Below are 46,128 nucleotides of genomic sequence, written 5' to 3' on the forward strand. Positions count from 1 at the left end.
GCGGTTGGTTACCGCGGGTGTTGTGTGGCTATTGGGTTTAGACCCCGAATCGCCACTCACGACCAACCCGGCCCACCCGCTCCGGAGGTCTCAGAGGCTCCCGAGGATCTCCTTCGTCGAGGTGACCGTGGCGAACCCGCCGCCGTGCAGGTTCGTCGCGGTCGCCTTCGACAGCTCGGCGGCGGTCAGGACGCTGCCGTCCGGCCCGGCGAGGTCGAAGGTGAAGGTGGCGTCGAGGGCGAAAGTGACGTCGTAGCCGAGGTTCCCGCCGACCCGCGCGGTGGTTTCGCAGCAGAAGTTCGTCTGGATGCCGGCGAGGACGAACGAGGTGATGCCGCGTGTCTTCAGCCAGCCGTCGAGGTCGATGTCGCCGTGGAAGGCCGAGTTGACCTTCTTGCCGAACACGAGATCCGCGCGGACGCCGTCGAGTTCGGGCTTGAAGTGGTTGCCCTCCTGTCCCGGCCGCAGCGGCGAGCCGGGTTTGACGGAGTCGTGGTGCACCAGCACGATCGGCAGCCCCCGTTCCTGCCAGGCGTCGACGAGCGCCTTGATGTTGGCTTCCGCGCCGGGGTTGTCGCGCGGTCCCCAGACCGGCTCGTCGAAGCCGCGCTGGACGTCGATCACGAGCAGGGCCTTGGTTTCAGTGGTCATGGCTTCGAGTTTCGTGCTTCCGTCGACCGGCGGGAAGTGGCAGAAGACGCGCGATGCGGTACTTTTCTGCCATGCGAACCGTGGGTGTGCTCCTCCTGCCGGGCAGCCGGTCCTTCGACCTCGGCGTGATCGGCGAGGTCTGGGGCGTGGACCGGACCGACAGCGGCGTCGGCCCTTTCGAGGTCCGGCTGTGTTCGCCGAGCCGTGCGACGGTCGCCACTCGCCCGTTCGGCCAGATCGAGGCGACCCATGGGCTCAGCGGGCTCGACGGCTGCGATCTCGTCCTCGTACCCGGCCGGGTCGATCCGCACGCCGAGGTGCCCGCGGCCGCCGTCGCCGCGCTGCGCAAGGCGCACCGGAACGGGATCACCGTGGCGTCGCTGTGTTCCGGCGCCTTCACCCTGGCCGCGGCCGGGCTGCTCGACGGCCGATCGGTCACCACGCACTGGCGGCTGCTGGACGACCTCGAAACCGCCGCTCACGACGCCGTCGTCCAGCGGGACGTCCTGTTCACCGACGAGGGTGACGTGCTGACGTCCGCCGGTGTCGTCGGCGGCTTGGATCTCTGCCTGCACCTGGTGCGACGCGATCACGGCGCCGAGGTCGCGTCCGCGCTCGCCCGGCGGCTGGTGATGCCGCCCGCGAGGGAAGGCGGACAGCGGCAGTATGTCGACAATCCGTTGCCGCCCAAGCCAGCACGGCCGAGTCTGTCGTCCACAATGGACTGGGCACTCGAGCGGATCGCCGACGACATCGGCGTCGACGACCTCGCGGGGCACGCCGGGTTGAGCGAGCGGACCTTCCACCGCGAGTTCGCGGCGGCCACCGGCGTCACGCCGGGGCGCTGGCTGCGTGCGCAGCGGGTCCGGCTCGCGCGGCGGTTGCTGGAGACGACCGAACTCCCGGTCGAGCGGGTCGCGCAGCGGTCCGGCCTCGGCACCGCCGCCAACCTGCGGCGACGGCTGCGGGCCGACGTCGGCGTCGCACCCGATTCGTATCGCCGGACGTTCCGGTCGGTTACCGTCGAAGCATGGCCGAGTACGAGCACATCCTCGTGAAGCGGGACGGCGACACCGTCACCATCACCATGAACCGCGCCGCGCGGCGGAACTCGCTGTCGGCGGACCATCTCGCCGAACTCCTCGCGGCGTTCCGCGAGACCGGGCGGACCGACGCCACCGGCATCGTCCTGGCGGGCGCCGGACCGGTGTTCTCGGCGGGACACGACTTCGGCGACGTCGCCGCACGCGACCTGACAGGCGTGCGCGAGCTGCTGCGGCTGTGCACGGACCTGATGCGCACGATGCAGTCGGTGCCGCAGGTCGTCGTCGCGCGGGTGCACGGCCTCGCGACCGCCGCCGGCTGCCAGCTGGTGGCCTCCTGCGACCTCGCCGTCGCCGCCGAGTCCGCCGGGTTCGCCCTGCCGGGTGGCAAGGGCGGCTGGTTCTGCCACACCCCCGCGGTACCGGTGGCCCGCTCGATCGGGCGGAAACGGCTGATGGAGCTGGCACTCACCGGCGACGTCGTCGACGCGGCGACCGCGCTGGACTGGGGCCTGGTGAACCACGTCGTCGCGGACGACTCGCTGGACGACGCCGTCGCTTCCTTGCTGAAGCGCGCTACGCGAGGTAGCAGGGCGAGCAAGGCGATCGGGAAACAGACGCTTTACGCGCAGCTGGACCGGCCCGAGGCCGACGCCTACGCGCTGGCGCTGGAAGTGATGGCTTCGGCGTCACAGCTGCCCGGGGCGCGTGAGGGGATGGCGGCCTTCCTGGAGAAGCGCTCCCCGGTCTGGCCGGACTGAACCCGCGCGCGTGAGCGGGGTCAGGAGCGTTCGCGCAGCAGCAGGAGCGTGTAAGCGGCCAGCGTCTGCGCGTCGGTGATGTCACCCGAAGCGATCATCTTCTCGAACTCGTCGCGCTCGAACCACGCCGTCCGCATGTCCTGCTCTTCGACCTCGCGCTGGGCTTCACCCTGCGTGAGATCCGTGGCGAGGAACACGCGACCGCGCTGGCTCGAAATACCGGGGGCGATGTCGGTACGGCCGAGGTCGGTCATCGACCCCGCGATCAGCCCGGTCTCCTCGCGCAGTTCGCGGGCGGCGAGTTCGAGCGGCGGGATGTCGGCGAGGTCGGGGGCGGTGCCCATGGGGAACTCCCAGCGCCGCTGGCCCAGCGGGTAGCGGAACTGCTCGACCAGGTGAAACCGGGCGCCGTCGAAGGGGATCACCACGGCACAGGTGGGTTTGTCGACGACGGCGTAGATCCCTTCGGAACCATCGAGCCGCCTGATGGCGTCTTCGCGCACGGTCATCCAGTTGTTCCGGTACACCTCACGCGAGCTGACACGCTGAACGGGGTCCATGCGACCAGTATGGCGACGCTTGTCCTACCCTCGCGGGGTGCGCCTAGTGATCGCTCGTTGCCAGGTCGACTACGCCGGCCGTCTGACCGCCCATCTGCCGATGGCCACGCGGCTGCTGCTCGTGAAGGCCGACGGTTCGGTGTCCGTGCACTCGGACGACCGTGCCTACAAGCCGCTGAACTGGATGAGCCCGCCGTGCTGGCTGATCGAGGACGGCAAGCTGTGGATCGTCGAGAACAAGCAGGGGGAGAAGCTCGTCATCACCATCGACGAGATCTTCCACGACCACGCCCAGGAACTCGGCGCGGAACCGGGCCTGCAGAAGGACGGCGTCGAGGCGCATCTGCAGGAACTGCTCGCCGAGCACATCAAGACCCTCGGCGAGGGCTACACCCTGGTCCGGCGGGAGTTCCCGACCGCGATCGGGCCGGTCGACATCATGGCGCGTGACGCCGACGGCGCCAGCGTCGCCGTGGAGATCAAGCGGCGCGGCGAGATCGACGGTGTCGAGCAGTTGACGCGGTACCTCGAACTGCTCAACCGCGACCCGCTGCTGGCACCGGTGCAGGGCGTCTTCGCGGCGCAGATCATCAAGCCGCAGGCGCGAGTGCTGGCCGAGGACCGGGGGATCCGGTGCCTCACGCTGGACTACGACGCGCTGCGCGGCATCGAGTCGGACGAGTTCCGCCTCTTCTGACGTCCCCCGCCCCCCCCGTCCAGAGGACTGAACACGCGTGCTCAAGCACGCGAGTGCGGTGTGACGTCACCCGGGCCACCATCCGTCCCGAACACGCCACCTTCGCCAGGAAGTCCGTGAAGGCCTCCTTCCCTACCTTGAGAGTAGGGAAGGAGGCCTTCACGGACACACCGGACTTGGGGGCCAGAGGGGGCTGCATGCGTGGCGGGCAGGGGCGTTGAAAGGCCGATATCGAATCGAGTCCTTGACCCTGTATCTGCATTCTTTCGGACGCCACGTAATGCCCGAAAGTGCGCTGGAAATTAACGAACTCGAATCGACCGGCAAAAGAAGCAGCTATTTCTGGGTCATTCGGGTGAATGCCGGAATCGCCGGTCATGCGCTGTGTCACACTCGATTTCCGCGAGGGGAACCGCCGAAATTCGGTGGTCGCGGGGTGCAGGGGTGATGGACATGGCTGATTCTCCGAAGCACGTCGATCTGGTGCTGGAAGGCGGCGGCGTCAAAGGTATCGGGTTGCTGGGCGCGGTGCTGGAGTTGCACGAAGCCGGTTACTCGTTCCCCCGGGTCGCCGGGACGAGCGCCGGCGCGATCGTCGCGACACTGGTCGCCGCTTATCAGAAGGCCGGGAAGGATCTCGGCGGGCTCGAAGCGGTGATGAACGACATGGACTGCCGCCGGTTCCAGGATCAGTCCCTGCTCGACAAGGTCACCGGCCCGATCGGCGACGGTGTCGATCTGCTCCTGCACGACGGGATGCACACCGGTGACTATCTCGCCGAATGGCTCACGCCGTTGCTGGACGAGGTCGGCGTGCGTACCTTCGCCGATCTCGCCATCGACGATCCCGAAGGTACTTTGCTTTCGTACCAACGGTATTCCCTGGTCGTGCACGTCAGCGACCTGACCCGCCGCGTGCTCGTCCGGTTGCCTTGGGATTATTCCCAGTACGGCCGCGATCCCGGTGCGGAAAAGATCGTCGACGCCGTCCGCGCCTCGATGTCCATTCCGTTCTACTTCCGGCCGGTGCAGTTCGACGTCCGCCCCGAGGGGTCGGTCACCTGGGTCGACGGCGGTCTGCTGTCGAACTTCCCGATCACCGTCTTCGACCGGACCGACTCGAAGCCCGCGCGCTGGCCGACCTGGGGTGTGAAGCTTTCCGGGGAACCGGTCGGCGGCCGGGACAAACCGGTGAAGAGTGCGTTGCGGATCGCCATCAGTTCGCTCGAAACCCTGATGTCGGACTGGAATCGTTACCGCTTGCACGAGGAAGGTGTGAACCGGCGGACGGTGTACGTCGATACGACCGGTGTTTCCGCCGTCGACTTCGGGCTCGGCGAAGAGGAGAAGAAGCGCCTCTTCGAAAGCGGGCGGGAGGCCGCGCGGCGGTTTCTGGAAAAGGTTGTGCCGCAGTGAACTCGCCGGCGGTATTCCGGTGGGATGAGGGATAGGAGGATCCCATGCGTTATCGCCCGATCGGCAACGAGCCGGCGGATGATCGCCTCGGCCGGTTCATCCCGGACGACTGGCGTCACGTCGAGCGCTATCCGCTGACCGCGCTGGCCACCGAGGACCGGCCCACCCGGTCACCGGTCGTCATCGGCGTCAACTGGTACAAGGAATTCGACGTGCCGGAAAAGGACGAGAAGTCCGGCGAGTTCTTCGTCGCGAAGGGCGGCGCGAAATCGCTCACCCGGATCCGCGGTGGGCACTGCGTCTGTCTCGAACCCGGCGAATCGACCGACGGCGAGACCCAGTACGCCTTCTACGACCAGGGCAGAGAGGGTGCCTGCGTCGGATTCGGCTGGTCGCGCTGCATGACGATGTTCAACAACGAGCTCTACGCCGCGCGCTGGCTGTGGGATCAGGCGAAGCTGCGCGACGAATGGGACGAGACCAACCCCGGGGACAACAACGGCACGTCCGTCCGCGCGGCGGCCGAGGTGCTGCTCGAACTCGGCCATGTCCCGTGGTCGGAGAGCTACGCCGACGACGACCACGTCAAGCGGGCCGCCTACACGCCCGACGTGAAGAACGGCATCCAGGCCTTCCGCTGGGCGAAGAGCGTCGAGGAGGTGCACGAGGTACTGGGCAACCCGCGCGCCGACGAACTCGGCGCGGTCCCGTTCCTCAACTCGTGGGGTCCGGGCTACCCGCATCGCACGTACCTGCCGGATGACGTCCTCGCCCGATTGATCAAGGAGGACGGCGAAGTCGGCCTGCCAACGGACCGGTAAACCCCCACCGGTCGCGGGGAAGGGCCGTTCCTGGCGAAAGCCGGAGCGGCCCTTTCTCGCTCCATCGGACAAGAATTGTCATGAAAACTGCCCGATCGGACACATCCGGGCAGACCTCACCCTCCCACGCTGCCGCTCCTGAATCCATGCAGTATGGTCCGCGATTGACGCGTTACCGGCGTTTCTCGTGGACATTTTCACTATGGAGGTGGGTCGGTTGCACGTGCTGGCCGATGCGAACCTGCGGCTGGACGCAAGTCCTATCGACTACGTCCTGCTCGCCTTCTATTTCGCACTGGTACTCGGCATCGGGTACATGGCGCGAAGGTCGGTCTCGAGCAGCCTGGACTTCTTCCTCTCCGGCCGCTCACTGCCCGCTTGGGTCACCGGTCTCGCCTTCATCTCGGCCAACCTCGGTGCGGTCGAGATCATGGGCATGTCGGCCAACGGCGTGCTCTACGGCCTGCCGACCGTCCATTACTTCTGGATCGGCGCGATCCCGGCGATGCTGTTCCTCGGCATCGTGATGATGCCGTTCTATTACGGCTCGAAGGTCCGCAGTGTCCCGGAGTTCATGCTCCGCCGGTTCGGCAAACCCGCGCACCTGGTCAACGGCATCAGCTTCGCGAGCGCGCAGATCCTGATCGCGGGCGCGAACCTGTTCCTGCTCGCCAGCGTGGTGAACCTCCTGCTCGGCTGGCCGCTGTGGGTGTCGATCATCGTCGCGGCCGCGGTCGTGCTCTCCTACACCGCGCTCGGCGGCCTTTCCGCCGCGATCTACAACGAGGTCCTGCAGTTCTTCGTGATCGTCGCGGCGCTGCTGCCGCTGACCATCGTCGGCCTGGTGAAGGTCGGTGGCTGGCAGGGTCTGGTCGACAAGGTCACCGCCAGCCCCGGCGGCGAGGCGCAGCTGCACTCGTGGCCGGGTGACAACCTCACCGGCTTCGGCAACAGCTTCCTGTCGGTACTCGGCCTCGTGTTCGGCCTCGGTTTCGTGCTGTCCTTCGGTTACTGGACGACGAACTTCGTCGAGGTCCAGCGGGCCATGGCGTCGAAGAGCATGTCGGCCGCGCGGCGGACGCCGATCATCGGCGCTTTCCCGAAGATGCTGGTGCCGTTCATCGTCATCATCCCCGGCATGATCGCCGCGGTCACCGTGTCCGAGTACGTCCAGGACAAGCAGGTCCTGCTCGAAGGCGGCGACGCGCCCAGCGGGGTCACCGCGAACAACGCGATCCTGCTGCTGATGCGCGACCTGCTGCCCAACGGCATGCTCGGCGTCGCGCTCGCCGGTCTGCTCGCGTCCTTCATGGCCGGTATGGCCGCGAACCTGAGTTCCTTCAACACGGTCTTCACCTACGACATCTGGCAGTCGTACGTGAAGAAGAACGAGTCGGACGGCTACTACCTCCGTCTCGGCCGCATGGTCACCGCCATCGGCACCGTGCTCGCGATCGGCACCGCGTTCATCGCGTCGAACTCCGGGAACATCCTGACCTACCTGCAGGACCTGTTCTCCTTCTTCAACGCACCGCTGTTCGCCACCTTCATCCTCGGTATGTTCTGGAAGCGGATGACGCCGACGGCGGGCTGGGTCGGCCTGGTGTCCGGTACCGCCTCCGCGATCACCGTGTGGCTGCTGTCGCAGGCCGGGGTCCTCGGGCTCACCGGGCAGGGCATCAGTTTCGTGGCCGCCGGTACGGCGTTCGTCGTCGACATCGCGGTCAGCGTCGGGGTCTCGCTCGCCACCGCGCCGAAGCCGGAGGCCCAGTTGGTCGGCCTCGTCTACTCCCTCACCCCGAAGGAGTCGCTGAAGCACGACGAAACCGGCGACGACGCGGGCTGGTACCGCAAGCCGGGCCTGCTCGCCGGCATCGTGCTGATCCTGACCATCGCGCTCAACATCATCTTCTAGGAGGCCGGAGATGGCTGCTTCCCAAGCTCCCAAGAAGGCCGGCGTCTTCGACATCCGGCTGATCATCGCCCTGCTCATCGGCGGCTACGGCCTGGTGCTCACGATCATGGGCATCTGGTTCACCACCGCCGAGGAGCGCGCCAAGGCCGCCGACGTCAACATCAACCTGTGGGCGGGCATCGGCATGCTGGTGTTCGCGGCGCTGTTCATGCTGTGGGCGAAACTGCGGCCCATCGTGGTGCCGCCCACACCGGAAACCGGCGAGGGCGGCGAATAGCCGGGTTGTCCGGACAGCGGAGAGGCGGTCCGGCTACCGTGCACGTCGTGCTGCTCAACGCTCGACGTCGCCGGATCGCGTCCGCGCTGGCCCTGGTCGCCGCGCTCGGCGCGCTGTCGGCCTGCGGACAGAACCTCGGCAAGTCCAACTTCGCCCGTACCACCGTCGCCGCCGAAGCCGGTTCCGGCGGTGAGGTGCCGAGCGGGGACATCAACGATCCGGCGGTCACCCCCGCGGTGATGCGCACGATCGACCCGTGCCCGCTGGTGGGCAAGGAGGTGCTGAGCAGCCTCGGCACCCCGGAGGACCCGCGGCCGTCGTCGACGTCGTTCGGCTCCTGCCGGGCGAAGGTGACCGACGCCGGCGGCAAGCAGCTCTCGGTCAGCGTCGATATCGGCGCGTCGGTCTACAGCTCCAGCCAAGGTGTGACCGTGACGGCGGTCGAGGGGCTGCCGCAGGTGGAGCGGAAGAGCAAGGACGGCAAGAGCTGCGACGTCGGCATCATGACGCTGCGCAAGCCGGAGCGCGGGGTCGGCTTCTCGGTCACCTACGACGGCGGTGATCCATGCGCTGCCGCTCGCGCGGTGGCCGCGAAGGCCGTGAAGAGCCTGCACTCGTCGCCCGCGAAGTACCCGTCCAGCGCGGGCACGCTGACAGCCGTCGATCCGTGCACCGCCGCCGACGCCGCCGTTCTCGGCGAAGTCGTGCCGCATGGCGCCACCACGCTGACCAGCTTCCACAGCTGCGACTGGACCCCGGGCTCCAACCCGCGGATCTCCATCGGTTTCCGCACCGGCCTGCCGCCCGAGGAACGCGACGGGACCAAGAAGATCGAGATCGACGGCGTCCCCGTGTACCAGAAGGCGGGTACCGTCAGTTCGGCCGAGTGCAAGATCGAGTGGCAGCACAAGCCGTGGGTCGACGAAGACGTCGAGATCGTCGGCGTGATCTACAAGAACTATGACGAGAAGAAGGACGAAGCGGCGTCCTGCGAGAAGGCGGCCAAGGTCGCCAAATCGGTGCTCTCCAAGCTGCCGAAGCCCTAGGTGCTGGCGGCATCCGGCCGCGGGCGGTAGGAAGGGGACACCCCACCCGCCGACGTGTCGGAGGCCACTTTGAAGAAGATCATCAACGACCCGAAGACGGTGGTCGCGGAATCCTTGCGCGGACTCGCCGCGGCGCACGCGGACGTCCTGCGGGTGGCGGACGATCCCGCGATCGTGGTGCGGGTGGACGCACCCGTGGCGAACAGGGTCGCGGTGATCTCCGGCGGCGGTTCCGGACACGAACCCCTGCACGGCGGCTTCGTCGGGCGGGGCATGTTGACCGCCGCCGTGCCCGGCGCGGTGTTCACCTCGCCGACACCGGACGCCGTCGAGGCCGCGGTCAAGGCCACCACCGGGGACGCGGGCGCCCTGCTGATCGTGAAGAACTACACCGGGGACGTGCTCAACTTCGAGACCGCCGCGGAACTCGCGGCCGCCGAGGGGCTGGACGTGCGCAGCGTGGTCATCGACGACGACGTCGCGGTCAAGGACTCGACCTACACCGCCGGTCGCCGCGGTGTCGGCGGAACGGTGCTGCTGGAGAAGATCACCGGCGCCGCCGCCGAACGCGGCGACTCGCTCGACGCGGTGGAGGCCCTGGCGCGCAAGGTGATCGGCCAGGTCCGCTCGATCGGCGTCGCGCTCACCGCGCCGACCGTGCCGCACGCGGGCGAGCCGAGTTTCGACCTCGCCGACGACGAGATCGAGTTCGGCATCGGGATCCACGGCGAACCCGGTATCGAGCGGACAGCCGTGGTGACGGCCGACGAACTCGTCGCGCGCATGGTCGAAGCGGTGGTGACGGACCTGCCGTTCACCGAGGGCGACAAGGTCCTGCTGTTCACGAACTCGATGGGCGGCACCCCGCTGGTCGAGCTGTATCTGGCGCACGGGATCGCCGAGCGGCTGCTGGCCGAGCGTGGGATCGTGGTCGAACGGCGCCTGGTGGGGCCGTACATCACCAGTCTCGAGATGCAGGGGATGAGCCTGACTTTGCTGAAACTGGACGACGAGCTGACCGAGTTGTGGGACGCGCCGGTGCACACCCCGGCACTGAGGTGGGGAGTCTGAGATGAGGGGTGCCAAAGGTGAGTCCTGCACCGCCGAGACGCTCGCCGCCGCCTTGCGGGCGGCGGCCGCGGTGATCGCCGAGCATCGGGTCGAACTGATCGACCTCGACCGTGCCATCGGCGACGCCGACCACGGTGAGAACATGGACCGGGGGTTCGCCGCGATCGTGTCCGCTTTGGACACCGCGACGCCCGAAACCCCGGCGGCGGTCGCGAAACTCGCCGCCACGACCTTGATCTCAAAGGTCGGCGGGGCGGCGGGGCCGTTGTATGGCACGGCTTTCCTGCGCGCGTCGGTCAAGCTGGGCGACGCGGCCGAAGTGGACGGCCGTCTGCTCGTCGAGGCGCTGCGCGCGGCGCTCGAAGGAGTGCAGGCGCGCGGCAAGGCCGTCGGCGGGGACGCGACCATGGTCGACGCGCTGATCCCCGCCGTGTCCGCCGCCGAGGAGGCGGCCGATTCGGATATCGCGGCGATCCTGACCGCCGCGGCCGATGCCGCCGACAAGGGCGCCGAGTCCACTGTGGACCTCGTTCCGCGCAAGGGGCGCGCGTCCTATCTCGGCGAGCGCGCGAAGGGGCATATGGATCCCGGCGCCCGTTCGACGGCGCTGCTGCTGCGAGCCTTCGCGGAGGCCGCCAAGTGAGCGTCGGAATCGTGCTGGTCTCCCACAGCGCCAAACTCGCCGAAGGGCTCGCCGAACTCGCCGCGCAGATGGCGCCGGACGTCACCATCGCGGCGGCCGGCGGGCTGTCGGAAGGCGGAATCGGCACGGATTACGACGAGGTCGTCGCGGCGACGCAGCGTGCCGATTCCGGCGCGGGCGTCGTCCTGCTGTACGACCTCGGCAGCGCGCAGATGACAGCGGACCTCGCCGTCGAGTCGCTGGCAGATCCGTCGGCGGCGGTCGTCGTGGACGCTCCGCTCGTCGAGGGCGCGATCGCCGCGGCCGTCGCGGCGCAGGGCGGCGCGGACCGCAAGGCCGTCGCCGAAGCCGCCGCTTCGGCTGGCGCGCCGCCGGATCTGACGTTCGACAGCGGCGCGCAGGACGGCGAGAGCAGCGTCGAACTCACGCTGCGGAACGACGTCGGATTGCACGCGCGGCCCGCCGCGGTACTGGTCCGGAGCATCGCGGGGCTGGACGCCGAGGTCACCGTGCGGCTCGGCGAGGAGACCGCGGACGCCAACAGCGTGCTCGCGCTGATGGCCCTCGGCGCACGTCAGGGCGACCGGATCGAGGTCCGCGCGCGGGGAGCGCAGGCCGAAGAAGCGCTCACCAAGGTCAAGGACCTCGTCGACCAGAACTTCGGCGAGTGAGCTGAGGGTCCCGTGCCGTGAAGGCCTCCGCGGCGACCCAAGTACAAGGCTCGTCTGTTCGGGTGGGGAAGATTCCGGCCGTTGGACGTCCGGAATCTTCCCCGCTCGATTGCCGGTCCGCAGGTCGTGATGGGTACGAGCTTGATCGACGGAGGATTGGGGACGTTGAGTGTCCCGGATCTTCCGTTGATCAAGCTGTGACACCGGGCAACGATGCCCGCGGAACCACCACCCTCGTGCAGGTAAGGCGTAGGGGCCTTCATGTACCCACGGGGCGGTCGTGAACGGTCCCTTCCGCGCGTCGCATGCGGGGGAAAGACCCCGGTCCGACCTCGTCCGCGAGTGACACTTACTCGATTAGGAGGGTGACAGCCGCTGCTTTCCGCGCCCCGGCATGGCACGATCGGAGAAATTACCAGCGAGTAACCTCCGGAGGCCGGTTGTGGCGCGGGAAATCTCGAGTGTGGGAGTCATCGGTCTCGGCACCATGGGTGCCGGGATCGCCGAGGTGCTCGCGCGAAGCGGTGTGTCCGTGGTCGCGGTGGAGATCGACGACGACGGGGTGAACCGGGGCCGGGGTCATCTGGAGCATTCGACCGAACGGGCGGTGTCCGGCGGCAAGCTCGACGCCGACGGCCGGAGCGCGCTGCTGGACCGGATCCGGTACACGACGTCGCTGTCAGAACTGTCCGATGTGGACTTGGTGATCGAGGCGATCCCGGAGAACCTCGAAGCCAAAACCGACGTTTTCGCGGCGCTGGACAAGATCACCGGCCCGGACACGATCTTCGTGTCCAACACCTCTTCGTTGTCGATCACCGAGATCGGCGTGCACACCGCGCGGCCGGGCAAGGTCGTCGGGATGCACTTCTTCAACCCGGCACCGATCCTCAAGCTGGTCGAGATCGTCCGGACGGTGGTCACCGAGCCCGACGTCGTCACCGACGTCGTCGCGTTCGCCGAACGGCTCGGCAAGACGCCGGTGGTGATCGGCGACCGCGCCGGGTTCATCGCGAACGCCCTCCTTTTCGGGTATCTCAACCACGCCGTGCGGATGTACGAACAGCGCTACGCCACACGTGAGGATCTCGACGCCGCGATGCGATTCGGCTGCGGATATCCCATGGGGCCCTTGGCGTTGCTCGATCTCATCGGGCTGGACACCGCGTACGAGATCCTCGACACGATGTACCACCAGTCGCGCAACCGGCTCCACGCGCCGGCGCCGCTGCTGAAGCAGATGATCACCGCGGGTCTGCTTGGCCGGAAGACGGGGCAGGGTTTCTACACCTACGACGAACCCGATTCGCCGACCGTGACCGACGCGATTACGGCGTCCACAGTGGACACAGTGGCGCCGCGAGAGGTGCGCAAGGTCGGTGTCGTCGGGACCGGGACCATGGCGACAGGCATCGTCGAGGTGTTCGCGAAACGCGGTTACGAAGTCATCCTGCGGGCGCGAAGCGCGGAGAAGGCCGCCGCGTCGGTCGCGCGGGTTAAGAAGTCTCTGGACAAGGCCGTCGTCAAGGGCAAACTGTCCGAAGCGGACGCCGCCGCCGCGCTCGGCCGGATCTCGCCCGCGGTGGACTTCGACGAATTGGCCGACGTCGACCTCGTCGTCGAGGCGGTGGCCGAGGATCTGGCCGTCAAGCAGGCCGTCTTCGCCGCGCTCGACGACGTCGTGAAGCCGGGCGCGGTTTTGGCGACGACCACGTCGTCGTTGCCCGTGATCGAATGCGCGGCCGCCACCTCGCGGCCTTCGGACGTGGTCGGCGTGCACTTCTTCAACCCGGCGCCGGTGATGAAACTCGTCGAGGTCGTCTCGACGATCGCCACCGCGCCGGACGTCGTCGCGACCGTGGACGCCGTTTGCGCGGCGGTGGGCAAGCACCCCGTGCACTGCGGCGATCGGGCCGGGTTCATCGTGAACGCGCTGCTGTTCCCGTATCTCAACGACGCGGTGAAGATGCTCGAGGCGCACTACGCCGAGGCCGACGACATCGACACCGCGATGAAGGTGGGCTGCGGACTGCCGATGGGCCCGTTCGAACTGCTCGACGTCGTCGGGCTGGACGTCTCGCTGGCGATCCAGCGGACGCTGTTCAACGAGTTCCGGGAAGAGGGCTTCGCGCCCGCGCCGCTGCTGGAGCACCTCGTGACGGCGGGGCGGCTCGGGCGGAAGACGGGGAAGGGCTTCAAGGACTACTCGGCCAGGTAGGTCCTCGTGAGTGGCCGGTAGCGGCCGGGCCGTGAAGGACTCCTTGGGGGACTCAGAGTCCCTCAAAGTTCCCCTCACCCGGAGCTGACGGAAGCCGGGCCGCGCCCCAGCGTCCACAAGGGACACTTTTCCGAAGAAGTCTGTCCGACTTGGGTGGTTTGTGCGGTTGCGGGCGGGGGTGGTGTGTGGCAATGTGGGGTGTTAACCGAATCGCCACTCACGACCCCACGCGGAACCGCACATAGGGCCATCAATCGGACAATCGAGTCCCTGGAAGGTGCCCCTTGTGGACAGTCGCGCGACGCGCCCCCGCCTCAGCGGGCAGGTCCTCGTCTGCCGCCGGGCAGCGAGCCGATCACGCCATATTTGACATACCCCTCAAATAACCCTCATTACCCCTCACGAGACATCGGTCGGGCACCTCATCGCCCGTGTACCTGCGTCGACCCGTCCATGAGCGATTATTCGGCGGGCCGCCGAGCGTGTCCATGAAGGAATCGGGACGTTGGGGGTGAGTGGCCGGTAGCTTGGACGTATGCCGGTTTCCTCGGGGGTCAGGAAGCGGATCAAGGAATTTCTCGATCCGGACGACGAGCTCCACTACGTGTTCCCAGCCGACATCTTCGGCAGTGCCAATCCCAGCGTGTTCTTCGCGGTGACCCGCAAGTCGATCACGATCATGACGACCGGATACCTGAGCCGGAACACGCCGAAAAGCGTCGTCTCGACGACGCTGCGCAACCAGCGGATCGGGCCGGTCGACACCGCCACCGTCCCGTGGTTCAAGTTCAACGGCATCGACTACGAGATCGACGACGAGTACATCCCGGTCGTGCACGCCGCCGACGCGGAGATCATGCGGGACGTGGCGAAACCTGAAGATCCGCTGCCGGACCTCTAAGCTCGCCGGGGTGCGTCAGCTGACTTACGACGGGGTACCGATCCCCGGCCTGAACGACCTGGTCCGGACCGCGATTCGCCTGCACCCCGCGCCGGGCGAACCCGGTCCGGACGAGAGCCACTTCGGCGGCCCGCTGCTCTGGCCGTCGGACGAACCGTGGCCGGAGTGCCCGGTGACCTGGCCACCCGATCCGGACGCCTCCGACGACGCCTGGAACGGCGGGCATCCGCTCGACGGCCCGGTCCCGGTGATGGTCAGCGCGGCGCAGCTCTTCCGGGACGACTTCCCGGAGCTGCAGTTCCCGGAGGGCGCCGACGTCCTGCAGATCCTGCTCTGCCCGCTGACGCACGACAGCCCGTACCACCAGGGGCCCGCGGTCCGGCTGGTGTGGCGCGACTCCGGTGAGGTGGGGGACATCGCGGATCCACCACCGGCTCCCGGTGGCGCCGAGGCCGGATACCTGCCGCGGCCCTGTGTGTTCGAGCCGTGCTCGATCGACGAGCTGCCCCGGCTCTGCGACTTCCCGGCGGAGACCCGTGCCGCGCTCGGCATCCCCGAAGGCGCGGGCGACGATCCGGAGGGCTGGCCGGAGCTGGGGCAGTACTCGAAGATCGGCGGCTGGACGGCCTGGTCCGCGACCGACCGCACCGACCTGGGCTGCCGTGAGTGCGGCGCGGAGCTGCGGCAGACGATCGCGCTGGCCACGGAGGAACACGAGGTCGGCTGCGGCTGCGAGGTCGCCGAGGACGGACCGGCGGGCTGGTCGTTCGGAGCGCGGGGCGTGCTGAACGTCTTCACCTGCCCGGCCGACGTCACGCATCCGTTCAAGGTCCGCATCGACTGACCTGCGCTTCGGACGTCCCTGGCGATCCGGCTCAGCCGGGCGGGAGCAAAGGTCCCCCGCTCCAGTGCTGGAAGACCAGGTTCGTGTGGACCCTGGCGACCTCGTCACGGGCGGTCAGCTCGTCGAGCACCAGCCGCTGCAGTTCGGTCGCGGACGCGGTGGCGACGTGCGCGAGGAAGTCGTCCGGGCCGGTCAGGTGGTAGACGGCGCGGACCTCGGGCAGGGCGAGCAGATGCTCGACGAACGAGTCCACCAGCGCCCGCCGGTGCGGGCGGACCTGGACGAACAAGAGCGCTTCGAGGGGGCGGCCGAGTTTGGCGGCGTCCACCTCCGCGCGCTGGCCGATGATCACGCCGGTCTCGCGAAGCCGGTTGACGCGGTCGAGGCAGGTCGAGGGTGCGATGCCGACCGCGGCGGCCAGATCCTTGTTCGAGATCCGGGCGTCGTTCTGCAGCAGCCGCAGAATACGAAGATCAACCGTGCTCAGTTCGACAGAATCCGACATCGGCGAATGATATCCGAGAATATTGCGGATGATCCGGAGAAAATCGCACCATCTGGAGTATGACCGCAACGCTGCGCACCCGAGCCGTCCACGCCGGCCGTGACGATCTCACGGACCTCGGCGTCCACGCCGCTCCGCTCGATCTGTCCACGACCTACCCGTCACGGGACAGCGTCGAGGAGGCCGGCCGCATCGACGAGTTCGCCGCCACAGGCGCGCTGTCGGGCCTGCCGGTCTACGGGCGGCTGAGCAACCCGACCGTCGAAAGGTTCGAGAAGGCGCTGGCCGAACTCGAAGGTTTCGACGACGCCGTCGCGTTCGCCACCGGCATGGCCGCGGTGTCGGCTTCGCTGCTCGTGGCCGTCGCGCGAGGCAAACGGCATATCGTCGCCGTCCGCCCGGTATACGGCTGCACCGATCACATGCTCACGTCCGGTCTGCTCGGCACCGAGGTGACCTGGGCCGATCCGGAAGGGGTCGCCTCGGCGCTGCGTCCCGACACCGGTCTGGTGCTGCTCGAAACACCCGCGAACCCGACCCTGCGCGAAGTCGACATCGCGGAGATCGTCCGCGCCGCGGGTGAGGTCCCGGTGCTGGTCGACAACACCTTCGCGACACCGGTCCTCCAGCGCCCGGGACGGCACGGCGCCCGGTTCGTCCTGCACAGCGCGACCAAGTTCCTCGGCGGCCATGGCGACGTCATGGGCGGCGTCATCGCCTGCGGTGCCGAGGACGCGGGGATGCTGCGGCAGATCCGCTTCGCCACCGGCGGCGTGCTGCACCCGCTGGCCGGGTACATGCTGCTTCGCGGCCTTTCGACCCTGCCGCTGCGGGTCAACGCCGCGTCCACGACAGCCGCCGAGCTCGTCGAGCGGCTGCGGGGGCACGCGAACGTCGCCGCGGTGCACTACCCGAGCCTCGGCGGTCCGCTGATCGCGTTCGAGGTCGACGGTGATCCGCACGCGCTCATCGGCGCGGTCCGGCTGATCACCCCGGCCGTCAGCCTCGGCAGTGTGGACTCGCTCATCCAGCATCCCGCGTCGATCAGCCACCGGATCGTCGCCGAGGACGACCGGCGCGGCGCGGGCGTCACCGACCGGCTCATCCGGATGTCGGTGGGATTGGAGGACGTCGAGGACCTGTGGCACGACCTCGACCAGGCGCTCAAGGCCTGCTGAGCGAGATCGTAGTCACGAGGATGTCGACAAATCGTCCCGCGTAGCTAACCTGGTCGGGTGAAAGATCTGGTTTCGTCCTGGGTGGAATCTTCGGCTCGTAGCACGCTTTCGCGGCTCCACGAGCAGATCGGCGTCGCCGGACTCGCCGCGGCGGCGGCCCTTCCCGGGCTGTCGGCTGTCTTCGATCAGCACTCCGCCGCGGTGCGGGACATCCTCGCGGCGGGGGTCGAAGGTTCGGCGGCTGTCGCCGGGGTGGTGCTTCTCGCGGGGTACACGCGAGGCCTGCTCGACGAGGCCAGGACCAAGGGCTGGACGTTTCGTGCCCCAGCCGATCTGACGGCCTGGAACACCAGCGATTGGCTGACCGCCCGTCTGGTCGGCGTGTGTTCGCTGGCCGCCACGATGGACGACAGGCGACCGCAGCCGACCGGGAACGGATAGGGCGGCCGGACACCCTACCCGTTCCCGTTCTAGGTCAGCGGTACTCCGGCGGAGGGGGCATTGACCCGCCGGGGGGCCGCTGGCCGGGATCCTGGTGCGGAGGCACCTGGCCCTGGCTCGGCGGGAACTGCTGGTGCGGGGCGGGCGTAGCGCCACCGGTCTGCATTCCGCCACCGGCCTGCTGCGTCCTCGCCGGGTCCGCGGCGTGGTGCCCGGCGGAAACCGGCTGGTGGACGGTCGTCTGCTCGGTCGGCACGTCACCCGAACGACGGGCGTCCTCCCGGCCTCGCTGATAGGCCTCGGCCTGCGCCTTCGCGGCGGGGATCTCCGCCTCGGCCCGGCCGAGCCAGGTCTCCCAGCGCTGCTGCATCGGCTTGATCAGGCCACCGCCGACACCGACGACGGCGATGCCGCCGATCGTGGCGAGCACGGTGATCAGCACCGGCAGCGTGACCGCGGTGGCCACCCCGATCTGGTTCAGCGCGGCGATCGCGCCGAGACCCCAGATGAACACCGAGGCGATGGTGGCGAGCACCTTGCCGTAGGAAACGCCGCTCAGCGCGTTGCCGACCAGGTCCTTGACCGCCTTGGCGATCGCACCGGCGATCACCACGATGACGATCGCGACGATGGCGCGCGGCAGCCAGGCGACGATCTCGTTGAGCAGCGAGCTCACCGGGTTCGGACCGAACACGCCGAACGCGAACTGCAGGGCGATCAGCAGGATCGCGTAGTAGACGATCTTGCTGATGATGTTCGACGCGTCGAACTGGCTTCGCGCCAGCATCTGTTTGAAGCCGCCTCGGTCGATGAGGCGGTTGAACCCGACCTTTTCGAGCACCATGCTCACGGCCTTGGCGAGCGCCTTGGCGATCAGCCAGCCGATGAACAGGATGACCAGGAACGCGAGCAGTTTGGGGACGAAGGTGGCGACCGAACTCCAGGCGCTGGACACGCCTTGACCGAAATCGACGGCCGCCAGTGCTGATGTGGCCACTGGACTTGCTCCCTTCCACCACTGGAGGTTCCAGACTGGTGGAAGGGGGGTACCCGATGATTAGTTCGTCACACGTACACCCACCCGATCGGGTGGTTCAGCCGCAGCAACCGCCTCCGCAGCAGCCGCCGCCCCCACCTGCGGGAACAGGGGCCGGACCGGAGGCCGATCCGGTCAGCGCGACGGTCGTCAGGAGCTTGACGGTGTCCTGGTGGCCCTCCGGGCACGGCGCGGGCGCGCCGGACTCGCTCATCGGCCGCAGCAGTTCGAAGGTCCCGGCGCACTCGCGGCAGCGGTAGGCGTAAGTCGGCATAGCCGCATTATCCCATCTTCTTTCGCGAGCCGGGATGGCAAGCTGTCCGGGTGGAACTGCCTGTCGCGGCGCAAGTGCCGCACCTCGGCCAAGTCGTCCCGTCCGTTCTCTCCGCCCTCGGTGCCGCCGAGTTCGCCAACTCGCTGAGCCTCGCCGAGGCGGACGGCGCGTGTGTCCTGCTCATCGACGGCCTCGGCTGGGAACTGCTCGCCGAACACGCCGCCGACGCGCCCGTGCTCACGCAGCTGGCGAAGTCGCCGCTGCGGGTCGGCTTCCCGTCGACGACCGCGGCCGGGCTCGGCGCGATCGGCACGGGGCTGGCCTCGGGGGAGCACGGGCTGATCGGCTACAGCTTCGAGGTCCCGGGTGCGGGCGTCCTGAACGCGTTGCGCTGGACCAGCCACGAGGACGGCGGCGACCTCCGGGGGAAGCTGCCGCCGCGCGAGGTGCAGCCCCTGCCGACGACGTTCGAGCGCGCGGCGGCCGCGGGCATCACCACCAGCGTGGTCTCGTCCGCGAAGTTCGCCGACACGGCGCTCACCCGCGCGACCCAGTCCGGCGGCCGGTACGTCGGTGTCCACGCCCTCGGCGACCTGGCGGCGTGCATCCTGCAGTGCCTCCAGACGCGGCCCGCGTTCTGCTGGGGCTATCACAGCGAACTCGACATGCTCGGCCACGTCTACGGACCGGGTTCGTCGCCGTGGCGGATGCAGCTGCGCCACGTCGACAGGCTGGTCGAGTCGATTGTGGACGGTTTGCCCTCCGGTGCGCTGCTCGCGGTCGTGGCCGATCACGGCATGGTGACCGTCGAGGGCGCGCTCGACATCGACGACACCCCCGCGCTGCTCGGCGGCGTCCGGGCCATCGGGGGCGAGGTCCGGGCGCGGCACGTCTACAGCGAGCCGGGTGCCGAGGCCGACGTGCTCGCGGCCTGGCGCGAAGTGATCGGTGACCGGGCGTGGATCCTTTCGCGCGACGAGGCCGTCGAGGCGGGCTGGTTCGGGCCGGTCTCCGAACGTGTCCGGCCGCGCATCGGCGACGTCGTCGCCGCGTCGAAGGGGCGTTTCGGGCTCGTGCGGGAACTTGCCGAGGCCGTCGAGTCCTCTTTGGTCGGTCAGCACGGCTCGCTGACCCCGGCCGAACAGCTCGTCCCCCTGGTGCTCGCCCGCGGCTGACAGAGCGCGTTCAGCCCGCTAAACGCGATCAGCGGGCTTCCGGGCGGAGAACCGCACGGAGCGCTTCGGGACGTGGTCGACCTCGATGTCGGTGAAGCCGGCGCCGGTGAGCCGGGGCCAGACCGAAACCGGGTCGAGCGCGTTCATGGTGTCGCCGAGGTGGAGGAGCCGGAACGGCGCGTTCGCCAGGCTGTCGATCGCACGCAGGACGCCGCCGGGGCGAAGGACACGGAACGCTTCGGCGAAGATCGCGTCCTGCAACGCTGTCGTCGGCACGTGGTGCAGCATCGTGAAGCACACGACGGCCGAGAATTCGCCGTCCTCGAAGGGCATCGCGGCGCCGTCTCCCTGGACGATCCGCACGCGGCCGTCGAACTCCCGCTTGAGCAGCTCCGCCGACGTCTCGTCGATCTCGATGGCGGTGAGCCGGGGGACGAGCCGGGCGAGTGCCCGGGTGGTGGCGCCGTAACCGGGGCCGATCTCGAGTACCGAATCGCCGAGATCGAAGCCGGCGACGTTGCCCGGCATCTCGGCGGCGACGGCTTTCGCCCACAACGCGGAACTGCAGAGTTTGCGGTGCACCAGGTTCATCGGCATGGATCCGAAGCTAGCCGTGACCGGTAGGCGATAGGCTGCCAACCGATGTCGAGAATCGGACTCCTGCCGCCGATGCCGACGGCGATGGTGCTCGGCGAGATGGACCTGCCCGCCGGCACCTGGCTCCCGTGGCACGAGCACGACGGCCACCAGCTCGCCTGGGCGGCACGGGGCATCCTCAGCGTGAACGTCGGCGAGCAGTACTGGGTGCTGCCCCCGACCAGGGCGTTGTGGATCCCGGCCGGGGTCCGTCACCGCACCGGCGCCACCGCCCGCACGGTGCTGCGAGGGATCTACGCCGCGCCGGAGCGGTGCCCGGTGCGCTGGCCGTCGCCGACCCTCGTCGCCGTCCGGCCGCTGCTACGGGAGCTGCTGGAACACCTCGGCTCGGCCGACCTCGGCGACGACGCGCGCCGCCGGGCCGAAGCCGTCGCTTTCGACCTGCTCGAATCGGTGGACGTCGTGCCGATCAGCGTGCCGATGCCGTCCGACGAGCGCGCGCTGGCCGTCGCGCGGGCGGTGATCGCCGATCCGGCCGACCGGCGTGGCCTGACGGATCTCGCCCGCGACGCGGGCGCGAGCGAGCGCACACTCGCGCGGCTGTTCCTCACCGAGTGCCGGACGACGTTCGGGGCGTGGCGGGTGCAGGCCAGGCTCCGCGCCTCGCTGCCGCTGCTGGCCGAGGGCATGCCGCTGACCGCGGTCTCCCGCCGGATCGGCTACTCCTCGCCGAGCGCGTTCGTCGTCGCCTTCCGCCGGGCTGTCGGTGTGACGCCGGGCGCCTACTTCGGCGGCTGAGCCGGGACTCCATATACCGTTTCGGCGTGCCTCGACGTAACCGGCCCGATCGCGGTGGACGCCCAGAACTCGGCGCGTCGACCGGCTGGGCGCGCTCCGAGTCGGCCAAGGACGGGGAGTGGCTCGTCCGGACCGTGCCCGGCGCGCAAGCCACCAAGGACTACCGCTGCCCCGGCTGCGACCACGAGATCCGGCCGGGGATCCCGCATCTGGTCGTCTGGCCCGCCGACGACACCGGCGGGGTCGCCGACCGCCGCCATTGGCACAAGCCCTGCTGGGACGCGCGGGCCAGGCGCCGCCCCGGCCGTTGGTGATCAGCGCAGTCGGTGATCAGCGCCGCAGGTGCAGTGACGGCGCACCCTCGAATTCCTCCTCCGTGTGGATCTTGAACCCGAGCCGCTCGGCGACCCGGATCGACGGTTCGTTGGCCACCATGATGTTGGCGATCACCGGCACCTCCGGGATCTCCCGTTCCGCCCATTCGACGACGGCCGCCGCCATCTCCGTCGCGTAGCCGTTGCCCCAGGCGAACGGCCAGAAGCGGTACGCGAGGTTCAGCACGCGCTCGCCGTTCCATTCGTGATACCGGACCCCGCCGAAGCCGACGATCACCTCCGGATCGGCCAAAGCGGACACCGCGAGATAGCCGAACCCGTGCTCGTCCCATTGCTTCATCCAGGCGTCGTACAGTTCCCGCGCGCCCTCGACGGTATGCGGCACGACGTTGAATTTGTTCGTCTCCGGATCGGCCTGCAGCGCGACGATGTTCTCGCGATCCGCCTCGCGCAGCCGCCGCAACAGCAGCCTCTCCGTTTTGATCTCTGTCAGCACACCTCTGACGGTAGCGCCGGGGTGCGACAGAATTATCGTCATGACGGATCTCCCGCTGGTACTGCTGCACGCCTTCCCGGTCGACGCCCGCATGTGGGACGCGGTGCGCGCGCCGCTCTCGGCGCGCCTCCGGCTGATCACCCCCGACCAGCGCGGACTCGGCCGCAGCCCGCTGCCGGAGACCGGCCGGGAACCGAACCTGGAGGACGCGGCCCGCGACGTCGTGGCCCTGCTCGATCGGCTCGGACTCGACAAGGTCGTCCTTGGCGGCTGTTCGATGGGCGGCTACCTGACGATGGCGGTGCTGCGTGCCGCGCCGGAACGCGTCGGCGGGCTCGTGTTCATCGACACGAAGGCGACGGCCGACACTCCCGAGGCCGCGCAGGCCCGGCACGACCTCGCGGCCCGGGTCGAGGCGGAAGGTACCGGCTGGCTGCCCGGAACGGTCACGCCAGGACTGCTCGCCGAGAAGACCCGCGCCGACCGGCCGGAAGTCGCGGAGCGGCTTGGTGACCTGATCACCGCGCAGCCGCCGTCCGGGATCGCGTGGGCGGCCCGTGCGATGGCGGCGCGGCCGGATTCGGCCGAAACACTGCGCTCGGCGGACGTGCCCGCGCTGGTCGTGGTCGGCGAGGAGGACGGCCTGACCCCGCTGGACGCGGCGAACACCCTGGTGGAGACGCTGCCGGACGCGACACTGGTCGTCTTGCCGGAGGCCGGACATCTGACGCCGCTGGAGGATCCGGCCGGAGTCGTCGAAGCGATCTTGGGCTGGTACCCCGCGTAAAAGCGTTTCCCTCGCCCCTTCAAAGGTATAGCGGACACGGGGGCTTGCGGCAAGCCCCCATTCCCGGTCCACAATTCCTCTCTTCACATTTTCCGAAGGGGGATTCCCATGCGTGTACTCCTGTCCACCATCGGGACAAGGGGCGAGGTGCAACCGCTGGTGGCGCTGGCGACGCGATTGCGGGAACTCGGCCAGGACGTCCGGCTCTGCGCGCCACCGGATTTCCGTGAATGGGCCGAAGGACTCGGGATCTCCTTCGCGCCGCTCGGACCAGAGCTGCGATCGACCGCGAAACCGGATTCCGCGATGACCAAGGCGATGGCTTCCCCCGAGGGGCGGCGCGCGATGGCGGAGGCCATGGTCGTGAACCAGTTCGAGACCATGCCGGAGGCGGCCGAGGGCTGTGATGCCGTCGTCGCGGGAATGGCCTTGAACATCGCCACCCATTCGGTGGCCGAATGGAAAGGGATTCCTTATTTCTTCGCCGCTTATTGCCCGATGACGCTGCCTTCGCTGCACCATCGTCCGCCCGTTTTCCCGGGATGGGCACCGAAGAATCCCGACGCCGCCGTTCCCGTCTTGTGGGCCGAAGACGCGGAACGGTGGAACGAGCGATGGGGCGGCGTGCTCAACCCGCGGCGGAAACTGCTGGGCCTGCCGCCGGTCGACGACGTCCGCGGGCATGTCTTCACCGAGGAGCCGTGGCTGGCGGCCGATCCGGTACTGGCGCCATGGCGGGGACCGTCGGCGCTGGACGTGCACCAGACCGGTGCCTGGATCCTGCCGGACCACAGCCCGTTGTCCCCGGAACTGGCGGCGTTCCTCGACGACGGGGAACCGCCGGTCTACTTCGGATTCGGGAGCATCCGCGCGCCGGAAGAGATCGCGAAGGCGATGATCGGCGCGGCGAGGGCGCACGGACGGCGGGCGATCGTGTTCCGCGGCTGGACCGAACTGTCGCTGATCGACGACGAACCCGACTGCCTCGCCATCGGGGAGGTCAATCAGCAGGCGCTCTTCCCTCGGGTCGCGGCGGTCGTGCATCACGGCGGCGCCGGCACGACCACGGCGGCGACCAGGGCCGGGGTACCGCAGGTGCTCGTTCCGCAGATGTTCGACCAGCCCTATTTCGCGCAGCGCGTCCGCGATCTCGGTGTCGGGACTTCCATCGCCGGGGAGCCGAGCGCGGAGTCGCTGACCCTCGCGCTCTCCGAGGTACTGCGACCGGAGGTGACCGAGCGAGCGCGTCAGGTCGGTGGTGAGGTGCGGACGGACGGGGTCGAGGTGGCGGCGGAACTCCTGCTGGCGGCCGTCTAGCCCACGCGCTGGAAGTAGCGCTCCAGAGCCGCCTCGGCCTCCCCGCGTCGCTCGGGAAACCGCTGGGCGATCACGAACCGCCAGCAGACCTCTAACAACCGACGCAACGCGAGGAACGGCTCGAGTGACGAAGGCGGAACATCGGCAGGGTAGGCGGAGAGCGCCGAAGCGCCGAGATCCGAGTAGAGGACGGCGAGGTCCCAGCCGAGCGGTCCGCACCAGGTGTCCTCGAAGTCGAGCCAGCACGGCCCGGCCGCCGTCGCGATCACGTTCCCCCGGTGGGCGTCACCGTGCAGCGGACGGCCTTCGCCCGCCGGGAGGGCCGCCGCGACCCGTTCGAGTTCTTCGCGCAGCCGGGGTGCCGCGCCGTCCATCGTGTGACCATGCCGGTCGAGCAGGGCCCGGAGGTCATGGACCGGTCCGAGTTCGGGCAGTTCGCCGGGGTAGTCCGCGAGCGCGGAGTGCACCCGGGCGAGCGACTCCGCCACCTCTCGCGGGGAGAGGGTGTGCCCCGGTTCATGAGGCGTGTAATGCCAGAGAGTGACCGGCAAGCCGTTGGCGAAATGCGGCCCTGCCGGGGGATCCGCCGTGGGTGAGACGACGAGCACACCACGTTCCGTGAGGTGCCTGGACAGCGCGACATCGCGTGCGAGCCAGTCCTCGGGGGACCGCCGGGCGAGGCGCGTCGTGCCCGGCACACGCGCCACCACCGGACCCAGTCTCACCAGCACGTTCGACTTGAAATGCAGGACATCGGGGGTGGCTGTCGGGAGCCCGTACCGGTCACCGACGGCGATCGCCGCGGCCACTCCCGCACGCGTGTGTTCGTCGGTCACGGCGCGATCTTGCCAGCCGGTGCGCGCGACTGTCGGTAGTGAGGGCTACGATCCCCACTAGCCGTCGGAGTGGGTCCCGACCCGCCCCGGCGACCGGAAATTGACCACCACAAGGTTTGAGTGTTGGAGGCAGGAGTGACGGCCGTAGCCCCCAAGCCGATCGCCACGCGCCCGTATCCCGCGCGGGAGTCGGTTAAGGGTTCGTACCTGCTGCGGTTGTTCCGCACGACGGACCACAAGCAAATCGGCATCATGTACCTGGTCACGTCGTTCGCCTTCTTCATGGTGGGCGGCGCGATGGCGATGCTGATCCGCTCCGAGCTGGCGCGTCCCGGGCAGCAGTTCCTTTCGCAGGAGCAGTACAACCAGCTGTTCACGATGCACGGCACGATCATGCTGCTGCTGTACGCGACGCCGATCCTCTTCGGCTTCGCGAACTTCGTGCTGCCGCTGCAGATCGGTTCGCCCGACGTCGCCTTCCCGCGGCTGAACGCGTTCTCGTACTGGCTGTACCTCTTCGGCGGCCTGATCGTGATCTCCGGCTTCCTGACCCCGGGTGGCGCCGCCGACTTCGGCTGGTTCGCCTACACCCCGCTGTCGGACGCCATCCACTCGCCCGGCGTCGGCGCCGACCTGTGGATCTCCGGTCTGGTCGTATCCGGTCTCGGCACCATCCTCGGTGGCGTCAACATGATCACCACGGTGGTCTGCCTGCGCGCCCCCGGTATGACGATGTACCGGATGCCGATCTTCACCTGGAACATCCTGGTCACCAGCATCCTGATCCTGCTGGCGTTCCCGATCCTGACCGCGGCCCTGATGGGCCTGCTGGCGGACCGGCATCTCGGGGCGCATGTGTTCGACCCCGCGAACGGCGGCGTGATCCTCTGGCAACACCTGTTCTGGTTCTTCGGCCATCCAGAGGTCTATATCGTCGCCCTACCGTTCTTCGGGATCGTGTCGGAGATCTTCCCGGTCTTCAGCCGCAAGCCGATCTTCGGGTACAAGGGCCTGGTCTGGGCGACGCTGGCGATCGCAGCGCTGTCGGTGGCGGTGTGGGCGCACCACATGTACGCGACCGGTGCCGTGCTGCTGCCGTTCTTCTCCTTCATGACCTTCCTGATCGCGGTCCCGACCGGCGTGAAGTTCTTCAACTGGATCGGCACGATGTGGAAGGGCCAGCTGTCCTTCGAGACGCCGATGATCTTCTCGATGGGCTTCATCGTCACGTTCCTCTTCGGCGGTCTGACCGGCATCATGCTGGCCGCGCCGGCGATCGACTTCCACGTGTCCGACAGTTACTTCGTCGTCGCGCACTTCCACTACGTGCTCTACGGCACGATCGTGTTCGCCACCTTCGCCGGGATCTACTTCTGGTTCCCGAAGATCACCGGCCGCATGATGGACGAGAAGCTCGGCAAGTGGCACTTCTGGACCACGTTCATCGGCTTCCACGCCACGTTCCTGGTGCAGCACTGGCTGGGCGCCGAAGGTATGCCGCGGCGGTACGCGGACTACCTGCAGTCCGACGGCTTCACCACGCTGAACACGATCTCCACGATCGGCGCGTACATCCTCGGTGCCTCGACGCTGCCGTTCATCTGGAACGTCTTCAAGAGCTACCGGTACGGCGAGATCGTCACGGTGGACGACCCGTGGGGCTACGGCAACTCGCTCGAATGGGCGACGTCCTGCCCGCCGCCGCGGCACAACTTCACCGAGCTGCCGCGGATCCGCTCCGAGCGTCCGGCGTTCGAATTGCACTACCCGCATATGGTCGAGCGCATTCACTCCGAGGGTGAGATCGGCTTCTTCGGGAAGCAGAAGGTCAACACCCACCGCGCGCCGTCCCAGGTGCTCACCGAGGCGGCCATGCCGGGCGATCACTCCAAGGACAACTCCAGCGAGAAGTGACCCGATAAGCGGAATCGGCGCGTGCCTTGCCTCACACAGGGGCAAGGCACGCGCCTTTTTCATCCCCGGCTGAGAGAGACTGAGCCCGTGACGCAGACACCAGTTCTCATCACCACCACCGGCCCCGACAAGCCGGGGGTGTCCTCGGTCCTGTTCGCCGTGCTCTCCCGGCATGACGTCGACGTCCTCGACGTCGAGCAGGTGGTCATCCGCGGTCAGCTGGTGCTCGGCGTGCTCGCCGGGGTGTACCGCGACCCCGAAGGCCTGCAGGAATACGTCGAGCAGGCGATGGCTTCGGTCGGGATGCAGGTCGAGGTGAAGATCGGCTCGGCCATCGGCGCCGACCCGTTCGCCATCGGCCAGAAGGATTCGACGCACGTCCTGCTGATGCTCGGCCGTCCGGTGACCGCGCGGGCGTTCTCCGACGTGGCGCGCCGTCTCGCCGCGCTGGACGTCAACATCGACTCGATCCGCAGCGTCGCCGACTACCCGGTCACTGGGCTCGAGCTCTACGCCTCGCTCGCCCAGGACACGCCGGAAGCCGACGCGGCCTTGCGGACCGCGCTGGCCGACGCCGCCGTCGAGGCCGGGATCGACATCTCGGTCGAGCGGGCCGGGCTCGCCCGCCGGGCCAAGCGCCTGGTCGTCTTCGACGTCGACTCCACGCTCATCCAGGGCGAGGTCATCGAGATGCTCGGCGCGCACGCCGGCGTCGAACCCCAGGTTCGCGAGATCACCGAAGCCGCGATGCGCGGCGAGCTGAACTTCGGCGAGTCGCTGGAGCGACGGGTCGCACTGCTGGAAGGCCTTCCGGAGACGGTGCTCGACGAGGTCGCCGCGTCGATCGAGCTCACCCCCGGCGCGCGCACGACCATCCGCACGCTGAAGCGGATGGGCTTCCGCTGCGGCGTCGTCTCCGGCGGGTTCACCAAGATCATCCAGTCCCTTGTGGACGATCTCGGGCTCGACTTCGCCGCCGCGAACGAACTCGAAGTGGTCGACGGCAAGCTCACCGGCCGGGTGGTCGGGGAGATCGTCGACCGCGCGGGCAAGGCGACGGCGCTGCGCCGGTTCGCCGAGGAGTACGAGATCTCGTTGCAGCAGTGCGTCGCGGTCGGCGACGGGGCGAACGACATCGACATGCTGTCGGTCGCCGGGATGGGTGTCGCCTTCAACGCGAAGCCCGCGCTGCGTGAGGTCGCCGACACCGCGCTTTCGCACCCGTACCTCGACGCCGTGCTGTTCCTGCTCGGGGTCACGAGGGCCGAGATCGAGGCGGCCGACGCGGCCGACGGTCTCGAGCTTTCCCGGCCATGAGTGTGCTGGAGCCGCTGGCCGCGCGCTACGCGTACTGGCTCGGTCTCCCCGCGGAAAGCACGGTGGACACCTCCGACGAGGATCCAGCCGAAGTCCGCGCCATGCCGGTCATCCTGCGGATGGAACGCGCCGAACCGCCGTCCCGGACCGCTCTGCTGGAGGCCGCCGCGGCGGCCGCGATCGCGGTCTGTCTCGACGAGCGCGCCGAGCCGGAAGGCGAATGGCACGAGCCGCTCAAGGCGTGGGTCGACGGCCGCATCCGCAAGGTCGCCCGCCGCGCGCGGGGCGCGCATTGGCACGCTGTCCAGGAACTGCCGGGCATCACGATCGAGGTCGACGGCGCCGAGGCGCGGGCGTTGCTGCCCGGCCGCGTCGTCGACGCGCCGAAAGAGGTCTCGCGGCTGCAGATCTCCGGGAGCGAACTCCCGGCCGACGAGCCGGGGCCCGCGCCGGACGGGATCCCGCGGTTGCTGCTGAACCCCGAGGTCTCGATGACCGTCGGCAAGGGCGCCGCCCAGGTCGGGCACGCGACGATGATCCTGGCCTCGCTGCTGGACGAAGCCGAACGGGCCGCTTGGGCCGAGACCGGATTCCGGTGCTCGGTGCGGACGCCGCCGGTCGCGGTCTGGAAGGCGCTGTGCCCGATCGAGGACCCGGAAGGTTCGTGGCGGCGCGACGGGGTCGTCGCGGTCCGGGACGCGGGGTTCACCGAGGTGGACCCGGGGACGGTCACCGTCATCGCTCAGCGCGTCTGAGCCAGGATTCACCAGCCGAAGGGAAAACCGTGTCCTTGGAAGTCCAGCGCGACGGCGAGCACCGCTTCGTCGGCCGCAACGAACGAGGTGCCGAAGTCCGGATCGGGCGCAAAGGTGCCGAGGGCGCCTTCTCCCCGGCCGAATTGCTGCAGATCGCGGCGGCGGGCTGCTCGGCCGTCACCGCCGAGAACCTCATCACGCGCCGGATCGGGGAGGACTCGACCTTCCGGGTCGGTGTGACCGCGGATCGGCGTGACGACGCTCCGGAACTCGACGGCGTCCACGTCGCTTTCGACGTCGACGTGTCCTCGCTCGCCGCGGAGGACCGGGAGGCGCTCGCGGCGGCGGTGGACCGCGCCATCGAGCGGCTGTGCACGGTGAGCCGGACGCTGAAGAAGGGCATCCCGGTCACGGAAAGCTTCCCGGTCGAGTAGGTGTCCGGAGTGCTATGAAAGGTCCTTTCCTTGCAAAATTTGCAAGGAAAGGACCTTTCATAGCACTTGGCTCGGGTCCTTGATGGGTGCTGCTTGATGGGGGCGGACCGTCGTCGTGAGTGGTAAGTGCCGTTCTGGCCAAGGGTGTTCAGGTACCTACGGCGGATGCGGCCCGGAAGGCCATCACGAGCCTCAACAGCACCACCAGCCACAACGGCTGCGCGTGAAGGCCCCTCCCTCGGCTCAGCCGAGGAAACTCGACCTTCACACCTTCCCCAGTACATGTCCGCAGGCCACGCGTAGGTACCTAAGAAAGAGTTCGCTCTAACGACACTTACCACTCACGATCACCGGGTCAGTGTTTGGCGGGGTGGCCTTCCGCGCTCCAGACCACGTACGCCTCGTCGGCGTCGGTGGTCATGGCCTCGATGAACTTCTCGTTGTCGAAGCCGGGCAGCGTCTGCAGCCGCTCGATCAGCGCGTCGGCGGCCGGGTCTCCGCTGGGGATCGCGGTGCCCTTCCCGTCGGTGCCGGCGAGCATGAAGAAGACATCTTCTTTCCACGGGCCTTCAGGGATCACTCTGACCACCACCGCGGACAGCTCCGACCACGTGACGGCTTCCTCGCTGCCGTCCGCGAGCTGACGCCGCACTCCGGTGTCATCGACGCTGACGGTCCGGGATTGTGCGTTGGGCGACTCGTGGGACAACCGGTTCTCCCTGTCTTCGGCGTTCCGTTAACGGTACTCGGCCGTGTCCCAGACCACTCAGGCCGGGGCGGCGGCGTCGAGGCGGCGCAGCGCGTCGCGGGCGACCTTCGGATCCATGGTCGGCCAGAACGGCGGCAGCGAGGCGCGCAGGAATCCGCCGTAGCGGGCCGTGGCCAGCCGCGAGTCCAGGATCGCCACGACGCCGCGGTCGGTGACCGAGCGGTGCAGCCGTCCGGTGCCCTGTGCGAGCAGCAGCGCGGCGTGTGTGGCGGCGACGGTGAGGAAACCGTTGCCGCCTCTGGCTTCCACGGCTCGCTGCCGTGCGGACGAGACCGGGTCGTCCGGACGAGGGAAGGGAATGCGGTCGACCACGACGAGCTGCAGCGACGGACCGGGCACGTCGACGCCCTGCCACAGCGACAGCGTGCCGAACAGACAGGTGCGCGCGTCTTCGGAGAACTTCTGCACCAGCAAGCCGGTGGAATCGTCGCCCTGGCAGAGGATCGGCAGGTCGAGCCGCTCCCGCATCTCCTCGGTCGCCTGTTTCGCCGCGCGCATCGAGGAGAACAGGCCGAGCGTGCGCCCGCCCGCGGCCTCGATCAGCTCCGCGAGCTCGTCCATGGTGGAGGGCTGCAGGCCGTCCCTGCCGGGCGGCGGCAGGTGTTTGGCGAGGTAGAGGATGCCGTTGCGTTTGTGGTCGAACGGCGAGCCGACGTCGAGGCCGGTCCACTTCGGGCCTTCGAGGTCGTCGCTGTCGGCCGGGGCGGCCTTGTCGGTCGCCGCGCCCGCGGCCTTCTCGACCCTGGCGCCGCCGGGCGGGAGACCCCACTGCCTGGCCATGGTGTCGAAGGTGCCGCCCAAGGTCAGCGTCGCCGACGTGAGCACGGTCGTGTGCTGGTTGAACACGCGTTCACGCAGCAGACCCGCCACGCCGAGCGGCGCGACCTTCAGCGCGGGCGGGCGCGGGTTCGTGGAGAACCTGTCCCCGGTCAGCCAGACGACGTCACGTTGCTGCGCCTTGTCGTCGTCGAACGCTTCCAGCAGCCGGACCGCGGTGTCGTGGACCTCTTCGAGCAGTGACCGCGCCAGTTTGCGCGCGGTGGCCTCGTCGACCTCTTCCTTCCGGTCCTTGCCGAGCGCGGTGAGGCAGCGCTGCGCGGCGTCGCGGACCGCGGGGATCGCGCCGGTGAGCGCCTGCGGCAGCGAATCCATCCGGCCGGACGGGAGGTCGTCGAGGATCAGGGCGAGCCCGTCGCTCGCCTCCAGCAACTGATCGGCCACCTCGTCGTCGACCAGCTTCCCGCAGCGCCGGGCCGCGGCGGACACCATGCCGCTGGTCAGTTCGCCGGTCGCCACGGACGTCACGCGGTCGACCAGGTCGTGTGCCTCGTCGATGATCACCAGGTCGTGCTCGGGGAGCACCTGGTAACCCTGTAGCGCGTCGATCGCCAGCAGCGCGTGGTTGGTGACGACGACGTCGGCCTTGCCTGCCTCGGCACGGGACCGTTCGGCGAAGCAGTCGGTGCCGATGGGGCAGCGCGAAGCGCCGAGGCATTCCTTGGCCGTGACGGAAACCTGGCGCCACGCCTGATCCGAGACACCGGGGACCAGTTCGTCGCGGTCGCCTGTCTCGGTGTCGGACGACCATTCCCGCAGCCGCGTGACCTCCTTGCCCAGCCGGGAGACCGCGAACGGGTCGAACAGCTGCTGATCCTCCGGCTCGTCCGGGGCCCCGGAGTCGAGCCGGTGAAGGCAGAGGTAGTTGCGACGGCCCTTGAGGATCGCGAAGGTGGGTTCGCGGCCGAGGGGCTTCTTCAGCGCCTTCGCCAGCCGCGGAAGGTCGCGGTCGACCAGCTGGCGCTGCAGCGCGATGGTGGCCGTGGAGACCACGACCGTCGCCTCCTTCTCGACCGCGTGCCGGATCGCGGGAACGAGGTAGGCCAACGACTTCCCGGTACCGGTGCCCGCCTGGACGGCCAGGTGCTCACCGGTGCGGATGGCACGGCCGACGGCGTCCGCCATCCGCACCTGGCCCTCGCGCTCGGCACCACCCACGGACTCGACCGCGTGGGTCAGGAGTTCGAGGACGCCGGGGAAATCAGCACGATTGGGCACGGGACAAGACGATAGCCGGGCCCACCGTCAAGATCGTCCGCACCGTGCAATGAAAGGTCCTTTCCTTGCGAAATTTGCAAGGAAAGGACCTTTCATTGCGGCGCTTGGGGCGGCGAAAGGGCTGGTCACGCGTCCTTGCGGAAGCGGGAAACCAACGCCCAGGTGCCCGGGAGCAGGGCAGCCGCGACGGCGATCTTCAGCGCGTCACCGATGAGGAACGGGACGACGCCGTGCTGCAGCGCGGTCGACAGGCCGGAGCCGGTCGAGGCCATCAGCCACGGCACACCGAACGAGTAGATGACGAGATTGCCGAGCACCATCGTGCCCGCCATGCGCAGGGGCGTGCGGTCACCGCCACGGCCGGCGAGCGCGCCCACCAGCGCACCGGCGAAGACGAACCCGACGATGTAGCCCGCGCTGGCGCCGAACAGACCCGAGGAGCCGTCCTGGAACCAGCCGACACCGGCGGCACCGACGGCGAGGTACAGCGCCATCGACAGCGCGCCGCGCTTCCAGCCGAGCGCCGCGCCGACCAGGAGGGCGGCGAACGTCTGGCCGGTCATCGGCACCGGAGAGCCCGGCACCGGGATGACGATCTGCGCGGCCGCGCCGGTGAGGGCGGCACCACCGGCGACCAGGATCGCGTCACGGACGAGGGCGCCGGGAACGAGGTCGGCGAGGACCGGACGGTGGCCGGCCACGGACAGCGAAGACACTCAGACCTCCTATGAGTACACGAATGTGAACCGAGGTTAACGTCAGAAGACGAGTCGCGGACCGAATGTCGGCCACCTCACGGTCCGGCTCGGTCCACTCGTCCGGGTGGTGTGGCCCTGCGCCGGTCAGGCTCTTGCTGGAAGCTGCCAGTCATGAAGAAGACCAGGACGGCGGGAAGGCTGCTCTCGGTGACGATGCTGACCGGGGCGCTGGTGGCGGGAGGCACGGCGGCGTCGGCGGAACCGGCACCCGCGTCGGCGTCGGCGTCGGTCGGGTCGGTCGACGTGGAGATCGGCGACGAACACGTCGTCACCGGTGAGCTGGCGCCGTGTGACGTCGACGGGCCCCTGACCGCGAGCACCGCCGGCGGGTCCATCGGTGACTTCGCCCGGTTCAACGGCGGCGGCTCGAACTGCGGCCGCACCGGCGCGGTGGCGGTCGGCGAGGCGACCGGACGGCGATTCGAGACCACCCTGCTCAAACGCTACGGCGGACCGGTGATCAAGGTCCGCACGTTCCTGGCGAAATGCAGTACCACCAAGGACGGCAGCCTCGGCTACATCGAGTTCGGCGACATCACCGGGTTCACGCTGCCGGAGACCATCCCGCAGAACTACCGGCAGACCATCGCCGGCGGCAAGGGCGGGACGGCACTGGCTTCGCTCACGGTCAACGAGACCGTCACGCCGACCCCGCCCGACGGGAGCCTGGTGACGCATATGCTGCACATCAAGCTGTTCCCGCAGGGCGGCGGACCGGCGAAGGGCGACATCTACCTCGGCACCGCGCGCTGCGACCCGTACGGCAAGAAGAAGCCGACCCCCTGAAGCCCCCATTTCGTCCTCTGCATGCGGTACTTGCGTGTGCAAGGACCGCATGCAGAGGACGAAATGCCTCAGGGGTCAGGCGCGCGAGACGTACTTCGCGGCCGCGGCGACGAACTCGCTCGCCCGGGCCGCGAGGTCCGTCAGCGATCCGCCGGAGGTGAGCGCGTCCCCCAGCAGCGGTGTCGCGGCCGCGACGGCGATGGAACCCGACTCGAGGTACTTCGCGACGTCGGCGAGGTGGACCCCACCGGTCGGCACCAGCGGGATGTCCGGCATCGGCGCGCGGATCGCGCGCAGGTAGGCGATCCCGCCGACGGCGGCGACCGGGAACACCTTCACCGCGGCCGCGCCGAGGCGCCACGCCTGGTCGATCTCGGTCGGGGTCAGCGCGCCGCAGATCACCGGCAGCCCACGTTCGTGCGCGCGCTCCAGCACCAGCGGGTTCACCGTCGGCGTGACCAGGAACGTCGCGTCCGCGTCCGCCGCACTGTCCACATCGGACACTTCGCGGACGCTCCCGGCGCCGACATGCGCGTCGTCGCCGAGTTTCTTGCGGATGGTCGCGATGGCGTCCGTGGCTCCCGGCGTGGTCAACGCCGCTTCGAGCACCCGGACGCCCGCCGCGTGCAGCACCGTGGCGGCGTCGGCGAAGCGGCTCGCGTCGGCCGCTCGCAGGATCGCGATGAGCCGGTTTTCGATCAAGGTGTCCTGGAGGTCGTGCTGGATCATGCGGAGGGGACCGGCGCCTTTCCGGTGTAGCTCACGCCCGCCTCGTCGAAGTCCTTGAGCGCGGCGTCGACCGTCGGCTGCGAACCGCCGACGGTGAGGTCCAGCAGCACCCGGACGGTGAAGCCCGCCTTCGCCGCGTCGAGCGCTGTGGCGCGTACGCAGAAGTCGGTCGCGATGCCGACGACGTCGACCTCGGTGACGTCGTGCTCCTTCAGCCACGCTTCGAGCGTCTTGCCGTCGCGCGCGTTGCCCTCGAAGCCCGAGTACGCGGCGGTGTACTCCCCCTTGGAGAAGACTTCGGCGATCGGGACCACGTCGAGCGCGGGGTGGAACGACGCGCCGGAGGTGCCCGCGACGCAGTGCCGCGGCCAGCTGTCCTTGAAGTCCGGCGTCTCGCTGAAGTGGTCGCCCGGGTCGATGTGGTAGTCACGGGTGGCGACGACGTGCGCGTAACCGCCCTCGGCGGCCAGCTTCGAAATCCCTTCGGCGGCCGCGGCGCCGCCGGGCAGGCCGAGCGACCCGCCTTCGCAGAAGTCGTTCTGCACATCGACCACGATCAGGGCGGTCCCCATGTGTTGCTCCTGAACTCTCTTTAGACGAATACGGTCGGGATGGCCGGTTCGCCGTGCGAGAGCTTGAGGCCCTCCCACGGCAGGCTCACCAGCGCACGCCGAAGCCGCTGGCGCGCGTCGTCCAGCGTGGGCAGATCATCCACCGTCCGGCCGTCCCGGACCAGCGGAATCTGCAATTCGTGGTCGTTCGGTTCCCGTTCCGGTACCGCCGAGGCGGCGGTCCAGATGACCTCTTCGACGGCGGTGCCGGTCTCGCGGTGCCGTCGCAGCGCGGATTTCCGGCCGCCGCGGGACTCTTTGTGCGCGCTCCGCTTGGCCACCGGCTTGCCGTCGACCTCGACGAGCTTGTAGACCATCCCGGCGGTCGGCGCGCCGGAACCGGTGACGACCGAGGTGCCGACGCCGTACGCGTCGACAGGTTCCGCCCGCAGTGCCGCGATGGCGTGTTCGTCGAGGTCACCGGACACCACGATGCGGGTGTCCTTGGCGCCGAGGGAGTCCAGCTGCTCGCGGGCCTTGCGGGCCAGCGGGCCGACGTCACCGGAGTCGATGCGGATCGCGCCGAGCTCGGTCCCGGCCACCCGGACGGCCGTTTCGATCCCCTTGGTGATGTCGTAGGTGTCCACCAGGAGTGTGGTGTCGGCGCCCATCTTGCTCACCTGGGCGCGGAAGGCGGCCTCTTCGCTGTCGTGCAGCAACATGAAGGCGTGCGCGACGGTGCCCCGCGTCGGGATTCCGTAGCGCCGACCGGCTTCGAGGTTCGAGGTCGTGGCGAAACCGGCGAGGTACGCGGCCCGCGCGGCGGCGACGGCGGCGTACTCGTGCGTGCGTCGGCCACCCATCTCGATGATCGGCCTGCCGTGCGCGGCGCCCGACATCCGAGCCGCCGCGGACGCGATCGCGCTGTCGTGGTTGAGGATCGAGAGGATCAGCGTCTCCAGGACGACGGCCTCGCCGAACGAACCGGTGACGGTCAGGATCGGGGAGCCGGGGAAGTAGAGCTCACCCTCGGCGTAGCCGTCGATGTTCCCCGAGAAGGAGTAGTCCGCGAGCCACGAAAGGGTGGCGTCGTCGACGACGGCCGTCGCCTCCAGCTGGCTCAGCTCGGCGTCGGTGAACCGGAAGTCCGCGATCGAGTCGAGGACCCGGCCGGTGCCCGCGACGACGCCGTAGCGGCGACCGTCGGGCAGACGACGTGCGAAGACCTCGAAGACGCACGGCCGGTCCGCGGTCCCGTCGGAGAGCGCGCTGGCCAGCATGGTCAGCTCGTAGTGGTCGGTGAGCAGCGCGGTGCTGGCGCCAGTGGCCGCCTCGGGGAAACCCATGGTGCCAGCCTATTCACCCACACGGCCGGACCTGCCAACCCATACCGGGTCGGGCCCGTGACACCATGGAGTGCATGTCCACGCCTGTCGCATCCGAGCAGACGCAGGTTGATCCACAGGGAGTAGAAATCGTCTCTGAGGACAAGCCCTGGCGGACGGTCGTCTGGAACGATCCGGTGAACCTCATGTCGTACGTGACGTACGTGTTCCAGAAGCTGTTCGGTTACAGCCGGGACCACGCCACGAAGCTGATGCTCGACGTACACCAGAAGGGCAAGGCGATCGTGTCCTCCGGTTCGAAGGAGAAGGTGGAGACCGACGTCGCGAAACTGCACGCGGCCGGCCTCTGGGCGACGATGGAACAGCCGTCGTGAACGGATGGCGCCGTAAAGGCGAGACCATCGTCGCCGGGTTCGAGCAGCAGGAGGCCGCGGTCCTTCGTGGCCTGGTCAGCCAGCTGGAGGACATGCTCACCGCGCGCGCCGAGGAGGCGCCGCAGGACGAGCTGGCCGAGCTGACCGGGATCCGGACGGGCCCGACGGAGTCGCCGGACGATCCCGTCCTCTCGCGGCTGTTGCCGGACTTCCACAAGCTGGACCCGGACAACCCGACCCGCGAGGACATCGACTCGGCCGCCGCGATGCGGTCGATCCACGAGCCGGATCTGCTGGACAAGAAGGTCGGCGTCGCCAAGATCGTGCTGGACACGCTGCCGCGCGACGGCGGGAACGTGCGACTGACCTTCGAGCAGGCAGACGCCTGGCTGGGCGCGCTCAACGACGTCCGGCTCGCGCTGGGCACCGCGCTCGACGTCACCGAGGACATGCCCGACGAGCTGCCCGAAGACGACCCTCGCGCGCCGCATCTGGGCGTCTACCACTGGCTGACCTGGGTGCAGGAAACCCTCATCCAGTCGCTGACGTCATGATCACCGACGTTCCGGGGGTGCTGGTCGGGCACCACGAGCGGGTCGGTGACGGCTGGGCGACCGGGACGACGGTCGTGCTGGTCCCCGGCGGCGCCGTCGGTGCCGTCGACCAGCGCGGTGGCGCGCCCGGGACGCGCGAGACCAATCTGCTGGAGCCGGAGAACCTGGTCCAGCACGTCAACGCGATCTGCCTGTCCGGCGGGAGCGCGTACGGCCTGGCCGCGGCGGACGGCGTCATGCGGTGGCTCGCCGAGCGGAATCTCGGGATCCCGGTCGGGACGCGGCCGCACGAGGTGGTGCCGATCGTGCCCGCCGCGGTGCTGTTCGACCTGCCGCGCAGTGACTGGGGCAACCGCCCGGACGCGTCCTTCGGTTATGCGGCCTGTGAAGCCGCCGCGGCCGGTCCTGTCGCGCTGGGGACCGTCGGCGCGGGCGCCGGGGCCAAGGCCGGTTCACTCAAAGGTGGGATCGGGACGGCCTCGGAGCGCGTCGGGGAGTTCACGGTCGGCGTCGTGGCCGCGGTGAACGCCGCCGGTGAGGCCGTCGACCTCTCGACCGGTCGCGCGTTCGCGGCGGATCACGAGGTCGACGGCGAGTTCGGCGTCCGCTGGCCGGACCGGCCCGGCGACGTCGAGGCGAAGGCGGCCGGGCTCAACACGACGATCGGCGTGGTCGCGGTCGACGCGGCCCTGTCCAAGGCGGAGGCGCGGCGGCTCGCGGTGGCCGCGCAGGACGGCCTCGCCAGGGCCGTGCGGCCCGCGCACACGATGTTCGACGGCGACACGGTCTTCGCGCTGGCGACCGGCGAGCGGGAACTGCCCGGCGGAGCGGGACCGATCGCGGCGACGACGCGGGCCGCGGTGCTGGACACGCTGTGCTCGGCGGCCGCGCGGGTGTTCGGGCGGGCGATGGTGCACGGCGTGCTGAACGCCACTTCCGCCGGTGGGATGCGCGCCTACCGCGACGTCTGGCCCGAAGCGCTCGCCTGACCCCGAGTGGCGGCAATCTCAGAGTGTGGACCGGCTCCGTCCAGCACCTAAGATATGCGATGTGCTCCGGATCCGCCGTGAACTCGTCGACGAGATCGTCGCCCATGCCCGCCGTGACCATCCCGACGAGGCGTGCGGGGTGATCGCCGGTCCGGAAGGATCGGACAGCCCCGAACGATTCATCCCGATGGTCAACGCCGCCCGGTCGCCGACGTTCTACCAGTTCGACTCGATGGACCAGCTCAGGCTGCATCGCGAACTGGAGGCGAACGGCGAGGTCCAGGTGGTCATCTACCACTCGCACACCGCCACGGACGCCTACCCGTCGCGGACCGATGTCTCGATCGCCGCGGAACCAGACGCGCACTACGTGCTCGTCTCCACCAAAGACCCCGATTCGCACCAGTTCCGGTCTTACCGGATCGTGGACGGGGAGATCACCGAGGAGCCCGTCGAGATCATCGGCTGAACCCGGCCCGGAATAACCGGGGCCGGACCGAACGTCTGCGTAGTAGAGAACCCACCGGAGGTAGAACACCATGGCCGTGACCGTGTCCATCCCGACCATCCTGCGTACGCACACCGGCGGCGAGAAGTCCGTCGAAGCGGCCGGCAAGACCGTGCTCGAGGTGATCGACGACATCGAGTCCCGCCACGGCGGCCTCAAGGCCCGCCTGGTCAAGGAAGAGAAGCTGCACCGCTTCGTCAACGTCTATGTGAACGACGAGGACGTCCGCTTCTCCGGTGGCCTTGAGGCCGAGGTCAAGGACGGCGACACCCTGACCATCCTGCCCGCCGTGGCCGGAGGCTGATCCATGGCTCGCTTCGAGTCGCTGCTCGACACGCTCGGCGGCACCCCGCTGGTCGGCCTGCCCCGGCTTTCGCCAACGCACGACGTGCGGTTGTGGGCGAAACTGGAGGACCGCAATCCGACCGGTTCGATCAAGGATCGCCCCGCGCTGGCGATGATCGAGGCCGCCGAGCGTGAAGGCACCCTCCGGCGTGGCTCCACGATCCTGGAGCCGACGTCGGGCAACACCGGGATCGCGCTCGCCATGGCCGCGAAGCTCAAGGGCTACGGCCTGGTGTGCGTCATGCCGGAGAACACCTCCACCGAACGCAAGCAGCTGCTGCAGGCGTATGGCGCGAGGATCGTCTACTCGCCGGCCGCGGGCGGCTCCAACGAGGCCGTGCGCCGGGCGAAGGAACTGGCCGAGGCCAACCCGGACTGGGTCATGCTCTACCAGTACGGCAACCCCGCGAACGCCGACGCGCACTATCGCGGCACCGGGCCCGAACTGCTCAAAGACCTGCCGACGCTGACGCATTTCGTCGGCGGCCTCGGCACCACCGGCACCCTGGTCGGCGTCGGGCGCTACCTGCACGAGACGAAACCGGACGTGCAGATCATCGCGGCCGAGCCGCGCTACGGCGAACTGGTGTACGGCCTGCGGAACCTCGACGAGGGCTTCGTCCCGGAGCTTTACGACGCGAGTGTGCTCAACGGCCGCTTCTCCGTCGGCGCTTACGACGCGCTTCGCCGGACACGTGAGCTGCTGGAGCACGAAGGCATCTTCGCGGGGATTTCGACCGGTGCCGTGCTGCACGCCGCGCTGGCTGTCGCCGAGAAGGCCGCCGCTTCGGGCAAGCCCGCCGACGTCGCCTTCGTGGTCGCGGACGCCGGGTGGAAGTACCTCTCGACGGGCGCTTACTCCGGCTCGCTCGACGAAGCGGCCGAACGGCTCGACGGGCAGCTCTGGGCCTGAGCCCCTTTTTGTGGTGAGGTCGCGGCTTCTGAGTTCGGCAGGGGCTGAAGGGGCCCTTCACCGCATCGCATGCGGTGAAAGCGCCCTTCACCGCATGCGATGCGGGGAAAGGCCCCTTCACCCACGCGCGACCCACGGCCGCCCGAACTCCCACCAGCCCGAACCAGGTCGGAAAAGGTGTTATGAACGGGACTTTCATTGCAAATTTTGCAATGAAAGTCCCGTTCATAACACTCTCCCCCTGGGGCCAGCGGGTGAGGGGCGTGCATAAGTCGTGGTGTGCGGCAGCGCGGCGCTGGCACGATGGTGGGTATGAAGGTCATCGGGCTGCTGGGCGGGATGAGCTGGGAATCGTCGGCCGAGTACTACCGGCTGGTCAACGAGCGCGTCCGTGAACTCCGCGGCGGATACCACTCCGCGCATACCGTGCTCTACTCCGTGGACTTCGCGGAAATCGAGGCGATGCAGGCCGAAGGCCGCTGGGACGACGCCGGCCGCGAGCTGAACCGCGCCGCGCGCCGCCTCGAAGCCGCCAAAGCGGACTTCGTCGTGCTCTGCACCAACACGATGCACAAGGTCGCCGAGCAGCTCACCGACGGCCTCGGCATCCCGCTCCTGCACCTCGCCGACACCACGGCCGCGGCGATCAAAGCCGAGCACGTCAAGCGCGTCGGGCTCCTGGGCACCGGCTTCACCATGGCCCAGCCGTTCTACCGCGAACGCCTCGCCGCGCACGGGCTCGACGTGCTCGTCCCGAACGAAGAAGACCGCGAGACGGTGCACCGGATCATCTACGACGAACTCGTCCACGGCGTCGTCACCGACGAGTCGCGCGAGCGGTACCGCGAGGTCATCGCGCGGATCGTCGACGCGGGCGCGGAGGGCGTGATCTACGGATGCACCGAGATCGAACTGCTCGTCGGTCCCGACGACAGCCCGGTGCCCACCTTCCCCACCACCAGGTTGCACGCCGAAGCGGCCGTGGATTACGCGCTGGGCAAGGCCGCGCTCCCTTCCGCTCCGGCTAGGTGACGCTCGTGCTGGGCGACGGCCTGCCGCCACAACCTGTCCCGCTCCTCATCGGTGAACAGGCCACGCCGCACCCCGAAGACGTCCTCGATCGCCGTCCACCACTCGGCCGGTGACTCCAGCACCGTCTTGCCGCCCGGCAGGTGGGTGAGCGTCAGCGCGCGCAGCGAATCGAGGCTCTCGGCGTCCCGGCGCTGCAGCACGATCGTGCGGACGAACCCCGAGCTCTCGGATGTGGACAGCTCGACGTGTTTCTCGGCGAAGTCCTGCATGACGGCCGTCTCGGGCGCGAAATCCATGCCGACGAAACTTCCCTGCGGATCGTGGTCGAACCGCCAGCCGCCGGGCGTGATCTCCGACGTCCGCATGCGGAACACCAGCGGCCCCTGTTTGTACTCGCCTTCACGCAGCGGGAGCGGCTCGTGGATGCCGTCACCGAGCCCCACGTCGACCAGCCAGCCGACTTCGGGCGTCTCCGGTAATGCGGTCACCGTCAGCGCCAGGTGGTTGAGGTGGATCCCGGCGGCCTCCTGAGCGGTGTGCGCCCCGCCGGGATGGCGCGTGACCTGGTAGCCGAGCGCCTTCAGCAAGGCCGAGAACGCGCCGTTGAGGTGATAGCAGTAGCCGCCGCGACCGGCGACGATCCGGCCGAACGAGACCGCCGGATCCAGCGACGTGACCCGGCCGAGCTGGACTTCGAGATCTTCGTACGGCACGCGCTCTACGTGTGCCGCGTGCAGGCGGAAGAGCGCGTCGAGGCTCGGCGGCTCGTGATCGAGGCCGAGTCGCGCGAGATAGGCGGGCACGTCGACGTGCTCGGAAGAAGAGATCCCCATACGACCGACCGTAGCGGTCCCCACCGACAAATCAGGGTTCTCACCGAGGCGACCCCGCCCGTTCCGGCCGTAGCCTATGGAGGTGACCACTTTGCCCCAGCCGGTCCCGGCGAACGAGTCGTCCGGTACGGATCCGGCCAAACGCGTCCTGCCGCCGAACCCGAAGGCCGCCGCGATCGTGGCGCTGGCCTTCACCGTGCTGCTCTACCTGGTCGAACTGGTCGACGTCGTACTGCCCGCCGACCTCGACCAGGGTGGCATCCTCGCCCGCGACGTCTCCGGGCTCGATGGCGTGCTGTGGGCGCCGTTGCTGCACGCGGGCTGGGGACATCTGTTCTCCAACACCGTCCCGGTCCTGGTGTTCGCCTTCCTCGCGATGGCGTCGGGGATCGGCAGGTGGGTGCTGGTGACCGCGATCATCTGGGTGCTCTCCGGCCTCGGCGTCTGGCTGATCGCGCCGGACAACACGGTGACCGTGGGCGCCTCCGGCGTCGCTTTCGGCTGGCTGGCGTTCCTGCTGGTCAGGGGTATCTTCAACCGGGCGGTCGGCCAGATCCTGGTGGCCGTGCTGCTGCTGGGCATCTGGAGCGGGATGCTTTGGGGACTGCTTCCGGGTGATCCGGGCGTCTCGTGGCAGGGGCACCTGTTCGGCGCGCTGTCCGGGGTCTTCGCGGCGTGGGTGGTGGCGAGGATGGACAAGACCCGAGCCCGGAAGACGGTCGCGGGCGGTCCCGGTAGCCTCGCCGTGTGACCAAGCCGAGCGCCGACGCCCCGATCGGCGTCTTCGATTCCGGAGTGGGCGGGCTCACCGTCGCCAGGTCGATCCTGGAACAGCTGCCCGGTGAGCAGCTGCGCTACGTCGGCGACACCGCCCGCAACCCGTACGGTCCGCTTCCCATCGCGACAGCACGCAAGTACGCGCTGGAAGCGCTGGACGACATCGTCGAAGGCGGGGTGAAGGCGCTGGTCATCGCCTGCAACACCGCCTCCGCGGCCTGCCTCCGCGACGCGAGGGAGCGCTACGACGTCCCCGTGATCGAGGTCGTCCTCCCGGCCGCGCGAAGGGCCGTCTCCGCCACGCGCTCCGGCCGGATCGGCGTGATCGGCACCGAGGGCACCGTCCGGTCCCGCGCCTACGACGACGCCTTCACCGCCGCACAGGACGTCGAGATCACCAGCGTCGCGTGCCCGCGGTTCGTGGACTTCGTCGAACGCGGAATCACCACCGGCCGTCAGGTGCTCGGACTCGCGCAGGGCTATCTCGAACCGCTGCTGGACGCCCAGGTCGACACGCTGGTCATGGGCTGCACGCACTACCCGTTGTTGTCCGGGGTGCTGCAGATCGTCATGGGCCAGGACGTCACGCTGGTGTCGAGCGCCGAGGAAACCGCGCGTGACCTCGTGCGTGTCCTCACCGAGAACGACCTCCTCGCCGAAGGCGACACCCCGCCGAGGCACGAGTTCGTCGCCACCGGATCCGCCGAGCCGTTCACCAGACTCGCTCAGCGGTTCATGGGTTTCGCTCCGGGTGTGCTGGCTCCCACCAGCGCGTAAAAAAGTCGATTCCGCGCTTAAGGTGTCACAGTGCGTCTCACGATCCTCGGCTGCTGCGGCAGCATCCCCGGGCCCAACGCCGCCGCGTCCGGCTATCTGCTCGAGGCGGACGGGTTCGTCCTGGGGCTCGAACTCGGCAACGGGACGCTCGCGCGGCTACAGGCCCTGCGCGACCCGTTCGATCTGGACGCGCTGATCCTTTCGCATCTGCACCCCGATCACTGCGCCGACGTCAGCGCGCTGACCGTCATGCGGCGGTACCACCCGGCCCTGCCGTATCCCGAAAGGCCGCGTCGTCTGCCGGTGTACGGACCGTCGGACGTGCATGAGCGCCTCACCTACGCCTACGCGGCGAACGAGGAGGAGCGGGCGACCACCGACCTCTCCGACGTCTACGACTTCCACGCCCTGCGGACCGAGCCCATGCGAATCGGGCCGTTCGAGGTCACCGCCGTCCCGGTCGACCACCCGACCCCGGCGTTCGGCCTGCGGATCGCCCACGGCGGCCGGACACTCGCCTACACCGGCGACACGGGCATCTGCGACACCTTGACCGAGCTCGCCGACGGCGTCGACGTCCTGCTTTCCGAGGCGTCCTGGACCGACTCGCCGAACCGGCCCCCCGGCGTCCACCTGTCCGGTAAGGAAGCGGGGGAACTCGGGCGCAAGGCGGGGGTGGGGCGGCTGCTGCTCACCCACGTCGCGCCCTGGACCGACCCGGCCGCCGTCCTCGCCGAGGCGGTCGTCGCGTTCCCCGCGGCCGAGCTGGTCGAGCAGGGCGCCGTCTACGACGTCTGACGCGGGGTTCTAGAGTGACGGCCGTGGCGAGAAAAGACGGCAGGAACGACGACCAGCTTCGCGACATCAAGATCACCCGGGGCTTCCAGCGGTGGCCCGCGGGGTCGGTGTTGATCGAGTTCGGCGACACCCGGGTGCTGTGCGCCGCGAGCGTCACGGAAGGCGTCCCCCGCTGGCGGGCCGGTTCCGGCCTCGGCTGGGTCACCGCCGAGTACGCGATGCTGCCGTCGGCGACCAACACCCGTAGCGACCGCGAGTCCATCAAGGGCCGCGTCGGCGGCCGCACCCACGAGATCTCCCGGCTGATCGGCCGGTCCCTGCGTGCCTGCATCGACCTGGCGGCGCTGGGGGAGAACACGATCGTCATCGACTGCGACGTCATCCAGGCCGACGGCGGTACCCGCACGGCCGCGGTGACCGGCGGCTACGTCGCGCTCGCCGACGCCGTCACCTGGCTCGGCGCGGCGGGCCGTCTCGCTGACCCGCAGCCGCTTTCGTCCTCGGTCGCGGCGGTCAGCGTGGGTGTCGTCGACGGCCGCGTACGCCTCGACCTGCCGTACGAGGAGGACTCGCGCGCGGAGGTCGACATGAACGTCGTCGCCACGGACGCCGGCACGCTGATCGAGGTGCAGGGCACCGGTGAGGGCGCCACCTTCGCGCGGTCCACTTTGGACACGATGCTGGACATGGCGCTCGCGGGCTGCGAGGAGCTGACCCGCCTGCAGACCGAGGCGCTCGCGCTGCCGTACCCCGGCGAACTGCCCGAGCCGCGTACGGACAAGAAGAAGGGTGCGAAGTGACCAAGCTTCTCCTTGCCACCCGTAACGCGAAGAAGCTCGGCGAGCTCCGGCGCATCCTGGTGGCGGAGGGAATCGAGGGCGTCGAGGTCGTCGGCCTCGCCGACGTCCCGGAATTCCCCGAAGCGCCCGAGACCGCGCCCGACTTCGAGGGCAACGCGCTCGCGAAGGCGCGGGACGCGGCCGCCGCGACCGGTCTCCCGGCCATCGCCGACGACTCGGGGATCGCCGTCGACGCGCTCAACGGCATGCCCGGCGTGCTGTCGGCGCGGTGGTCGGGCAAGCACGGAAACGACGAGGCGAACCTGGACCTCGTGCTGGCGCAGCTGTCCGACACTCCCGACGAGCGGATGGGTGCGGCCTTCGTCTGCGCGGCGGCGCTGGTCGTCCCCGGCGGCGACGAAACCGTGGTGCGCGGGGAATGGCGGGGCTCGCTGATCCGGGAACGCCGTGGTGCCAACGGATTCGGTTACGACCCGATCTTCGTGCCGGAGGGTGAGACGCGGACCTCGGCGGAGCTGGAACCGTCCGAAAAGGACGCGGCCTCGCACCGGGGTAAGGCGTTGCGGAACCTGGTCGGAGAGCTGCGGAAACTGGCCGGCTGAGTTGGTCGTGAGTGGCGATTAGGGGTGTTAACCCCAAATCCCCAAACGACCACCCGTTGCGGCGGGGTTTAGCCCGGGGGAGGTACCCCCGCAGCATGGCGG

Annotated in this window: 54 protein-coding genes; 39 read left to right on the forward strand and 15 right to left on the reverse strand. The window is 69.0% G+C overall.

Annotated elements, in window-relative coordinates:
• Positions 1-90: 90 nt before the first annotated feature.
• Positions 91-651 carry a cysteine hydrolase family protein gene (locus tag ACZ5ZX_RS07470; protein WP_465501177.1) on the reverse strand — a complete coding sequence of 187 codons (561 nt, stop codon included), beginning with the start codon at positions 649-651 and terminating at the stop codon, positions 91-93.
• 71 nt (positions 652-722) lie between these two features.
• Between ACZ5ZX_RS07470 and ACZ5ZX_RS07475 the strand changes: the two genes are divergently transcribed.
• On the forward strand, positions 723-1,709 hold the full coding sequence (locus ACZ5ZX_RS07475; RefSeq protein WP_465501178.1) for a GlxA family transcriptional regulator: 987 nt from the start codon (positions 723-725) through the stop codon (positions 1,707-1,709).
• A complete protein-coding gene (locus tag ACZ5ZX_RS07480; RefSeq protein WP_465501179.1) occupies positions 1,682-2,455 on the forward strand; it encodes an enoyl-CoA hydratase-related protein in 774 nt (257 codons plus the stop codon). Before ACZ5ZX_RS07475 ends, ACZ5ZX_RS07480 begins: the two co-directional genes overlap by 28 nt.
• A gap of 20 nt (positions 2,456-2,475) precedes the next feature.
• Here the strand turns inward: ACZ5ZX_RS07480 and ACZ5ZX_RS07485 are convergent, their stop codons facing one another.
• Positions 2,476-3,015: an NUDIX domain-containing protein gene (locus tag ACZ5ZX_RS07485; protein ID WP_465501180.1), complete on the reverse strand. Its 540-nt coding sequence runs from the start codon at positions 3,013-3,015 to the stop codon at positions 2,476-2,478.
• A gap of 37 nt (positions 3,016-3,052) precedes the next feature.
• Here ACZ5ZX_RS07485 and nucS point away from each other — a divergent pair, with 37 nt between their 5' ends.
• The 13 genes from nucS to ACZ5ZX_RS07550 all read left to right on the forward strand — a co-directional run bounded on the left by nucS (position 3,053) and on the right by ACZ5ZX_RS07550 (position 15,535).
• Complete coding sequence (gene nucS / locus ACZ5ZX_RS07490; protein ID WP_044852472.1) at positions 3,053-3,712, forward strand: endonuclease NucS; 660 nt, start codon at positions 3,053-3,055, stop codon at positions 3,710-3,712.
• A gap of 244 nt (positions 3,713-3,956) precedes the next feature.
• Positions 3,957-4,160 carry a hypothetical protein gene (locus tag ACZ5ZX_RS07495; RefSeq protein WP_465501181.1) on the forward strand — a complete coding sequence of 68 codons (204 nt, stop codon included), beginning with the start codon at positions 3,957-3,959 and terminating at the stop codon, positions 4,158-4,160.
• A gap of 5 nt (positions 4,161-4,165) precedes the next feature.
• Complete coding sequence (locus ACZ5ZX_RS07500; protein WP_465501182.1) at positions 4,166-5,128, forward strand: patatin-like phospholipase family protein; 963 nt, start codon at positions 4,166-4,168, stop codon at positions 5,126-5,128.
• Positions 5,129-5,172: 44 nt separating this feature from the next.
• Complete coding sequence (locus ACZ5ZX_RS07505) at positions 5,173-5,949, forward strand: hypothetical protein (protein WP_465501183.1); 777 nt, start codon at positions 5,173-5,175, stop codon at positions 5,947-5,949.
• 217 nt (positions 5,950-6,166) lie between these two features.
• Positions 6,167-7,864 (forward strand): sodium:solute symporter family protein, encoded by a 1,698-nt coding sequence (locus ACZ5ZX_RS07510; protein ID WP_465501625.1) that lies wholly within the window; start codon positions 6,167-6,169, stop codon positions 7,862-7,864.
• A 10-nt stretch (positions 7,865-7,874) separates the two neighbouring features.
• Positions 7,875-8,141, forward strand: a complete 267-nt coding sequence (locus ACZ5ZX_RS07515) for a hypothetical protein (RefSeq protein WP_465461399.1) — start codon at positions 7,875-7,877, stop codon at positions 8,139-8,141.
• Between the two features lie 47 nt (positions 8,142-8,188).
• Positions 8,189-9,187, forward strand: a complete 999-nt coding sequence (locus tag ACZ5ZX_RS07520; protein WP_465501184.1) for a DUF3558 domain-containing protein — start codon at positions 8,189-8,191, stop codon at positions 9,185-9,187.
• 69 nt (positions 9,188-9,256) lie between these two features.
• Positions 9,257-10,258, forward strand: a complete 1,002-nt coding sequence (dhaK, locus tag ACZ5ZX_RS07525) for a dihydroxyacetone kinase subunit DhaK (RefSeq protein ID WP_465501185.1) — start codon at positions 9,257-9,259, stop codon at positions 10,256-10,258.
• A gap of 1 nt (position 10,259) precedes the next feature.
• Positions 10,260-10,901 (forward strand): dihydroxyacetone kinase subunit DhaL, encoded by a 642-nt coding sequence (gene dhaL, locus ACZ5ZX_RS07530; protein WP_465501186.1) that lies wholly within the window; start codon positions 10,260-10,262, stop codon positions 10,899-10,901.
• A complete protein-coding gene (dhaM, locus tag ACZ5ZX_RS07535) occupies positions 10,898-11,572 on the forward strand; it encodes a dihydroxyacetone kinase phosphoryl donor subunit DhaM (RefSeq protein ID WP_465501187.1) in 675 nt (224 codons plus the stop codon). Before dhaL ends, dhaM begins: the two co-directional genes overlap by 4 nt.
• A 442-nt stretch (positions 11,573-12,014) precedes the next feature.
• Positions 12,015-13,790 (forward strand): 3-hydroxyacyl-CoA dehydrogenase family protein, encoded by a 1,776-nt coding sequence (locus tag ACZ5ZX_RS07540; protein WP_465501188.1) that lies wholly within the window; start codon positions 12,015-12,017, stop codon positions 13,788-13,790.
• Positions 13,791-14,325: 535 nt separating this feature from the next.
• Positions 14,326-14,691, forward strand: a complete 366-nt coding sequence (locus ACZ5ZX_RS07545; protein WP_465501189.1) for a hypothetical protein — start codon at positions 14,326-14,328, stop codon at positions 14,689-14,691.
• A gap of 10 nt (positions 14,692-14,701) precedes the next feature.
• Entirely contained in the window at positions 14,702-15,535 is an 834-nt protein-coding gene (locus ACZ5ZX_RS07550) for a YwqG family protein (protein ID WP_465501190.1), read from the forward strand.
• 31 nt (positions 15,536-15,566) lie between these two features.
• Here ACZ5ZX_RS07550 and ACZ5ZX_RS07555 read toward each other — a convergent pair whose 3' ends face one another.
• Positions 15,567-16,040, reverse strand: coding sequence for an Lrp/AsnC family transcriptional regulator (locus tag ACZ5ZX_RS07555; RefSeq protein ID WP_061982398.1), 474 nt, complete (start codon positions 16,038-16,040; stop codon positions 15,567-15,569).
• A 59-nt stretch (positions 16,041-16,099) separates the two neighbouring features.
• Between ACZ5ZX_RS07555 and ACZ5ZX_RS07560 the strand changes: the two genes are divergently transcribed.
• On the forward strand, positions 16,100-17,218 hold the full coding sequence (locus ACZ5ZX_RS07560) for a trans-sulfuration enzyme family protein (RefSeq protein ID WP_465501191.1): 1,119 nt from the start codon (positions 16,100-16,102) through the stop codon (positions 17,216-17,218).
• 57 nt (positions 17,219-17,275) lie between these two features.
• On the forward strand, positions 17,276-17,659 hold the full coding sequence (locus ACZ5ZX_RS07565; RefSeq protein ID WP_465501192.1) for a DUF6401 family natural product biosynthesis protein: 384 nt from the start codon (positions 17,276-17,278) through the stop codon (positions 17,657-17,659).
• A gap of 34 nt (positions 17,660-17,693) precedes the next feature.
• Here ACZ5ZX_RS07565 and ACZ5ZX_RS07570 read toward each other — a convergent pair whose 3' ends face one another.
• Both ACZ5ZX_RS07570 and ACZ5ZX_RS07575 read right to left on the reverse strand, forming a co-directional pair.
• Entirely contained in the window at positions 17,694-18,656 is a 963-nt protein-coding gene (locus ACZ5ZX_RS07570; protein WP_465501193.1) for a mechanosensitive ion channel family protein, read from the reverse strand.
• A 97-nt stretch (positions 18,657-18,753) separates the two neighbouring features.
• A complete protein-coding gene (locus ACZ5ZX_RS07575) occupies positions 18,754-18,969 on the reverse strand; it encodes an FmdB family zinc ribbon protein (protein WP_184894857.1) in 216 nt (71 codons plus the stop codon).
• A gap of 50 nt (positions 18,970-19,019) precedes the next feature.
• Between ACZ5ZX_RS07575 and ACZ5ZX_RS07580 the strand changes: the two genes are divergently transcribed.
• Positions 19,020-20,144: an alkaline phosphatase family protein gene (locus ACZ5ZX_RS07580; RefSeq protein ID WP_465501194.1), complete on the forward strand. Its 1,125-nt coding sequence runs from the start codon at positions 19,020-19,022 to the stop codon at positions 20,142-20,144.
• Positions 20,145-20,162: 18 nt separating this feature from the next.
• Here ACZ5ZX_RS07580 and ACZ5ZX_RS07585 read toward each other — a convergent pair whose 3' ends face one another.
• Positions 20,163-20,735: a class I SAM-dependent methyltransferase gene (locus ACZ5ZX_RS07585; RefSeq protein ID WP_465501626.1), complete on the reverse strand. Its 573-nt coding sequence runs from the start codon at positions 20,733-20,735 to the stop codon at positions 20,163-20,165.
• Between the two features lie 51 nt (positions 20,736-20,786).
• On the opposite strand from ACZ5ZX_RS07585, the gene ACZ5ZX_RS07590 reads away from it, so the two are divergent.
• On the forward strand, positions 20,787-21,539 hold the full coding sequence (locus tag ACZ5ZX_RS07590; RefSeq protein ID WP_465501195.1) for an AraC family transcriptional regulator: 753 nt from the start codon (positions 20,787-20,789) through the stop codon (positions 21,537-21,539).
• Between the two features lie 26 nt (positions 21,540-21,565).
• The gene (locus ACZ5ZX_RS07595) at positions 21,566-21,853 is read left to right on the forward strand and encodes a hypothetical protein (protein ID WP_465501196.1); all 288 of its coding nucleotides are present in this window, start codon (positions 21,566-21,568) and stop codon (positions 21,851-21,853) included.
• Between the two features lie 16 nt (positions 21,854-21,869).
• Here ACZ5ZX_RS07595 and ACZ5ZX_RS07600 read toward each other — a convergent pair whose 3' ends face one another.
• A complete protein-coding gene (locus tag ACZ5ZX_RS07600; RefSeq protein WP_465501197.1) occupies positions 21,870-22,370 on the reverse strand; it encodes a GNAT family N-acetyltransferase in 501 nt (166 codons plus the stop codon).
• A gap of 40 nt (positions 22,371-22,410) precedes the next feature.
• Between ACZ5ZX_RS07600 and ACZ5ZX_RS07605 the strand changes: the two genes are divergently transcribed.
• Both ACZ5ZX_RS07605 and ACZ5ZX_RS07610 read left to right on the forward strand, forming a co-directional pair.
• The gene (locus tag ACZ5ZX_RS07605) at positions 22,411-23,157 is read left to right on the forward strand and encodes an alpha/beta fold hydrolase (protein ID WP_465501198.1); all 747 of its coding nucleotides are present in this window, start codon (positions 22,411-22,413) and stop codon (positions 23,155-23,157) included.
• A 108-nt stretch (positions 23,158-23,265) separates the two neighbouring features.
• Positions 23,266-24,474, forward strand: a complete 1,209-nt coding sequence (locus ACZ5ZX_RS07610) for a glycosyltransferase (protein WP_465501199.1) — start codon at positions 23,266-23,268, stop codon at positions 24,472-24,474.
• On the opposite strand, the gene ACZ5ZX_RS07615 is transcribed toward ACZ5ZX_RS07610, so the two are convergent.
• Positions 24,471-25,310, reverse strand: a complete 840-nt coding sequence (locus tag ACZ5ZX_RS07615) for a phosphotransferase enzyme family protein (protein WP_465501200.1) — start codon at positions 25,308-25,310, stop codon at positions 24,471-24,473. The genes ACZ5ZX_RS07610 and ACZ5ZX_RS07615 overlap by 4 nt on opposite strands.
• A 135-nt stretch (positions 25,311-25,445) precedes the next feature.
• On the opposite strand from ACZ5ZX_RS07615, the gene ctaD reads away from it, so the two are divergent.
• The 4 genes from ctaD (at position 25,446) to ACZ5ZX_RS07635 (ending at position 29,730) form a co-directional block, all read left to right on the forward strand.
• Positions 25,446-27,224 carry an aa3-type cytochrome oxidase subunit I gene (gene ctaD, locus ACZ5ZX_RS07620; protein ID WP_465501201.1) on the forward strand — a complete coding sequence of 593 codons (1,779 nt, stop codon included), beginning with the start codon at positions 25,446-25,448 and terminating at the stop codon, positions 27,222-27,224.
• Positions 27,225-27,311: 87 nt separating this feature from the next.
• Positions 27,312-28,541, forward strand: a complete 1,230-nt coding sequence (serB, locus tag ACZ5ZX_RS07625) for a phosphoserine phosphatase SerB (protein ID WP_465501202.1) — start codon at positions 27,312-27,314, stop codon at positions 28,539-28,541.
• On the forward strand, positions 28,538-29,296 hold the full coding sequence (locus ACZ5ZX_RS07630; protein ID WP_465501203.1) for a peptidyl-tRNA hydrolase: 759 nt from the start codon (positions 28,538-28,540) through the stop codon (positions 29,294-29,296). Before serB ends, ACZ5ZX_RS07630 begins: the two co-directional genes overlap by 4 nt.
• 29 nt (positions 29,297-29,325) lie before the next feature.
• Entirely contained in the window at positions 29,326-29,730 is a 405-nt protein-coding gene (locus tag ACZ5ZX_RS07635) for an OsmC family protein (RefSeq protein ID WP_465501204.1), read from the forward strand.
• Positions 29,731-30,085: 355 nt separating this feature from the next.
• On the opposite strand, the gene ACZ5ZX_RS07640 is transcribed toward ACZ5ZX_RS07635, so the two are convergent.
• From ACZ5ZX_RS07640 to ACZ5ZX_RS07650, 3 genes are all read right to left on the reverse strand, one after another.
• Entirely contained in the window at positions 30,086-30,439 is a 354-nt protein-coding gene (locus ACZ5ZX_RS07640) for a hypothetical protein (protein WP_037320738.1), read from the reverse strand.
• Between the two features lie 57 nt (positions 30,440-30,496).
• The gene (locus ACZ5ZX_RS07645; protein WP_465501205.1) at positions 30,497-32,554 is read right to left on the reverse strand and encodes an ATP-dependent DNA helicase; all 2,058 of its coding nucleotides are present in this window, start codon (positions 32,552-32,554) and stop codon (positions 30,497-30,499) included.
• A 125-nt stretch (positions 32,555-32,679) separates the two neighbouring features.
• Positions 32,680-33,270, reverse strand: a complete 591-nt coding sequence (locus ACZ5ZX_RS07650) for a biotin transporter BioY (RefSeq protein ID WP_465501206.1) — start codon at positions 33,268-33,270, stop codon at positions 32,680-32,682.
• Between the two features lie 153 nt (positions 33,271-33,423).
• Between ACZ5ZX_RS07650 and ACZ5ZX_RS07655 the strand changes: the two genes are divergently transcribed.
• The gene (locus ACZ5ZX_RS07655) at positions 33,424-34,098 is read left to right on the forward strand and encodes a hypothetical protein (RefSeq protein WP_465501207.1); all 675 of its coding nucleotides are present in this window, start codon (positions 33,424-33,426) and stop codon (positions 34,096-34,098) included.
• 75 nt (positions 34,099-34,173) lie between these two features.
• On the opposite strand, the gene ACZ5ZX_RS07660 is transcribed toward ACZ5ZX_RS07655, so the two are convergent.
• The 3 genes from ACZ5ZX_RS07660 to ACZ5ZX_RS07670 are packed head-to-tail and all read right to left on the reverse strand — an operon-like array spanning position 34,174 to position 36,724.
• Positions 34,174-34,827 carry a bifunctional 4-hydroxy-2-oxoglutarate aldolase/2-dehydro-3-deoxy-phosphogluconate aldolase gene (locus tag ACZ5ZX_RS07660; protein WP_465501208.1) on the reverse strand — a complete coding sequence of 218 codons (654 nt, stop codon included), beginning with the start codon at positions 34,825-34,827 and terminating at the stop codon, positions 34,174-34,176.
• Positions 34,824-35,399 (reverse strand): nicotinamidase, encoded by a 576-nt coding sequence (locus ACZ5ZX_RS07665; protein WP_465501209.1) that lies wholly within the window; start codon positions 35,397-35,399, stop codon positions 34,824-34,826. The genes ACZ5ZX_RS07660 and ACZ5ZX_RS07665 overlap by 4 nt, the downstream gene beginning before the upstream one ends.
• A 20-nt stretch (positions 35,400-35,419) precedes the next feature.
• Positions 35,420-36,724 (reverse strand): nicotinate phosphoribosyltransferase, encoded by a 1,305-nt coding sequence (locus tag ACZ5ZX_RS07670; protein ID WP_465501210.1) that lies wholly within the window; start codon positions 36,722-36,724, stop codon positions 35,420-35,422.
• 74 nt (positions 36,725-36,798) lie between these two features.
• Here ACZ5ZX_RS07670 and clpS point away from each other — a divergent pair, with 74 nt between their 5' ends.
• The 7 genes from clpS (at position 36,799) to ACZ5ZX_RS07705 (ending at position 41,439) form a co-directional block, all read left to right on the forward strand.
• A complete protein-coding gene (clpS, locus tag ACZ5ZX_RS07675) occupies positions 36,799-37,098 on the forward strand; it encodes an ATP-dependent Clp protease adapter ClpS (protein WP_063277132.1) in 300 nt (99 codons plus the stop codon).
• Positions 37,095-37,652, forward strand: coding sequence for a DUF2017 domain-containing protein (locus ACZ5ZX_RS07680; RefSeq protein ID WP_037320714.1), 558 nt, complete (start codon positions 37,095-37,097; stop codon positions 37,650-37,652). The genes clpS and ACZ5ZX_RS07680 overlap by 4 nt, the downstream gene beginning before the upstream one ends.
• A complete protein-coding gene (locus tag ACZ5ZX_RS07685) occupies positions 37,649-38,641 on the forward strand; it encodes a P1 family peptidase (RefSeq protein WP_465501211.1) in 993 nt (330 codons plus the stop codon). The genes ACZ5ZX_RS07680 and ACZ5ZX_RS07685 overlap by 4 nt, the downstream gene beginning before the upstream one ends.
• Before the next feature lie 61 nt (positions 38,642-38,702).
• Positions 38,703-39,110 (forward strand): M67 family metallopeptidase, encoded by a 408-nt coding sequence (locus ACZ5ZX_RS07690; protein WP_465461369.1) that lies wholly within the window; start codon positions 38,703-38,705, stop codon positions 39,108-39,110.
• 70 nt (positions 39,111-39,180) lie between these two features.
• The gene (locus tag ACZ5ZX_RS07695) at positions 39,181-39,453 is read left to right on the forward strand and encodes a MoaD/ThiS family protein (protein WP_465461368.1); all 273 of its coding nucleotides are present in this window, start codon (positions 39,181-39,183) and stop codon (positions 39,451-39,453) included.
• A 3-nt stretch (positions 39,454-39,456) separates the two neighbouring features.
• On the forward strand, positions 39,457-40,407 hold the full coding sequence (locus tag ACZ5ZX_RS07700; protein WP_061982233.1) for a PLP-dependent cysteine synthase family protein: 951 nt from the start codon (positions 39,457-39,459) through the stop codon (positions 40,405-40,407).
• Positions 40,408-40,719: 312 nt separating this feature from the next.
• Positions 40,720-41,439 (forward strand): aspartate/glutamate racemase family protein, encoded by a 720-nt coding sequence (locus tag ACZ5ZX_RS07705; protein ID WP_465501212.1) that lies wholly within the window; start codon positions 40,720-40,722, stop codon positions 41,437-41,439.
• Here the strand turns inward: ACZ5ZX_RS07705 and ACZ5ZX_RS07710 are convergent.
• Positions 41,394-42,272 carry an arylamine N-acetyltransferase family protein gene (locus ACZ5ZX_RS07710; protein ID WP_465501213.1) on the reverse strand — a complete coding sequence of 293 codons (879 nt, stop codon included), beginning with the start codon at positions 42,270-42,272 and terminating at the stop codon, positions 41,394-41,396. The genes ACZ5ZX_RS07705 and ACZ5ZX_RS07710 overlap by 46 nt on opposite strands.
• A 76-nt stretch (positions 42,273-42,348) precedes the next feature.
• On the opposite strand from ACZ5ZX_RS07710, the gene ACZ5ZX_RS07715 reads away from it, so the two are divergent.
• Genes ACZ5ZX_RS07715 through rdgB form a run of 5 tightly spaced genes read left to right on the forward strand, consistent with a single transcriptional unit; the run spans position 42,349 to position 46,026 of the window.
• Positions 42,349-43,023, forward strand: a complete 675-nt coding sequence (locus tag ACZ5ZX_RS07715; RefSeq protein ID WP_465501214.1) for a rhomboid family intramembrane serine protease — start codon at positions 42,349-42,351, stop codon at positions 43,021-43,023.
• Entirely contained in the window at positions 43,020-43,826 is an 807-nt protein-coding gene (murI, locus tag ACZ5ZX_RS07720; RefSeq protein WP_465501215.1) for a glutamate racemase, read from the forward strand. Before ACZ5ZX_RS07715 ends, murI begins: the two co-directional genes overlap by 4 nt.
• Before the next feature lie 30 nt (positions 43,827-43,856).
• Positions 43,857-44,624 (forward strand): MBL fold metallo-hydrolase, encoded by a 768-nt coding sequence (locus ACZ5ZX_RS07725; protein ID WP_465501216.1) that lies wholly within the window; start codon positions 43,857-43,859, stop codon positions 44,622-44,624.
• 23 nt (positions 44,625-44,647) lie between these two features.
• Complete coding sequence (gene rph, locus ACZ5ZX_RS07730; protein WP_044852815.1) at positions 44,648-45,424, forward strand: ribonuclease PH; 777 nt, start codon at positions 44,648-44,650, stop codon at positions 45,422-45,424.
• A complete protein-coding gene (gene rdgB, locus ACZ5ZX_RS07735) occupies positions 45,421-46,026 on the forward strand; it encodes an RdgB/HAM1 family non-canonical purine NTP pyrophosphatase (protein WP_465501217.1) in 606 nt (201 codons plus the stop codon). The genes rph and rdgB overlap by 4 nt, the downstream gene beginning before the upstream one ends.
• Positions 46,027-46,128 lie beyond the last annotated feature (102 nt).

Source organism: Amycolatopsis sp. NPDC033938 (genome assembly GCF_055575975.1).

Coding starts and splice junctions, on each gene's coding strand:
- ACZ5ZX_RS07470 (WP_465501177.1), bottom strand. CDS start 651: ATGACCACTGAAACCAAGGCCCTGCTCGTGATCGACGTCCAGCGCGGC.
- ACZ5ZX_RS07475 (WP_465501178.1), top strand. CDS start 723: ATGCGAACCGTGGGTGTGCTCCTCCTGCCGGGCAGCCGGTCCTTCGAC.
- ACZ5ZX_RS07480 (WP_465501179.1), top strand. CDS start 1,682: ATGGCCGAGTACGAGCACATCCTCGTGAAGCGGGACGGCGACACCGTC.
- ACZ5ZX_RS07485 (WP_465501180.1), bottom strand. CDS start 3,015: ATGGACCCCGTTCAGCGTGTCAGCTCGCGTGAGGTGTACCGGAACAAC.
- ACZ5ZX_RS07500 (WP_465501182.1), top strand. CDS start 4,166: ATGGCTGATTCTCCGAAGCACGTCGATCTGGTGCTGGAAGGCGGCGGC.
- ACZ5ZX_RS07505 (WP_465501183.1), top strand. CDS start 5,173: ATGCGTTATCGCCCGATCGGCAACGAGCCGGCGGATGATCGCCTCGGC.
- ACZ5ZX_RS07515 (WP_465461399.1), top strand. CDS start 7,875: ATGGCTGCTTCCCAAGCTCCCAAGAAGGCCGGCGTCTTCGACATCCGG.
- dhaL (WP_465501186.1), top strand. CDS start 10,260: ATGAGGGGTGCCAAAGGTGAGTCCTGCACCGCCGAGACGCTCGCCGCC.
- ACZ5ZX_RS07545 (WP_465501189.1), top strand. CDS start 14,326: ATGCCGGTTTCCTCGGGGGTCAGGAAGCGGATCAAGGAATTTCTCGAT.
- ACZ5ZX_RS07555 (WP_061982398.1), bottom strand. CDS start 16,040: ATGTCGGATTCTGTCGAACTGAGCACGGTTGATCTTCGTATTCTGCGG.
- ACZ5ZX_RS07560 (WP_465501191.1), top strand. CDS start 16,100: ATGACCGCAACGCTGCGCACCCGAGCCGTCCACGCCGGCCGTGACGAT.
- ACZ5ZX_RS07575 (WP_184894857.1), bottom strand. CDS start 18,969: ATGCCGACTTACGCCTACCGCTGCCGCGAGTGCGCCGGGACCTTCGAA.
- ACZ5ZX_RS07585 (WP_465501626.1), bottom strand. CDS start 20,735: ATGAACCTGGTGCACCGCAAACTCTGCAGTTCCGCGTTGTGGGCGAAA.
- ACZ5ZX_RS07590 (WP_465501195.1), top strand. CDS start 20,787: ATGTCGAGAATCGGACTCCTGCCGCCGATGCCGACGGCGATGGTGCTC.
- ACZ5ZX_RS07605 (WP_465501198.1), top strand. CDS start 22,411: ATGACGGATCTCCCGCTGGTACTGCTGCACGCCTTCCCGGTCGACGCC.
- ACZ5ZX_RS07610 (WP_465501199.1), top strand. CDS start 23,266: ATGCGTGTACTCCTGTCCACCATCGGGACAAGGGGCGAGGTGCAACCG.
- ACZ5ZX_RS07630 (WP_465501203.1), top strand. CDS start 28,538: ATGAGTGTGCTGGAGCCGCTGGCCGCGCGCTACGCGTACTGGCTCGGT.
- ACZ5ZX_RS07655 (WP_465501207.1), top strand. CDS start 33,424: ATGAAGAAGACCAGGACGGCGGGAAGGCTGCTCTCGGTGACGATGCTG.
- ACZ5ZX_RS07660 (WP_465501208.1), bottom strand. CDS start 34,827: ATGATCCAGCACGACCTCCAGGACACCTTGATCGAAAACCGGCTCATC.
- ACZ5ZX_RS07665 (WP_465501209.1), bottom strand. CDS start 35,399: ATGGGGACCGCCCTGATCGTGGTCGATGTGCAGAACGACTTCTGCGAA.
- ACZ5ZX_RS07670 (WP_465501210.1), bottom strand. CDS start 36,724: ATGGGTTTCCCCGAGGCGGCCACTGGCGCCAGCACCGCGCTGCTCACC.
- clpS (WP_063277132.1), top strand. CDS start 36,799: ATGTCCACGCCTGTCGCATCCGAGCAGACGCAGGTTGATCCACAGGGA.
- ACZ5ZX_RS07685 (WP_465501211.1), top strand. CDS start 37,649: ATGATCACCGACGTTCCGGGGGTGCTGGTCGGGCACCACGAGCGGGTC.
- ACZ5ZX_RS07695 (WP_465461368.1), top strand. CDS start 39,181: ATGGCCGTGACCGTGTCCATCCCGACCATCCTGCGTACGCACACCGGC.
- ACZ5ZX_RS07700 (WP_061982233.1), top strand. CDS start 39,457: ATGGCTCGCTTCGAGTCGCTGCTCGACACGCTCGGCGGCACCCCGCTG.
- ACZ5ZX_RS07705 (WP_465501212.1), top strand. CDS start 40,720: ATGAAGGTCATCGGGCTGCTGGGCGGGATGAGCTGGGAATCGTCGGCC.
- ACZ5ZX_RS07710 (WP_465501213.1), bottom strand. CDS start 42,272: ATGGGGATCTCTTCTTCCGAGCACGTCGACGTGCCCGCCTATCTCGCG.
- ACZ5ZX_RS07715 (WP_465501214.1), top strand. CDS start 42,349: ATGGAGGTGACCACTTTGCCCCAGCCGGTCCCGGCGAACGAGTCGTCC.